Here is a 54020-nt window from a genome sequence, read left to right on the forward strand (position 1 = left end):
TCGACGGGTTCGCTCCGAAAGCGAAGATTGTTCATATCGACATCGATCCTGCTGAAATCGGCAAAAACATTCATCCGGACATTCCGATTGTCGGGGATGTGAAGACGGTGCTGGAGCTGCTGAACCCGCTGGTAGCACGTGCCGATAAGGCGGATGCATGGAGAGCGCACATCAGCCAGTCCAAACTGGATAAACCGCTGAAATACAAGGATTCCGATGAGGTGCTCAAGCCGCAATGGGTTATTGAACTTTTGAATGACACAACTGGAGGAGATGCAATTGTCTCCACGGATGTGGGGCAGCACCAAATGTGGGCGGCACAGTATTACAAGTTTAACAAGCCTCGTTCCTGGATCACCTCCGGGGGACTTGGCACGATGGGCTTCGGCTTCCCTTCCGCAATCGGCGCCCAAATGGGCTTCCCTGACCGTCTTGTTATCTCGATCAACGGTGACGGCGGGATGCAAATGTGTGCCCAGGAGCTTGCGATTTGTGCTATCAATAATATTCCGGTCAAGGTGGTTGTCATTAACAACCAGGTGCTGGGCATGGTTCGGCAGTGGCAGGAATTGATTTACAACAATCGCTACAGTCACATCGATCTCGAAGGCAGCCCGGATTTTGTGAAGCTGGCTGAGGCCTATGGTGTTAAAGGCTTGCGTGCCACAAACAAAGAGGATGCCAAGCGTGTCTGGCAGGAGGCGCTCGATACCCCGGGACCTGTGCTGGTGGAATTCGTAGTCAGCAAAGGGGAAAATGTATATCCGATGGTCCCTCAAGGTTCTACCATTGATCAAATGCTGATGGGGGACAGTGAATGATGAGAAGAAACCATGCGATTGCCGTATTAGTTAATGATCAGCCAGGTGTTCTGCAACGTGTAGCAGGTTTGTTTGGCCGGCGCGGCTTCAATATCGAAAGTATTACCGTCGGCCAGTCCGAAGAGCAAGGGCTCTCCAGAATGGTTATCGTCACGGAAGGCGACGACAAGACGCTCGAACAAATCGAGAAACAGCTATACAAGCTGATTGACGTTATTAAAGTGGTGAATTTGAGTTCGCGGCCGATGGTGGCTCGTGAGCTTGCCTTGATCAAGGTGAAGGCCGAGCCGGCCGAACGTCCTGAGATCATGGGGGTTGTCGAGACTTTCCGTGCTGCCGTTGTCGATATCGGGACGGCCAGCATGATTGTACAGGTTGTAGGGGATACGGAGAAGATTGATGCGATGATTGAACTGCTTCGGCCGTATGGTATCCGCGAATTATCAAGAACAGGTGTAACAGCCATGATTCGGGGTAACGCTTGACATCAGAACAGGTGTATAGTTAATCTGTGAGTTCACCGCAGAATTATTTTTTACCCTCCGTCAGGATGGCTGGTGTTTGAGGGGATCGCAGGTGTTAGGAGCTGGCTTTATTGCTTCAAGGCGGCGGTCCGTTGAAACACCCGCTCATCATCTGGCGGAGGAACCATACCAAATCAAGGGCACAGCTTGACTGTCCCGCAAATTTTAGGAGGGCACTAGAAATGGCAGTTACTTTGTACTATGAGCAGGATGCAGAACTTAGCGTATTGAAAGGGAAAACGATCGCAATTATCGGTTACGGCAGCCAGGGACATGCCCATGCGCAAAACCTGCGCGAAAGTGGATTGAATGTGATCATCGGCCTGCGTGAAGGTAAATCCTTCAACAAAGCGAAGGAGGATGGCTTTGAGGTATTGCCTGTGGCAGAAGCAACCAAACGTGCAGACTTGGTGCAAATCCTGATGCCGGACGAGACACAAGCTGCAGTTTATCATAGCGAGATTGCTCCTAACCTGAAAAAAGGCGCTGCATTACTGTTTGCACACGGCTTTAACGTACATTTTGGCCAAATTGTTCCTTCTCCGGACAACGATGTATTGCTGGTTGCTCCGAAATCACCGGGCCACATGGTTCGCCGTACTTACGTAGAGGGCTTTGGTGTGCCTGGTCTGATTGCTATCCATCAGGATGCAACGGGCAAAGCGAAGGAAATTGGTTTGGCCTATGCTAAAGGTATCGGCTGTACACGCGCCGGGGTTATCGAAACCTCGTTCCGTGAAGAAACCGAAACCGATCTGTTTGGCGAACAAGCTGTACTTTGCGGAGGCGTAACTGCCTTGATCAAGGCTGGATTTGAAACCCTGACCGAAGCCGGCTATGCTCCGGAAATGGCTTACTTCGAGTGCTTGCATGAGATGAAGCTGATCGTCGACCTGATCTATGAAGGCGGCATGGCTACTATGCGCGATTCGATCTCCAACACGGCAGAATATGGCGATTATGTAACAGGTCCTCGTATCGTTACGGAAGAAACGAAAAAGGCGATGAAAGAAGTGCTTGCGGATATCCAACAAGGCAAATTCGCTCGCGACTTTATCCTGGAGAACCAATCCAACCGTGCGTTCCTGACGGCTACTCGCCGCAACGAAGCCAACCATCCAATCGAGGTTGTGGGGAAAGAACTGCGCGAACTGATGCATTGGATCAAGAAATAAGTTATAGGCCTTAACAGCAACTCCAAGGTGGCGTCCCTGAGCACGCCTGCCTTGGAGTTTTTTTGAATTTAAATTAGATAGCTGTTCGCGTTCAAAGTCAGGTTTTCAGCACCGAAGCTTAAGCTTCCGATGTGCGTTTTTTCAACCCGCCTGAGCCCTGATGAAGCTAGGGACTGAGAAGCGGAGCTACACGTTTTCTTAGAAAACGACTTCGGAAGCATGGGTACGTGAGCAACGGAAGCCCCCGGGTGAATTCAAGATTCGATGTCGAATCTGCTCCTCGAACTGCTTCGTCCTGGGAAGACGACTTTTTGAACTACCCCTTATAGGAGAAACCTATTAGTCTAATAGATACTATATCTTTGTTAATCCTCACATCGTATGATAAAACAGAAGAAGATGATGTTTACGAGAGGGAGCGGTAGGAATGGCTGAAGTGAAAAAAATCGCAATAATTGCGGGCGACGGTATTGGGCCCGAGGTAGTGGCCGAAGCAGAGAAGGTATTAAAGCGCACAGAGGAATTGTTTGGTTATCGCTTTGAAACGGAGCATGCCTTGTTCGGGGGCATCGCGATTGATGAGAAAGGGACACCCTTGCCGCAGGACACGCTTGAGGTATGCCAGCAAGCCGATGCTGTACTGCTGGGGGCGGTTGGTGGTCCAAAATGGGATAACAATCCGAAGGAGCTGCGTCCTGAGACGGGTCTGCTAGGTATTCGCAAAGCGCTCGGACTGTTCTCGAATCTGCGTCCGGCGGTCGTCTTTGATTGCCTGAAGGATGCTTCAACACTCAAACCGGAAGTACTGGAAGGCACAGATTTAATCGTGGTGCGTGAGCTTACAGGCGGCATTTATTTCGGTGAGAAATACCGTCGTGAAACGGAGTATGGTCAAGAGGCGGTAGATACCTGCGCATACAATGTTACCGAGGTTGAGCGTATTGTGCGTCAGGCATTCGAGATTGCGGGCAAACGTCGCAAAAAGCTCGCTTCTGTGGACAAGGCCAATGTGCTCGAAAGCTCACGCCTGTGGAGAGAGGTTGTCAACCGCGTGGCTCCTGAATACCCCGAGGTAGAACTGGAACATGTACTTGTTGACAACTGTGCTATGCAACTGCTGCGTCGTCCATCCAGCTTCGATGTCATTGTGACAGAGAATATGTTCGGGGATATTCTCAGCGATGAAGCAGCGATGCTGACGGGTTCGATAGGCATGTTGTCCTCAGCCTCTCTGGGAGAAGGCAGCTTTGGACTTTATGAGCCAGTCCATGGCTCGGCACCGGATATCGCTGGACAGAACCTGGCGAATCCGATTGCTACGATTTTGTCGGTCGCCCTGATGTTCCGTATGACCTTCGGGTATGAAGATGCTGCGGATGCGATTGAAGCGGCTGTAGCGAATGTGCTGGATGCGGGTCACCGCACAGGCGATATTGCTGTAGACAAGAGCAAAGCGATTGGTACCCGGGAGATGGGCGAACTGATTATTGCCGCCATCAAGAAATAAGCGATGTGAGTCTAAATAAAGCTTGTTTGACTTTAAAAATAGCCGGTGATACTATGTGAATTGCAGGTTTGCAAAGGAGGGATTGGAGTGGCAGAACGTTTGGTTGGAAGACCCGCACCGGATTTTGATATGGCGGTAGTGACCGGGGACGGTAAGGAATTTGGACGCAAGAAGCTGTCCGATTATCGTGGCAAGTGGCTGGTATTTTTCTTCTATCCACTTGATTTTACCTTTGTATGTCCGACTGAAATTACTGCATTGAGCCAGGCATACGAAGAATTTCAGAAGTTGGATTGCGAGATTCTTGGTGCCAGTGTGGACTCCGAGCATAGCCACAAAGCATGGATTAACACACCGAGGGACAGCGGCGGTCTTGGCCAGTTGAACTTCCCGCTCGCTTCTGATATTACGAAGAGCGTAGCGCGTGATTACGGCATACTGATTGAAGAAGAAGGCATTGCTCTTCGCGGCTTGTTTATTATCGATCCCGAAGGCGAATTGAAATATCAAGTGGTTAACCATAACGATGTGGGACGTAGCGTAGATGAGACGCTTCGTGTGTTGCAGGCGCTGCAATCCGGTGGACTATGCGCTATGAATTGGAAGCCGGGCGACAAAAATTTGAATGGATAGAGGCGGCCTATGAGCCTGCAGCGTCTCATCGTCCGCATCACAAGTCACAAGCGTCGATTTCGATTTTGAGCTTTGAATAAACATAGCAGCAGTACCCCCTGTTTGGGCGATGCCCCCGCAGGGGGTTTTTTGCCCCGCATGCATGGTTTGAGTGCGCTGGCGGAAAAGTAAACGTAAATGTGATTTTATTGATTTCCGCAGGAATTTGCCGAGGGCTCCACGAATAAATTATATGACATCCCTACTTGTGTACACGAACTGGGGAATGAACCAAACGCGGGAAAGGGTGAAGGGGAATGAGTTTTTGCTGCGGAGCCAGTATGTTAGGAACAAAGGGAACATTAAAGCATTATCGTACGCAAGTTCATAATGTACCCCTTTTATTTTGCCCGGTATGTCATCGGGTTGAGGTTCATTATAAAGTTGAAAATGAATATGAAATTTTAGCTGAGTACGCCCATAGTGATGGCGTTTCCGAGATCGACTTTCAGGATTTCGTCATGGAGGATGATGATTCGATCTTTGGCAATTGCGTCAACCGGGAGGATGAAGATCCGCTCGTTATCGTACAAAGCCAAATTGATATTTCACTCGATCTGCTGTCGGTCGCCAAGCAAATCGGCGATGAGAAGTGGGAAGATGAGCTTAAGAAGCGGCTGGCTGTAATGAGCCGTCGCAGAGCCAGACTACAGCATAATAACCGCTAAATCCGCAAAATAGTCTTCCGCGAAGAAGGCTATTTTCTTTTTTTAGGACCAGGATCGTTCTTTTGCGTTGATCCAACCTTTTTCGACAGTATCTCTGGTTGACGATAATTGGAAAACTTTACTATGATTGAAGCAGGATGCTCTTGGGGACGGCACAGTTAGCGTTAAAGCAAGCAGAATCAATAGACAAGCTACTACTTATGTGCGCCGGTTTAGGGAAAAGTTCTTCTCAGGTAGTGATCGTATGTTGTCGGTAAGGGCAAGTACATCATTTGTGTAAAGGGGGAACCAACTTGTTGAGTGAATTTCAAGAGACACTGCTCCAGTCCGTCAAAGCATTCCAATCAACCCAACTCGTCAAGAACAAGTATGAAAACGTGCTCCAGCACCTGGACAGCGGCATTATGCTGTTTGATAGCGATGGGGTTCTAACCTTCATCAATGTTCAAATGGCCAAGCTTCTCGAACTACCGCGCCAGTCCCTCATTGGCTGTAACTTGCTGCATATGCTTCGGCATCCCCACCTCAATTCCTTCAAGAAACGCAGAATTATGCGCATTTACCGGGAGACCATTTTTCACAGAAAGAAATATCACGAATTAATAGATGAATACGGGAGGCACTGGTTGATTACAGTTACCTATGGGGATCAAATGGACGGAGATTTCTTGCTTAGCGTCAAGGATGTCTCCGACTTTAGAAGAATCGAACAAGCTGCTTATCAAAATGATAAGATGGCGATGCTGGGTAAAATATCAGCCGCAATTGCTCACGAAATTCGCAACCCGTTAACGGCTATTCGCGGATTTATTCAATTGCTGCGTCCGCATCTTTTGGAGTTAGGCAAGGATGAATATGCCCGTATTATCTTGACGGAAATCGACCGGGCCAACGATATCATTCATGAATTCCTCAACTCGTCCAAGCCGTCAGCTCCGCAAAAATCAGCGGTGAGTGTATCCTCTTTACTGAAGGAGGTTGTTCTGCTTACGGAGAGCGAGGCTGTTATGAAGGGCTGTCAAATGATCCTGCATGCCCCTTCAGAGGAATTGTTTGTCTCCATTGATGTGAAGCAGATTAAGCAAGTGCTGTTGAATATTATCAAGAATGCGATGGATGCGATCGGCGAAGTGGAAGGTGAACATCAGGGAGTTATTAATGTTGGAGCCGAGATGGATGGGAAATTCGTAAAAATCTCCATACAGGATAATGGTAATGGGATGGACAAGGGGCTGCTGGTTCGCCTCTTCGACCCGTTCTTTACGACGAAGGAAAAAGGGACAGGCCTGGGGCTGTCGGTGAGCTATCGGATTATCCGCAATCACCGGGGAACGATATCTGTGGACAGCTTGAAGGGAGCCGGAACGATCTTTGTTATTTCTCTGCCGTTAGCCTAATTATTGAAGCAAAGGGACTCCAATTGAAAGGGCTCCTTGCTCCGCCGCTGTGGCCGTGGAGCAAGGAGCCTTCCTTCAATTGCTGTGCTAGCGAGTTAACGAGATATATAGGTGGCCGGCAATAGCCTTGCTTAAGGCCAGCCGCGAGCCCTTGACGTTAACGATCAGATTGCCACCCGTTTCATTAACAACTGTAATGGAAGCCCCGGGTACGATACCAAGACCTTCGAGAAACTTGCGAGTGGCGTCGGAGGCTTTACACTCGCGTATGATAGCCTCCTGACCTGGAGGCAGCATAGTTAGTGGCATATGATGAAGTCCTCCTTGGTTTAAGGGCGTTGTTCTGAAGCTTTAGAGTGCTTCTGGAGCTCGCAGCAGGAGCTGAATTGCTCGCAGGAGCCGCTGCATCCGGCACAACCTCCGCCTGATTTCTGACGCTTGATATAGCGGTATACGGTGAAGCCGATAATTCCGGCCAGGATAGCAATGATCAGGTAATCAATCATGAAAATTCCCCTCCTTAGATATGGATACATATGAATTTAGGCAATGCCGATTCCCAGCAGATGCCCGACTTGATAAACCAGCATGGATATTACCCAGGCTAAGCCGCATTGATAAGCCACGGTGAACAAAGTCCATTTCCAGGAGCCCAATTCTTTCTTCGCTGTGGAAATCGCCGCAACACATGGAGCATACAACAACACAAACACCATGACAGAAAAGGCGGCCAGCGGTGTGAAGTGCGCTTGCAAAGCTGTACCCAAGGCGGCTGTGAGCTCTTCGGTTCCCGTATTAATATAGAGAATTCCCAAGGTACTAACAACGGCTTCCTTGGCGATCAAGCCTGTCAGCAAGGCGGCACCAATCTGCCAATGAACGACTGACGAATCCTTGACAAAGCCGAAGCCATTCCAGGTGAAGAGTGGGGCAATTACTTTGCCGATGGCGCCGAATATGCTTTGGGAAGGATCATCCACCATTTGAAAAGAGAAGTTGAAGCTTTGGAGGAACCAAATGACAACGGTCATGGATAGCAGAATCGTTCCGACCTTGATGACATATCCTTTGGCCTTCTCCCAAGTATGAGACACCGTTGATTTCAAGGTAGGAATGCGGTAAGGCGGAAGTTCCATGACAAATGGCGCAGACTCACCACGCAGGACGGTTCGATTGAGCAGCAGGCATGACAGCATGGCCATGACAATGCCCAAGAAATAAATGCTGAAGACGACGAGTCCTCGGTGAGCGGCAAAAAAGGCTCCGGCAAATACAGCATATACAGGAATCCGTGCGCTGCAAGACATAAACGGCATCAAGGTGATTGTTAAGCGGCGGCTTCGTTCGTCCTCCAGCGTACGCGTAGCCATAATGGCGGGGACTGCGCAGCCATAACCCATTAACAGGGGTACGAAGGCTTTCCCTGAAAGACCAAAATGACGGAAGAGGCGGTCCATAACGAACGCTACTCTGGACATATAGCCGATGTCTTCCAGTACGGACAGGCACAAGAAAAGAATAACGATTTGCGGAAGGAAGGAGAGGACGTTCCCGACCCCGGTAATAACTCCGCCTACAACAAGCCCTTGAATAACATCGGAGGCACCTGCCCATTCCAGGAAGCGTGAGGCTGCATCTGGCAGAATTTCGGTCACGAGAGCTCCGAACGGATCGACGATCAAGGCGCCGATAGACCCTACGGCCATCTCAAAAATCAGGTACATAATGGCAAAGAAGATAGGAAGTCCTAATATGCGATGGGTCACAATTTTATCCACTTTATCCGAGAAGGAGAGCTTTCCAGGCCGGAGGCCCTTCTTGACGTGGCGAGAGATGGCATCACTGATATACTGATAACGCAAATCCGCAATCAACGTCTCAAGCTCGCCATCCGCCGCTCGTTCAGCCTCGTTTACGATGTGATCAATAGTGGACTCCAGAGAAGCGGAGAGCTTCAGCGTTGACTTGATCTTCTCATCCTTCTCCAGCAGCTTGATGGCATGAAATAAGGTATTCTCGTATCCGCCTGCCTTCAATGTCTCGCTGATTTCCTGCATGGCTCCGTACAATTTTGTGTTCTTGAGCGGACTTTCAGGAGTGGTCTGAGATTGATGATGAAAGGCGACAGCCTTCTCCAGCAATTCCTTGATGCCTTGATGCTTGGTGGCTACAATCGGAACAATGGGCACCCCCAGGCGCTGCTCTAAGCCCGCGATGTCGATCTGGTCTCCGCGAAGCTCCACTTCATCCATCATATTGAGGGCAATGATGCTGGGAATTCCCAATTCCAGCAGTTGTGTGGTCAGATATAAGTTGCGTTCAATATTGGTGGCATCAACAATATTAATAATGACGTCCGGCTGATCGTTAGCCAAAAAATCCCGGGCAACAATCTCTTCTGCGGTATACGGAGAAAGAGAATAAATTCCGGGCAAGTCGATAATTACGATATTTTCTCTGCTTTTCTTGCATCTTCCCTCGCGTCGTTCTACCGTGACGCCAGGCCAATTGCCAACATGGGCATTGTTGCCTGTCAAATGATTAAAGAGGGTTGTCTTGCCGCTATTGGGGTTGCCTGCTAATGCAAATCGGTAGGCCATCGTTCTTCATCCTTCATTTATAAATTTATTTTCTCGACTGTGATTTGGTCTGCTTCTGATTTACGTATGCTTAAGTCGTAACCGCGAATATGAATCTCCAGCGGATCGCCAAGGGGAGCGACTTTCTTCATCATAATGGTGGCTCCCGGGGTAATTCCCATATCCATCAGCCTTCGCCGGAGAGGACCGCTGGCTCCGATATTTTTGATAATGCCGCTTTCTTTGGGTTTTAGCTCTTTTAAGGATACTATCATCTGGATAACCTCCAACACCAAGTGTAAACTTAATTGAGAATCAATCTCAATTAGACCCAAAAGTAATATATCATGCAGTTTCAAGCTGTACTGTGAACAAAATCATATCGGGAACGCCCTTTACTTTTGGAAGCAGCATCAAGTAAGATGAATAGTAAACTAAGACGGAGAGGAACATGCAAGGATGAAAGCCAATCAATGCAAGATTGTGGATTGCACCATACGAGATGGTGGTCTGGTGAACAACTGGGATTTCAGCGTCGAATTTGTCCAAAAATTGTACGCCGGCTTGAATGAAGCAGGTGTGGACTATATGGAAATCGGCTATAAAAACTCCCCTAAATTGTTAAAAGGGGCTGATGAGGCAGGTCCTTGGCGGTTCCTTAACGATGATTTTCTGCACAAGGTTATTCCTCAGAAAGGAACAACAAAGCTGTCTGCACTGGTAGATATCGGCCGTGTAGACGAAGGTGATATTTTGCCGCGAAGCGAAAGCCTACTCGATTTGATTCGGGTAGCTTGCTACATTAAAGATGTGGATAAGGCGTTGCAATTGGTTCAATTGTTCCATGACCGCGGCTATGAAACGACGATTAATATCATGGCACTGTCTAATGTAATGGAGCATGAACTGCTGGAAGCCTTTGGGATGATCAAACAGAGCGTCGTTGACGTCGTTTATATCGTCGATTCTTATGGTAGCCTTGATTATAAGGACATGGAATATCTGGTGAACAAATTCAAGACCCATTTGCCGGACAAACGGCTAGGGGTGCATACGCACAACAACATGCAACTGGCTTTCTCTAATACGCTGGTTGCAGCCGACCTTGGCGTTGAACTCCTGGATGCTTCTGTTTACGGGATGGGACGCGCCGCGGGTAACTGTCCTACAGAGCTGCTGGTCACACATTTGAAGAATACGAGTTATAACTTGCGTCCAGTGCTCAGCGTGCTGGAGGAATTGCTAATTCCACTTCGCGAGAAGGAAGAATGGGGTTACTTGATTCCTTATATGATCACAGGTACGCTTGATGAGCATCCACGTTCGGCAATGGCGCTTCGGGCTTCGGACGACAAAGACAAGACCGTTGATTTTTATGACAAGCTGACAACTCCGGAAACAACCGTTGTCCGCACCAAAAAATAAGCTGAGCAAATTAATTTTTTGAGCTATGCAAGAGTCCTCATCCCCGTTGATTACGGAGGATGAGGGCTCTTTTTTGTATGATTTCATCCGAAGCTGCCGGGGAGTGGCTCTCCTTTTTCTCGACAAAGTTAGATGGTAAGGCAGGAAAAGAGAGGAAAATGTTGAATTGATAGCATTAGGTACTTTCAGTGCATCGCACGTAACCTACCGTTGGAGGATGATGGACATGAGGATAGGGACAGAACAGAAGGCAACAATCATCCAAGGGATTATTGGTTTGGCGGCGATGATTGTGATTATTCGTTTGTCGTCTGCAATAAATTGGCCTGAATCGGCCCGATGGCTTGTTCTGATTGGGTTGATTCTGCTGTATATTGTATCAGGGGTAGCCGTGTGGTTGCGCCAGCGTCAGCAGGGAATGCGTTCCCCGGCCATGCGGACGCTTATTAGAGCAATGATATTCATGTTTATGGGTCATTTATTGTTGATTTTGCCGCAGGAACCGGGGTATGGGCTGGTTCAGGCGGCTGGACAGTGCTATATGTTTATTTCCTATTATATTGTATTGAAGGGTGCTTATCGCTTGACGGTTGAGGAGCCGCTGCGTGGTCGACAGCAGATTGAAGCACAGATGAAACGTATGTCTTATTATGATGAAGTAACCGGGTTGCCGAATCTTCGGCAGATGAGAGAGAATATTGGCGATTCTTTGGGAATGTCTCATACCTCAACCGGGGTAGGGGTGATCCATATTGACCGATTCAAGGCGATTAACGATTCGTTAGGATATGGAGCGGGGGACAAGCTGCTGACTGAACTCGGCAGCCGTTTGGCGGCGCTGTGCCAAGAACGGGAGCAAATCTATAGAATGGGTGAAGCTGAATTTGCGGTTCTGCTGCCTGATATGCCGAATATTGACGCGCTTGAAGCCCGGGCCAAGCAACTGATTATCTTCGTAGATCCGTTAGTGCTGATCGATGATACCGAGTATCATATTACCTTGAGCATGGGCTTGTCCGTCTATCCCGATGACGGCGATTCTGTGGATCAGATGATTCAATATGCTGATATGGCGGTACAGCAAGCCAAAGAGCAAGGTCATGATTTTATACGGTATAACCCTTCTATGAAGCAACGGACTCAACTCCGAGTAGAGCTGGAGAACGACATGAGGAAGGCACTGGAGCGTGACGAATTGTTTCTGGAATTTCAGCCGCAGATTTGCCTGGACACGGGACGGATGGTTGGCATTGAAGCGCTTGTTCGCTGGAATCATCCCAAGCGGGGGATACTGCCACCTAATGAGTTTATTCCGTTGGCGGAGGATAGCGGTCTGATTGTCCCATTAGGTGAATGGGTATTGAAGACAGCCTGTCAGTACAACAAACAGTGGCAGCTTGAGGGGTATGAGCCGATTAGCGTATCTGTTAACTTGTCGATGCGGCAGTTCCGCCAATATAATTTGGCCGAACGGGTGGGAGCGATTCTGCACGAGGTGGGCCTGGAGCCGCGGTACCTGGAGCTGGAAGTGACGGAGAGCATGACTTACGATATTGAAACGGCGTTAGAGCAATTAAATGGGTTGAAGAAGCTGGGTATACATATAAGCATAGACGATTTTGGTACAGGCTATAGTTCACTTTACTATTTAAAGAGCTTGCCAATTGACCGCCTGAAGATTGACCGGGCATTTGTGCGGGAGGTTATGTATGATTGCAATGATGCCGCCATTATTTCCACGATTACGACAATGGCACATCATTTAAATCTGAAGGTTACCGCCGAAGGTGTGGAGAACGAGGCACAGCTGCAATTTTTGAAGCTTCAGAAATGTCATGAAGCACAAGGCTATTTATTCAGTAGACCGGTATCTGCAGAGGTGCTGGAACGAAAGTTTCTTAGCCGGCTGGTTAGCTAATTGATTTGGACGGCGGATTGCGTATTTGCGTAGTTCCCGTCTTTTTAGATTATGGATAAAAAAAGGGTGTCCCACAAGTCATTATCGATGACTGAGGGGCACCGTCTTTTACAATAAGCGAAGCGGGTGATGGGAATCGAACCCACGCTACCAGCTTGGAAGGCTGGAGTTCTACCATTGAACTACACCCGCAATATGCTAATGGTCGGGATGACACGATTTGAACATGCGACCCCCTGGTCCCAAACCAGGTGCTCTACCAAGCTGAGCTACATCCCGAAAACAACAATTTAGCGAAGACAAAATATAATATACCACTTCCCGGAAAGAGTTGCAAGAACTTTTTCCGGTGCTCTTATCAAGGATTGTTTTTAGGGTATAAAAAGCAGGTCACTAAAGGTCAGGAATGGACGTGTTTTACTCGCCCAACTTGCCCGTCCTGCAGGCGGACCTTGATTCCATGAGGGTGATTGGGGGAGTTAGTTAAGATATCCTTGACGATGCCGCGGGTCAGCTTGCCGGTAGGCTGGTCCTTTTTTAATACAATATCCACGGTCAAGCCGGGACTAATATTTTTGCGTTCGTTGCCGTTCATCGTTGAGTTCTCCTTTAGCTTAAAGTGTGTGTTCAAGATTGGATGAAGCAGGGACTGAGCAGCGGGGCGTACGTATTGAGTACGTGAGCATCGGAAGGCCCGGATGAATTCAAGACTCGATGTTGAACGTACCTCTTGAACCACTTCGTGATCAAAAGAGGACTTTTTGAACTGCCGCTTAAATGTTTAGCTCGATTAAAGATACCATATTTATGCCCCGCCTTGCCAATGATGAAGAATTTAGCTTATAATAACAGAGTGAAAGCTAGGTGATTGCTGGCTGAATGCTTTAAGAAGGTATAAGAACCATAGTGATTTACATGCAATGATGGAGAAGAGTAAGCAACAGCCTCCTGACAGGGAAGAGACGTCATTGATTGAGAGCGTCTCTCGGGGAAGACGGCTTTGCCGAAGTTCACTCTGGAGCAGTTCCTTGAACCGCTGGCTGCGGGCCGCTTGTTGGCCTGAATAAAGGCGTAGTAGAGGGTACCGGCTGCGAGCCGTTATCTCGTTAAAGTGAAAGCAGTCATATGCCTAGCCGCTCCACCGGGGATAGCGGAAGCAATGCTGTTTTAACAAGGGTGGTACCACGGTCTTTTCGTCCCTTACGGGAGAAAGGCCTTTTTTTATTTTGTTTTATTAGGAGGAGCTATTGATGAAAGAACGTCTGGAACTACTCAAAACGGAGGCGCTCAAGGCGCTCGCGGAGACGTCTGATGCGGGGCATTTGAATGAGCTGCGGGTCAAATATTTAGGTAAAAAAGGTGCGTTAACTGAAATTTTGCGGGGAATGGGTGGACTGAGTGCGGAGGAGCGCCCGGTGATTGGTCAGGTCGGCAATGAGGTGCGCGGCGCTATTGAGGCGGTCATCGAAGAGAAGCAGTCCTATTTCCAGCGCCAGGAGACGGAGGCGCGGTTGGCGGCGGAGAAGGTTGATGTAACTTTGCCAGGACGCCCTCTCAAGCAGGGAAGTGTTCATCCTCTGAATCAGGTCATCCAGGAGATTGAAGATATTTTTATCGGAATGGGCTACCGGATTGCCGAGGGGCCGGAGGTCGAAACCGACTATTACAATTTCGAGGCGCTGAATTTACCGAAAAACCATCCGGCTCGCGATATGCAGGATTCTTTCTACCTGACCGAGGATTTGCTCATGCGGACACATACTTCTCCGGTGCAAGTACGGACGATGGAAGCGATGCAGGGCGAGGTACCGGTGAAGGTGATTTGCCCGGGCCGCGTGTTCCGGCGGGATGACGATGATGCGACCCATTCGTTTCAATTTCATCAGATTGAAGGTCTGGTGGTGGGTAAAAGAATTCGCATGAGTGATCTGAAAGGGACCCTTCTGGAATTCACGCGCAAAATGTTTGGACAAGATACGCAAATTCGTCTGCGTCCAAGCTTCTTCCCCTTCACGGAACCCAGTGTCGAGGTTGATGTGACGTGTATGAAATGCGGTGGCCACGGATGCCGGGTGTGCAAGCAGTCCGGCTGGCTGGAGATTCTTGGCAGCGGAATGGTGCATCCACGCGTGCTGGAGATGAGCGGTTATGATCCTGAAGAATACAGCGGCTTTGCCTTCGGGATGGGAATGGAACGGATCGCCATGCTCAAATACGGAGTGGACGATATCCGCTATTTCTTCAATAATGATATGCGGTTTCTTCAGCAGTTTGCCAGAGTTTAATTTTACTGTGAGAAAGGAAGGGGAACAGCTATGAAAGTATCAACCGAATGGTTGTCAGACTATATTTCGCTGGATGAAGTCAATATAGAGGAGTTGGCTGAGCGAATTACCCGCTCCGGGATCGAAATTGATTCTGTTGAGAACCGGAACCAAGGCGTAACAGGAGTTGTGGTTGGTTTTGTCAAAAGCAAGGAAAAACATCCCGATGCGGATAAGCTTAACATATGTACCGTCGATGCCGGACAGGAAGAGGATTTGCAGATCGTTTGCGGCGCCAAAAATGTGGATGCCGGGCAGAAGGTGCCGGTGGCCTTGGTTGGGGCTAAGCTGCCAGGCGGCTTGGCGATCAAGAAAGCAAAGCTTCGCGGGGTTCTTTCGCAAGGCATGATTTGCTCTGCCAAGGAACTTGGAATGAATGACAAGCTGTTGCCCAAGGAGCTGCAGGAAGGTATTCTCGTATTGCCTGGGGACACGGCAGTAGGAACGCCAATTACCACGCTGCTTGGCCTAGACGATAAAGTGCTGGATTTCGATTTGACGCCAAACCGCTCCGATTGTCTCAGCATGTTGGGGGCCGCCTATGAGGTAGGTGCTATCCTGGGCCGTGATGTGCAGTTGCCGCAGCCGGATCAAGAGCTGACTGAATCGGCGCAGCAAGCTGGGGAACAGATCAAGGTTCATATTGCTGCTCCCGAGCTCTGCAGTCATTACGCCGTGCGCTATATTTCCGGCGTCAAGGTCGGGACATCGCCGTTATGGATGCAAAACCGCTTGATGGCGGCAGGCATTCGTCCGATTAATAACATTGTTGACATCACTAACTATGTAATGCTTGAATATGGGCAGCCTCTGCATGCTTTTGACGCGGATCGGATTCGCGGCGGAATGCTCGGCGTTCGCGAGGCCAGAGCAGGCGAAAAGCTGGTGACCCTGGATGGTCAGGAGCGTTCGCTGGAAGCCGGAGCCCTCTTTATTGTAGATGGAGAGGATCATCCGGTTGCATTGGCAGGTGTGATGGGTGGACAAGACTCCGAGGTTACGGAGCAAACCGTCAATATCGTCCTGGAGTCGGCAAAGTTCGATGGTGGTACGGTTCGCAAAACCTCCCGTACACTGGGCTTGCGTTCGGAAGCCTCGCAGCGCTTCGAGAAGGAAGTTGATCCGGAAGCGGTCATTCCGGCACTGAATCGCGCAGCAGCATTCATGTCTGCACATGCGGGTGGCAGTGTAAGCAAAGGCATCGTAGAGGCAGTACAAGGGCAGACGCAGCAATTGGTGATTGAACTGCCGCTGCAGAAGGTCAATGACTATTTAGGTACAGACATTTCCTTAACGGAAGCTAAAAATATTTTCGATCGTTTGCATTTTGCTGCGACGGAGACGCAGGGTGCGCTGAAGGTACAAATTCCAACGCGGCGGGGAGATATCACCCGAGACGTTGATTTAATTGAAGAGGTAGCGAGATTGTACGGGTACGACCGGATTCCGACGACGATGATTGAAGGTGTAACGACGGCAGGGGGCTACACCAAGCCGCAACGCCTGCGCCGCTCATTGCGCAGTCTGCTTGTCCACGGTGGCTGGCAAGAGGTCATGGGGTATTCCTTTATTCGTGAAGGGGCAAGCGCCAGCTTCCCGAGACTCGTCAAGGAGGACCAAGAGATTCGTCTGGCCATGCCGATGAGTGAGGAACGTAGTGTACTGCGGGGAAGCTTGTTGCCGGGCATGATGGAGATTGCCGCCTATAACCGGAATCGCAAGCAGGATAATCTGGCCTTGTTCGAGTTCGGCACGGTGTTCTTATCCGATGAAGACAAGCTGACTCGGCAACCACACGAATTTTCGGTGCTTGGCCTGCTATTAACAGGCGAGCGTACAGAGAAACGTTGGAATATGACGGCAGAGAAGGTTGATTTCTTTGATCTGAAGGGAGCGCTCGAAAGTCTCTTTGCTTATTTGGGGCTGGAAGAGCAAATATCTTATGAGGCGGATCAGCCCAAGGGCTTTCATCCGGGACGCTCGGCTTCCGTTTATTTAAATGGCCCGAAAGGCAAGCAGAAGCTGGGTTCGCTGGGGCAACTTCATCCTGAGGTGCAGCGTGAGATGGATCTCGAGGATACTTATACAGCAGAAATACTGCTGGGACCATTGTTTCTTGAGGCCGGGGAAGCTGTGGCTTACCACGAATTGCCACGTTATCCGGCGATGCAACGCGATATTGCAGTTGTGGTGGACACTGAGGTGGAAGCTGGAGCCCTCATTGCTGCTATTCACGAGACTGGAGGAGAATGGTTGGAGTCGGTACAAGTATTTGACGTATTTACCGGGTCCAAACTGGGCGAAGGCAAGAAGAGCGTAGCCTTGTCCCTGGTCTACCGCGATAAGGAACGGACGCTGACGGATGAAGAGGTGACGACAGTCCATAATCAGGTCGTGGATCGTTTGTCGCAAACTTTTGCGGCTGAGCTTAGAAAATAGCAGGAATTGGGCAAAGTCACATCGAATCAAAGTAAGATAACCGATTCGATGTGACTTTTGTGTATGATCAGACATCAGGAGACGACATATGAGGAACAAAGGAGGCACAAAGCTTTGAGTAACCCAGGCCGAATTAGCGTGAACGTAGAAATCTATGGAAATTCTTATAAAATCGTCGGCAGCAGCGCGGAGTACATGAAGCAGGTTGCACGCCGCGTTGATGAACATATGCGCAGCATCTCTCAAGTATACACTCATTTGGATACCCCCCGTCTGGCTGTATTGGCTGCCGTGCGAATGGCTGAGGAAGCCATCAAGGTGGAGCAAGTGCAAGCCGAATTGCAGAGTATGAAGCAAGAAAAGGCGGTTGTGGACCAGGAGAACGGGGTTCTTCAAAGCCTGCAAGCCAAGCAGGAGGAGATGTACAAGGCACTTCAGGAAGAACATCAGAAGCTAAAGGATGAGCGAAAGCAACTCGCCGAGCAAAAGGAGAAGCTTGAGGCTTCGTTGCAAGTTCAGGAAGGCGATGCTGGCAAGCTTCGCAGCCGGGTGCAGGAATTGGAGCGCCAGCTTGGCGAGCAGCGGAATAGCAATTCCCAGCTGCAAGCCAAGCTGCGCCAAGCGGAGCAGCAAACCTCCAAGGAGAAGGAAGCGGGAGCCAAGCTTCAGCAACAGCTTCAGGAGGCGATACGCAGTGAGCAAGCAGCAAAGACCGCAGAACAGCGGGCACAACACCATAGCAGCAAGCTGGAACAGCAATCCAAGGAGCTTCAGGATAGGCTCTTTGGTGCGGAAGCGAAGGCCAAGCAATTGCAGCAGCAATTGCAGGAAGCCAAAAGCCTGAAGGATAAGCTCCGTTCTGAAGTAGCAGCAGCGGTACAAAACGAGAAATCCTGGCAGAAGCTGGCGGAGAAGAGAAATGAGGAGCTTAGCGGACTGGAAATCAATTTGCTGGATGCCGAAGGGCGCAACGAGCAACTGTCCGAGCAGCTCCAAGCGCAGAACATCGAGTTTGAGAAAACGGTCAGCAGGCTAAAGGCCGAGCAGGGCAAGGCGGCTGCTCTGGCAGGTGAATTGGATGCGTTGCGCTTGAAGCTGGAGCAGGGAGATCGAGAGCGCGAGAGCGCCATGCTCTCTGCCAGATCTGCGGCAGAAGAGATGCGGCGTTTGAAGGAAGAGTTGGATGGGTGGCAAGATCGCATCCAAGAACTGGAGAGCGAACGCAAGGAAGCGGCGGATTTGGCAGAGGAACTGGAGCAGTTCAAGTTGGCCGCTGAGGAACGAGAGCTGGTGTGGAAGAAGCAATGGGCTTCCGCTGAGCGTGAGCTAAACTCCTGGCGCGAGAAGGAAAGTGAAATGCAACGGCAGCTTGATGAATGGCAGCAGGAGAGTGCAGCAGGCAGCGAGCAGGCCTTGACTCTGGTACAGGACGTGGAGTCGTTGAAGGAACAAAAGCAGCAGCTTGCTGAGCAATTGCAGCAAGTGACCGACAGCTATGAGGTTGTCTCGCATGAATATCGGTTGATGCAACTGGAGCGGGAGAACGAGCGTGAGAAGATGGCCAAGCAGGAAGAGGAATATCAGCGCTTGAAGAACGATTACGCCAAGCTGCAAACGGAATTTAACGAATGGATTGAGTTGATTGAGCAGGACCAAACCTGATTGAACGATCCAGAGCCCCGGCTAGGTGCCGCGGGCTCTGTTTGATCTTCCTATTCAACAATGGTGGTAGAAACCATACAGCAAGCATATTGAACAGGTTTGACTAATTGTTGAACATCCTAATAAGCGGAGTTATGTATGAGACAAAAAGGCCCCCTACTCCGTATGAAACGAGAGGAAAGCCTTTTTGCTCTAAGCAGTCGTACTTGATTATCGGGTCGATCTTTCTCTCCCTGCGTCAAAAGGGGTTGCCACAGGAATGAACAGGTCGATGATACCGATGACCAATGCGGCCAGCAGAGCGCCGATGAGTGAGACGGATACGCCGGCAATGATGAACTGGGCAAGCCAGATCACAAGTGCGCTTGTAAGAAAGCCGACGATTCCCCGTCCAAAGGGGTTGACCCTTCTCCCGAAGATGCCTTCAACAGCCCAGCCCAAAAGAGCAATGACCAAAGAGAGCAACAGGGCGCTGCCAAAACCGCCGATATTAAATTGCGGTACAAGCCACCCTACAACAAGCAGAACTAGGGCGGAAACGATAAACCTTACGACATGTCCTAGAAAATTCATGTACATAGCCTCCTTCTTTGGAAAATGTGTACACTGGCTATTACACAATTAGCATGTTCCATGAAACGTGTTCTTATGTGTGCAGGGGGCAAATGGCGAAAAATGAATGGTTTCGTTATAATAAAAGCATAGTTTGAGGGGAGTCGTGAACGTTCTTGGACGAGAAAATTTTAAAAACAATGGAATATCGAAAAATTATAGATCAATTGGTTCATTTTTCTCAAACGCCTATCGGCAAGCAAGCGGCTGAAGCTTTGCTTCCCGTCAGCGATCTGGGGGATGTCAAGCGCATGCTTCAGGCCACCGATGAAGCATTTAAGGCGGATCGTCTTAAAGGAGCGCCTAGCTTTGGCGGTATCGTAGATATTACGCCGGCGGTCAAGCGGGCGCGGATTGGCGGAACACTAAATCCCCATGAGCTGTTGGGGATTGCCACAACGCTGGAAGGCTCGCGTCGAATCAAGCGATACATGGCAGCGATGCATGAGGAGCATGTGCTGGAGCTGTTAGCGACGCTCAGCGAGGCTCTTAGCGATCAGAAGGCGCTGGAAGAAGCCATCAAGCGTTGCATTGATGATAACGCTGAGGTACAGGATTCCGCCAGCTCTGAATTGGCCCGGATTCGCCGCGAGTTGCGTGGGGGAGAAGTGCGGATCAGAGAGAAGCTGGATACGATGATTCGTTCCTCCAGCGTAGCTAAAATGTTGCAGGATCAATTAATCACTATTCGTGGCGATCGCTTTGTGATTCCGGTTAAGGCGGAATACCGCTCTCATTTCGGGGGTATTGTACATGACCAGTCCGGCTCGGGAGCCACGCTGTTCATTGAGCCGGAATCGATTGTAGCGATGAACAACAAGCTGCGGGAGACGAGACTTAAAGAAGAACGCGAGATTGAAGTCATATTACAGAAATTGACAGCACTTGTGGGAGAACAGGCTGAACTGCTGCTGTACGATAGCGATGTACTGGGGCAGTTGGATTTTATATTTGCCAAAGCCAGATTGGCCCGGGAAATGAAGGGAACACTGCCGCGAATGAACGACCGTGGCTTCCTGAAGCTCAAAAAAGGGCGTCATCCCCTCATTGCACAAGATAAGGTTGTGCCAATTGATGTGGAGCTGGGGAACCAGTACACGACCATCATTGTCACGGGACCAAATACAGGCGGGAAAACGGTGACCCTTAAGACCATCGGTTTGCTTAGCCTGATGGCCATGTCCGGATTGTTTGTTCCGGTGGAGGAAGGAAGCCAGCTCTGCGTGTTCGATGCCATTTATGCGGATATCGGGGATGAGCAGAGCATTGAGCAAAGCCTTAGTACCTTTTCCAGCCATATGAAGAATATCATCTCCATCCTGTCGAGAATGACACCCAAAAGCCTGGTGTTGCTTGATGAACTTGGCGCAGGCACCGATCCTGCCGAGGGCTCGGCCCTGGCGATAGCTATTCTGGAGCATATTCATACAATGGGTTCCAGAATGGTAGCAACTACCCACTACAGCGAATTGAAGGCATACGCCTATGAGCGCAAGGGGGTTGTCAATGCCAGTATGGAGTTTGATGTGGCTACCCTAAGTCCCACCTATCGGCTGCTGGTGGGGGTTCCTGGTCGAAGCAATGCCTTCGCCATCGCCGAGCGCCTGGGCCTGCCCGCCCCGATTCTGGACTACGCCCGGGGGGAAGTGGACGAAGAGGATATGCGGGTAGAGAGCATGATTGCCTCCCTGGAGCAGAACCGTTTGGGTGCCGAGCAGGAGAGAGAGACGGCGGAGCAATTGCGGCGGGAGCTGGAAGCTCTGCGCAGTCGCCATACCGCTGAACTGGAGAAGCTGGAGCAGCAGCGCGATAAGCGACTCGAGAAGGCGGAGGACGAGGCGGCGACCATCATTGCCAAAGCCCGTCAGGAAGCGGAGAAGATTATAACAGAACTGCGCCGCTTGGCCCAAGAGGAAGGAGCGGCTGTCAAGGAGCATAAGCTGATCGCTGCCCGCAAGCAACTGGAGGATGCCGAACCGCAGAAGCGGAAGAAGACCCCGGTAACTCGCAAAACTGGCAAGACGCCTAGGCAGATTGAGGCGGGCGACGAGGTGATGGTATACAGCCTCAATCAGAAGGGCCATGTCGTGGAGCTGTCTGGCAGCAAGGAAGCAGTGGTCCAGCTAGGCATTATGAAAATGAAGGTTAGCCTGGATGATATGGAGTTAATCTCGGCGGCCGCGGCTCCCAAACCGGTCCAGCGCACTGTGACCAATCTCAAGCGCACGCGGGATGATCAGGTGCGGAGCGAACTTGACCTCCGCGGCTCCAATCTCGAAGAGGCGCTGATTGAAGTCGACCGTTTTATCGATGAAGCTTACCTTGGAAATTTGGGTCAAATTTACATTATCCACGGAAAAGGAACAGGAGTTCTGCGCACCGGGATTTCGGATTATTTGCGAAAGCATAAACATATCAAGAGCTACCGCTTAGGCAACTATGGAGAGGGCGGAACGGGAGTTACCGTAGCAGAATTGAAGTAAAGCATGAGCGCAAGAGAGGAGGACGGGCTTGAACCATAACATTGATCCATTGTTGGAGCAGCCGCTGGGACTGATGCTCGGTTACTTTTCCGTAGCGGTGTTGGAATTGATCGTTTTTCTTTCCTGTTTTGAATTGCTGGCGAGATATCGTTGCTGGCAAGAAATCAAACGCGGCAATATGGCAGCGTCGCTGGCAACCGGGGGCAAGATATTCGGCTTGTCCAATATTATTCGGTATGCGGCGGATCATCCTTCCATTTATGATTTTATGATCTGGTCCTCTGTGGGAGCGGTACTGCTGCTTGCGGCTTATGTGTTATTTGAATTTTTGACGCCGGTATTCAAGATTGATGAGGAAATCGCGAATGGAAATACCAGCGTTGGCTTTATAGCGCTGGCAGTCTCTGTTTCGATGTCCTTCTTGATCGGGGCTTGGGTGGTTTAGGTTGGGTTCAAGGAGGCAGCGCAGGATGAAAAATCTCATAAGAGTATTATATATCGCTGCCGTGCTGTTTTTGGCTGCAGGGATTATTTTTTTGATGAAGGGATGAACGTAAAGATGGAAACGACAATTTGCCCATGGTGCCAAACGGAAATCGTCTGGGACGAAGAGCTTGGTCCGGAGGAAGAGTGCCCGCATTGTCATAATGAGCTTAAGGGCTATCGGACGCTGAGTATTACCCTTGGAGAGGATAACGACTTTGAGGAAGAGGCGGATGACCATCCCTTCAACGATCGGAAGCATTTGCATCCTGCAGATAATGATGATGGAGATAATGCCTACTGGGATGATGAAGATGAGGCTTCCCATCTTGGCGGAATACATCGTCTGGAAGCATTTGCGGCTGCCGGAGGCGACTTGCTCAAATATGAATCCGGTGTGGAAAAGCTTCTTGACAGTCAGGAGGAAGTGCCTGAATGCCCGCATTGCCGCGAGTATATGCTCTATGCCGGCAAGCAGCCATTAACAGCAGAGCATGGCTTCGGAGCCGTACAGCCCTCCGGGCTGAAAGAGCCGTTGCTGGCGGATTCTGCCGAGCTTAACGTGTATGTATGCACGGCCTGCTTTCATGTTAGCCGTTTTCTGACGGAGGAAGCCCGTCTTTCGCTTATGCGTGTCATTAGCGGTGAAGAGGAGCGCTGATCTTCCATAAGTATCCCGATTTACTTAAGGTGACAACTGCCAAGAAGCCCTGTCCCAATAAGGACAGGCTTCTTTTTGCGTCTAGGATATCACCTGCAGGTTATACCCATTCGTTTGGCGTTTTAAATCCAGGATTGCAAAAGCTAACTTGGCATGGCTTGTTTTTCTAGTCAGATGTCATAAATTCATGTAATATAAGTATTAAATTATTCTGACGGCTGCCGGAAAGGTTTGGGGCTGTTGGAAGCATCGCTGGAGGATGAGGGATGAAACAACTAAGCGAATTGAAGCTCAAACTGCTGGACCTCCTCAAAGAGGATGCCCGCCGTGATGCGAACTTACTGGCAACGCTTGTGGGCGTTACGACGGAAGAAGTGGCGGAAGCCATTAAGGAACTGGAAGAGGACCATATTATCGTCAAGTATGCGACGGTCATGAACCCGAGCAAGCTGGATGATGACAAGGTTACGGCGCTGATTGAAGTGCAAATCACTCCGGAGCGCGGGCGTGGTTTTGAAGCCATTGCCGAACGGATTTATTTATTTCCCCAAGTGAAATCAGTCTATTTGATGTCCGGGGCGTATGATTTACTGGTCGAGGTGGAAGGCCAGAATTTGAAGGAGGTCGCAAGCTTTGTTTCTGACAAACTATCGACCTTGGAGTCGGTATTGTCCACAAAGACGCATTTTATTCTGAAAAAATATAAGCAAGACGGCATCATCTTTGAGGACCCGGAAGAAGACCGCCGCTTGCTGATTTCTCCGTAAAGGAAGTAATGAGATGAGCATTCAATCACAAGGTGCCGAGCAGTCTGAAAAAACGATGTCATCCTATTTGGCTCCACTGGTCAGAGAGATACAGCCTTCGGGCATTCGTCGCTTTTTCGATCTGGTCAGCGGCAGCAAGGATATTATTACACTTGGTGTTGGTGAACCTGATTTTATTACGCCCTGGCATGTACGGGAAGCTTGCGTATATTCGCTGGAGCGCGGCTACACGAGTTATACATCCAATGCCGGAACGCCTGAGCTGCGTGAGGCCATTGCCGAATATTTATATACGAGCTACAACGTAAAATACAATCCTAAGGATGAAGTTCTGGTTACGGTGGGGGGCAGCGAAGCTATTGACTTGGCCTTGCGCGCCTTGATTGAGCCAGGTGATGAAATTCTCGTCCCTGTGCCTTGCTATATTTCATATTCTCCAATCGCTTCCATTGGCGGAGGGGTGCCGGTCGAAGTTGAGACTTACGCTCGCGATGAGTTCAAGCTGCAGGCTGAGGATTTGCGTGCCAGGATTACACCCAAATCAAAGGTGCTCATCTTGAACTATCCAAGCAATCCGACCGGCGGCATTATGACCTATGAGGATTGGCTGCCTATCGCCAAACTGGTAGAGGAGCATGATTTAATCGTCATCTCCGACGAAATCTATTCGGAATTAACATATGGGCAAAAGCATGTAAGCTTTGCTTCGATTCCGGGGATGCGCGACCGGACCATTCTGGTCAACGGCTTCTCCAAAGCATTTGCCATGACGGGCTGGCGTATGGGCTATGCTTGCGGACACCCGGATTTGATTTATGCCATGCTTAAGATTCACCAATACACCGTAATGTGCGCTCCCGTGATGGGCCAAGTCGCTGCTCTCGAAGCTTTAAAGAACGGGCTGGAGGAAAAAGATCACATGATCGAATCCTATAATCAGCGTCGCCGTCTGGTTGTCCAGGGGTTGCGGGATATCGGCTTGGAATGTCATGAACCGCAAGGGGCATTCTACGCTTTTCCCAGCATTGCATCGACCGGCCTGAGCTCGGAGGAATTTGCCCAACGTTTATTGCTTGAAGCTAAAGTAGCAGCGGTCCCGGGCAATGTGTTTGGAGCAGGAGGAGAAGGATTTTTACGTTGCTCCTATGCAACAGGGGTCAATCAGCTAAGCGAAGCTTTGCAACGCATGGGTGAGTTTGTCCATCGATTAAAGCAGGGATAAAAGGAATACACTGCCGGGAAATGGAGCTTATTAACAATTCTTTCATTTTCTAATTGATTATTCATTGATTAACATGGTATAATTCGATTTTGGAAGAAGCTTTAGTTTCTCAGGGAGGGATTTCTTTGCGTTGTGGTGGATACAACCTGCCATTCAATAACTTTTTAATCGCTGAAGGACATGAACCGAATTTATGGATGGATGGAGCAAATGACCCCAATTCACCACATGCTGTCACGCTAGAGGAAGAGATATACCTGCTGCGCAGTAAGATGGAGAAGCTGTTTCTGCAGGAGAACTCTTTTACCTCGGATATTGTTATAGAAATCAGCAGCTTGCTGGATCTGAAAATAAATGAGTTTATGCGAGTATCCCAAAAGAATAAATGATCATTTTATATGAATTTGTTGAAGAAGGAGGCCGTAAATCGGTCTCCTTCTTCATATGAAGGGGACATGGCGATCGGGCGGGCTCCTATCCAGCGGGACGAGGTTTTATGATAAAATGGAACGATAGGATGCAAATAGGAGGAATCACAAATGGCCATCTATACACGTACCGGTGATCAGGGTCAAACCTCGGTCATCGGAGGTAGAGTTGATAAAGATGATGCACAGGTGGAGGCTTATGGCTCAATCGATGAGTTGAATTGTTTCGTAGGCCAGGCTTGCAGTCTGATTTATGAAGAACCATTTATCGGTCTTCGAGAGGAACTGCTGCAAATCCAACAGGAACTGTTCGATTGTGGCTCAGACCTTGCTTTCGTCAAGCTGTCCGACAGTCGGCGCTACAAGATGACAGGGGAGCCTATCGAACGCTTGGAGACCTGGATTGATCAGCATCAGGCAGAGAATCCCCCGCTTGAGAAGTTTATTATCCCTGGCGGAACGCCGCTTGCATCTGCCCTGCATGTTTGCCGGACCGTGTGTCGCCGGGCAGAACGCCGGGCTATTACACTGAGCCACAGCAAGGAGCTTAACCGGGAAGCTTTGAAATATTTGAACCGCCTGTCCGATTATTTCTTTGCGGCTGCTCGTACAGCGAATCGCCTTGCACAAGTGGCGGATGTCGAGTATTTGCGGAGCCGGAAGGTGTTTGGCAATAAATCATGAGTGAATATTACGAGCCGATCACTTACCTTGTCACCGAGGCTGAACAAGGGTGGACGGTCAAGAGCGTATTGCAGAGGCGGCTTGGGGTTTCTCGCAAGCTGATGTCACGTATCAAGTTGACAGAACGCGGAGTTGAGTTGAACGGAGAGCGTGTGTTCATCAGTGTGATGGTTAAGGCCGGAGATATGGTGAGTATATCTCTGGAGAAGGAAAGCTCCAACGATATCCTGCCTGAGCCTATTCCGTTTGATATCATTTACGAGGATGCGGCTTTGTTGGTCGTTAATAAAGCCTCCGGGATTATTGTCCATCCAACACATGGTCATTATACAGGCACGCTGGCTAATGGGGTGGTGCATTACTGGCAGGAGAAGGGTGAGCAATTTCGCTTCCGCCCGGTGCATCGGCTGGACCAAGAGACCAGCGGACTGCTTGCCATCGCCAAAAATGCTTATGTTCATCAGCATATTTCCGAACAAATGATTGCAGGGAAGGTCCTGAAGAAGTACACGGCTTTGGTGCATGGCTGCCCGTCTCCTGGTGAGGGAACGCTTGAGGGCCCCATTGACCGGGATCCGGCTGAGCCCCATCGTCGAATTGTGACGCCTTCGGGCTATCCGGCGTTAACCTTCTACAAGGTTGTGCAGTGTTATGGACAAGGGGCGCGAGTAGAATTGCGTTTAGGCACAGGCCGAACCCATCAGATTAGAGTTCATATGGCGGAGTTCGGGCATCCGCTGATTGGGGACAAGTTCTATGGCCTTCCTCAAAAGCCGGCGTTGGAGCATGGGGATATCTCTGCGTTGCCAACCAATCAGGACTGGAACGAGGCGATAGGCAGACATGCTCTGCATGCTTCTGAACTGGGCTTTCGCCATCCTTTAACCGGAGAGGACCTGGTGTTTCAAGTAGAATTGCCTGACGATATGCATCGCTTGCAGGAGCTGATGCGTACAGGCGAACATGCTGTTTAATAGATCGAGCAGGGAGGATAACTGAATGAGCCAATTGATCGTTTACCATTATCCGCGCTGCGGTACTTGCCGTAAGGCGATCCAGTGGCTGAAGGCCAAGGGGCATGAGCTGGATTTGCGTCCTATTCACGAGACACCGCCAAGCGCCGAGGAATTAAAGCAACTGGTAGAACTGAGTGGACTGGAATTGAAGAAGTTCTTTAATACGAGTGGAGAGGTATACAGAGAACTGGGTCTTAAGGATAAGCTGGCCGGGATGATGGAAGCGGAGCAGCTTGCGATTCTCGCTGCGAATGGCATGCTGATTAAACGTCCGATCGTTTGGGATGATCAAGCGCTCGTGACGGTAGGGTTCAAGGAAGAAGAATACGAGCGAGTCTGGGGTTGAGGTGAAAAGTTAAACAGCACGTGGCAAGGATAAAACGAAGGTGTTCAGGAAGGTGGCTAGGCCGGAAGTGAATGTGGTACAGAGTGGGAAAGACACAATTATGTTGGTCGATGGGATGGCCTTGATGTTCCGGGCCTATTATGCATCGGCGGCCTCCGGTTATATCCGGCGGACGAAGGCGGGAGTGCCAACGAATGCAGTATATGGATTTATGCGTTATTTCTGGGATGCTGTGCAGCGGTTTGGACCAACCCATATTACTTGTTGCTGGGATCTGGGCAGCAAAACATTTCGAACAGAGCAATTCAGTGAATACAAGGGGAATCGCTCAGAGGCGCCGGAAGATCTGATTCCACAGTTCTCCATCATTCGCGAGGTTATGGATAGCTTGGGCATACCTAACATTAGCTGCCCTGGCTATGAGGCGGATGATTGCATTGGCACTTTGTCTGCCCGTTTTGGACAGGAAGGCATGGATGTGCTGGTGTTGACGGGAGATCATGATATGTTGCAGCTAGTTAGCGAACGTACGCATGTCCTCATTATGAAGAAGGGCCATGGCAACTATATGGTGTATACCCCGGAGGTTTTGAAGGAAGAGAAGGGCTTGACTGCACAGCAAATTATCGATTTGAAGGGTCTGATGGGAGATACAAGCGATAATTACCCTGGTGTGCGGGGCATCGGAGAGAAGACGGCCTTGAAGCTGGTGCAGGAATATGGCTCCATTGAAGGCATTTTGGCCAACCTGGAGCAGCTATCCAAATCGGTTCGCACAAAAATCGAGACCGATCTGGATATGCTGCATTTATCCCGGCAACTGGCCACGATACGCTGCGACGTAGAATTGAACTGCGAGGCTGATGTTTGCCGTTTTGAGCTTAATCCTTCACTGGTTGTATCAAAATTTGAGGAGCTGGAAATGGCGAGTATCAGCTCCTGGCTTGGTGTTGTCTAGGTGATTAATCCGTAAAGTAGGGTTCACCGAGGACCTGATAGAGAAAAGTGCGGAGCTCAGCAGCTTCTTCTTCATTTAAGCTAAAGAGATGTTCGAGATAACCCTCTTCGTCCAGATCATCGGTGCCTAGAATAGCGGTTCGGCCATTTTGTATGTCGGCTACCAGCTTTTTGCCGTAGAAACGGTTGGTCGTTGTAACGGCCAGATCAAACCGTTTTAACGAACCGCCGATGAAGGTAACGAAGCGGGTTGAGGTGCTTTCCGTGCTATCGGATAGAAAATCAAGTTCTTGACGTGGCGCATTCATCGGTTAAGCCTCCTTAGATATGAGTGAATGTTTGTCACTATTATACCGGAAAATGTAGCGATGAGTAGCAGCACTATTTTGCATTGACAGCCAAATAGAATGTGGTATTATTAGGGATATCAGGTTACGTCTGGAGGAAGCACCTCTGTTGCGCTTAGCGCACAGAGGTGCTTTTTTTGCATTCTCTTGGCCTGGAGAAGGGCAAATAGGCTTGGTTGGCGTAACCGAACATTTTTAAGGAGGCGGAAGGATGCGAATCGTATTTCTGAACAGCTTGGAGAAGAAGAGTGGCGGGGTGGTGAGGAAAGGAGCCCAGGTCTGGATTGGGGAGGAAGAGGGAGTATGGCGGATGGGCTGGAACGAGTTCATCGCAGATGGACAACAGGAGGAGCTTTGGTATGAGGGAGCCTCCTGGTCGGAGATGCTTCATATTTATCGTCATCGTCTGGCAGCCAGGATGGCGGAGGGGTTTCACCCTGTTGTAGAGGGAATCTGGGATGAAGGGCAGGCCTTCAACAGACGTGGGTTGGCGGCGCAGAAGCTATTTTGTTATAGCGAGATCAATGAAAATACTGCGGTGTACGAGAAACTGGCGGCTTGGCGGAGGAAAAAGGCGTCCGCAGAACGCAAGGCTCCCTATCTGATTGGCAGCAATCGGTTGTTGCGGATGATCAGCGTGTTCCTGCCCCAGACGGAAGAGGAATTGCTCCAACTGCCTGGCGTCGGACAGAACAAGGCCAGCGAATTTGGCGCCGAGGTGCTGGATATTACCCGAAAAGAGCAACAAGCGCGAATCTTTCCTTTGGATTGGGTGGATGAGGAACTGGATGCCGAGGTGTTTCGTTCCTGGATGTACAAGCAGAAGGAAAACAAATACCGCGAGGAGATGGAGAAATACGGGATTCGCCGGGCTGTGCTGGAGGCGTTGGCTGCTGATCTCAAATTGGCAGATATTTGTGAAAGAACGGGCCTGGAGCGTCGAGAAGCTATTGAGCTGCTGGAGGACCTGGGCAAGGAGGGCTACAATATCGATCAGCTAGTTAGTTTGGAGCTTGCGGAGATGTCGGAAGGAGAACGGCAGGCGATCTGGCAGGCTTACGAGGAGCTGGGCGACGCCTTGCTGAAGCCGGTGTTGCAGAAGGTGTATGGCGACCATACTGCTGATGCCGAAGGAGTTAATACGCTATACGAGCGTTTGCGGCTCATCCGCATTCGTTACCGCCACCATCAGGAGAGCGCTCGTCAGGCAGGTTAACATGCATCATAAATAAAGGCCAACGATAGGAGGCAATTATTCCCCCCCGTTGGCCTTTATTTACTTATAGAGGTTGTTCAAAAAGTCGCCTTCTCCGAAAACATGTAGCTCCGCTACTTACGTCCCTAGCTTCATCGGGGCTTAAGCGTTTTGAAAAAACGCACATCGGAAGCCTAAGCTTTGGTCCAGTAAACCCGACTTTTTGAACTCGCACTTAAATCCAATCCCGTTTCCGGAAAATGTAGAACATGCCTAAGCCCAGTACAGCCATAATGCCCAGGACAATGAAGTATCCATATGGGGAATGCAGCTCAGGCATATTATCAAAGTTCATTCCGTAAATACCGGTAATCAGTGTAAGCGGGATGAATATCGTCGTAATCGCCGTAAAAACACGCATGATTTCGTTGGCGCGGTTGGCGATGGCAGCTTGATAAGCTTCACGTAAGTTGCCTACAAGCTCGCGAAATGTATCAAAGTTCTCGGATATTTTAACGGCATTCTCATGGATATCGCTAAAATATTTCTGTAATTGATCATCAATCAGCCGCAAGTCCTTCTTGTTAAGTACATTGATGACTTCCTTTTGCGGACCAAGCACTTTCTTTAACCACAAAATCTCGCTTCGCAGCCCGATAATTTCGTTCAGATGAGAGCGTTTGGTGTGCATCAGAATATCCTCTTCCAGCTTCTCGATCTTGACTTCGATTCGGTCGCCGACGGTAAAGTAGTTATCAACAACCAAGTCAACCAGGAGATACAGAAAGCGGTCAGGCTCGCTCACCTCTTGCTCCCATAAAATTGGCTTTACCGCGCGCAGCTCGTTAATTTTTTGTTTGGTTACCGTAATAATATAATGCCGCCCCAGGAAAAGGCTCAAGGCGCGCAGAAAAATTTCCTCGTCATCGTACCGAATACTGTTGACAACAATAAAGTAATGGTTATCATAGGTTTCAATTTTGGGACGCTGCTCCTCTTCGGTCAGGCAGTCCTCTACAGCCAGATCATGCAAGGAGAACAGCGGCTGCAGCAGTGCCAAATCGCTTACGTCTGCATCAATCCAGTAGAAGCCTTCCTCCGGTGGGGTTGTCGTTAATTCCACATTTTCAACCGTAGTGAAAACGCCGGCTTTGACATGACGGATTTTCATAAACTTTCACTCCCTTTCCCCGGACACTTTGGTCAGGGTTTGCTCTAATTAGAGCATAGGAAAGAGAAGGCTGGCTGCCTGGTAACGCCAAATAAGGCGTTTATGCAAACACCGGGAAATGAAAGTGCCGCAAGCGTTCCGCAGGCACCCAGCGGTTCGGTTTCCTATGCAATTGTAATGCCTGGGTAGTCCTCTGCGGACTCGGGTCGCCTTCCATCCTCGGTTTCACCTCGCTATTGCCAGTTTTGTTCGCGTTAAGCGTTGCCTTAAAGCCCAGCCAGGCTCTCAAGGCACTTGTCTAGTATAACGCCTGCCAATGACATGTTTCAACCTAAAACATTAATGTGATTTTTCTCCCAGGTTCTTGACGGAATGCTATCTGATACATTAAAGTGATGACAGGGAGTAGGCGTTGAGCCATATTTCCTCTAGACCAATTAAATATAGCGAAATCTTATCAAGAGCAGGTGGAGGGACTAGCCCGATGATACCCGGCAACCGGCGATGCAACCCATCGCAGCGGTGCTAATTCTTGCAGAGCGAGCAAGCTGTAATGGCTTGTCCGTTTCTGAGAGATGAGAGAGGCGCATACCGGATACGTAATGACCTTTCTCCCCCGTGAGAGAGGTCATTTCTTGTACTACTATGCCCCTTCGTTCAAACGATATGATTTGTACGCTACAACAAGAAGGAGTTGATCTTAGACCATGCCGATCAAAGTACCGGATCACTTGCCGGCCAAGGAAGTGCTGACAAGCGAAAATATTTTTGTCATGGACGAGAGCCGGGCTTATCAGCAAGATATTCGCCCTCTGCGCATCGCTATTTTGAATCTGATGCCAACCAAGGAGACGACAGAGTCGCAAATTTTGCGGTTGCTTGGCAATACGCCGCTTCAGGTAGAAATTGTATTGCTGCATCCTGGCTCTCATATTTCAAAGAACACGCCTGCGGAGCATTTGGAAATGTTCTACAAGACCTTTGAGGAGATCAGAAATCTTCGGTTCGACGGAATGATTGTGACTGGAGCGCCGGTGGAGCAACTGGAATTTGAAGAGGTCAATTACTGGTCAGAATTGCAGGAGATTTTCGAGTGGACCAAAACACATGTGACCTCCACCATGCACATCTGTTGGGGGGCACAAGCCGGTTTGTATCACCATTATGGTGTACGCAAAGTGCCCTTGGCGAAGAAATGCTTTGGTGTGTTCTCGCATACGGTTACCGCTCCTCATGTAAAGCTGCTGCGAGGGTTTGACGAGGTGTTCCAGGTTCCACATTCCCGTCATACCGATGTGTTGCGTTCCGATATCGAACATCAGCCAGAACTCAAAATCTTGGCCGAATCCGAGGAGGCGGGCATTTATCTGGTGGCCGCCCAGGATGGGAAGCAAATATTCGTAACCGGACATTCGGAATACGATCCTGATTCCCTGAAGTGGGAATACGACCGGGACGTGGCTAAAGGAATGGAGATCGAGCTGCCTGTGAACTATTATCCCAATGATGATCCTTCCCGGGCCCCTAGGTCTACCTGGCGTGCACATGCTAACCTTTTGTTTTCCAATTGGCTAAATTACTATGTGTATCAAGAAACGCCTTATGACATCGATCAGTTGGCGGACTTTGTATATCAAATTTGAGGCAGGAGTGATTACAGGTGGGGGAGCAAAGAAAAGAATGGCGCATTGAGAGCATATTGGCACAAATCGGTTCGTTGGAAGAGCCGGTGACGGGTGCTGTTAATTATCCGATTTATCAAGCGACGGCATTTCGCCATCCTCGTCTGGGGCAAAGCACGGGGTTCGATTATGCCCGTACGAAGAGTCCGACCCGCTCAGTATTGGAGGAAGCGGCTGCAGCTTTGGAGTCCGGTGATGCCGGGTTTGCCTGTAGCTCCGGGATGGCTGCCTTGCAGACGGTATTTATGCTGTTTGCCCAAGGGGACCACCTCATCGTGTCGCTGGACTTGTATGGAGGAACCTATCGTTTGCTGGAACGAATTATGTCTAAATATGGCGTAACGTCATCTTACGTGGATACCAATGATCTGACAGCTCTGGAGAGTGTTCGTCAGCCTAATACCAAGGCTGTTATCATTGAATCACCAACTAATCCCTTGATGATGATTACGGATCTTGAAGCTGTGGCCAAGTGGGCTCGCAGCAACAACCTGCTGACGATTGTCGACAACACGCTGTTGACTCCTTATTTCCAGCGGCCATTGGAGCTTGGCGCCGATATCGTTGTGCATAGCGCCACAAAATATTTGGGTGGACATAATGATGTGCTGGCCGGTCTTATTATAACGAAGGGACAGGAATTGTCGGCTGAAATCGGAATGCTGCATAATTCGATTGGGGCCGTGCTGAGTCCCTCCGACTCCTATCAGTTAATGCGAGGTATGAAGACCTTGGCGTTGCGGATGGAACGGCATCAGAGCAATGCGCTGGCAATCGCCAAGTATTTGCAGGCGCATCCGCAGATTGCCGAGGTATTTTATCCGGGTCTGGAAGACCATCCAGGATATGCAACGCAACGCAAACAATCCAGCGGTAATACAGGGATATTCTCCTTCAAAGTGACGGATGCCCGTTATGTGGAGCCTGTATTGCGCCATCTGCGGCTGATTGCCTTTGCCGAAAGCCTGGGCGGCGTAGAGTCCTTAATGACTTATCCGGCCGTGCAAACCCATGCGGACATTCCTGTGGAAATCCGTGAGGCTGTTGGTGTTGACGACCGCTTGCTGCGCTTCTCCGTCGGTATTGAGCATGTAGACGATTTGATTGCTGATCTGAGCGCGGCGCTGGAAGCGGCGCGTCAAGAAGTTGAAGGAGGACGAGCCTAATGAGTGAGCAAGGTTGGCAAGGGCAGGAGCCCAAATTCGCAACGAAACTGATTCACTTTGGCAACGAAGTGGACCAGGAGACAGGGGCATCCAGTGTACCTATTTATCAAGCTTCCACGTTCCATCATCACGACATCTTCAACCCGCCATTATATGACTACAGCCGTTCCGGCAACCCGACGCGTCAGGCGTTAGAAGATTATATCGCCGTGCTGGAGGGCGGGGTGCAGGGCTTTGCTTTTGCCAGCGGGATGGCTGCGATATCTTCCACCTTCATGATCTTCTCGGCGGGTGATCACATCATCGTAACCGAGGATGTCTATGGTGGCACCTATCGGCTTTTGACGAGCATCCTGAGCCGGATGAATATCGAAGCAACGTTTGTGGATATGACGCAGCCAGAACAAGTGAAGGCCGCGATCAAGCCCAACACCAAAGCCGTCTATATGGAGACTCCCTCCAATCCAACCTTGAAAATTACAGATATTGCCGACATTGCTGCGTGGGCGCGGGAGCATCAACTGATCAGCATTATTGATAACACGTTTATGACTCCTTATTATCAACGTCCCATCGAGCTTGGTGCGGATATCGTGTTGCATAGCGCGACGAAATTCCTTGGCGGTCACAGCGACGTGCTGGCCGGATTGGCCGTGGCAAGAACAGAAGAACTGGCCAAACAACTCAAGTATGTGCAAAATGGTTTAGGAACGGTATTGGGTCCCCAGGATTCCTGGCTGCTTATGCGTGGCATGAAAACCCTGGCGACACGTATGGCGCATTGCGAAGTGAGTACACGCAAGCTTGCCGATTGGCTGAGCCGCCGCGCGGATATCGAAGCTGTCTTTTATCCGGGGCTGCCAAATCATCCGGGCCGGGCTATTCAGGAGCAGCAATCCAGCGGCTACGGTGCTGTAATATCCTTTGATGTAGGCTCCGGCGAACGGGCCAAGCAGTTGCTGAATCTGGTGAAGCTGCCTCTGGTAGCGGTGAGCCTTGGCGCGGTAGAGAGTATTCTCTCCTACCCGGCAATGATGTCTCATGCTTCGATGCCACCTGAGGTTCGTGCCGAGCGAGGGATCACCGACGGACTGCTGCGCTTTTCGGTAGGGCTGGAGGATGTCGATGATTTAATTGCCGATCTGGATCAAGCCTTGAAAAACTGCTGATGGTTACATCAATTCTGAAGGTCGCGTGCCAGCGGCCTTTTTTTCTTTTGTTTTTCTGCCCACGATTGTGTTAGGATTGAGTTATCATCTTAAATTTTCACCATTTATATTTTTATCTTTATAGTGTTAAGGGGGGCAGTGAAGCCGATGACTGCAATTGACGATATATTGAACAAAGCGCTTCAAGGAGGGCGTCTCGACCTGGAGGAGACGATCCGGTTGTTTGAATCCGATGAAGTGGAAAAGATAGGGCACACCGCCAACATTTTGATGGAACGCAGACACCCGGAGCCTATCACCACCTTCGTCATTGGACGGAATGTCAATTATACGAATATTTGTGATGTTTATTGCCGGTTCTGTGCGTTTTACCGTCGTCCCGGCTCCGAAGAAGGTTACGTTTTGCCTAATGAGGTCATCTTCCAGAAGATTCAGGAGACAATCGACGTTGGCGGAACAGAGATTCTTATGCAGGGCGGAACAAATCCGAATTTGCCGTTCAGCTATTATACAGATTTGCTCAAGGCCATCAAGGAACGCTTTCCAGACATTACAATGCATTCCTTCTCCCCAGCCGAAATTTTGAAAATGAAGGAAGTGTCTGAAGGCCTGTCGCTGGAGGAGGTACTGCGCCAAATTCATGCCGCCGGGCTGGATTCACTGCCAGGTGGTGGAGCGGAAATTCTGGATGATCGTACACGTCGTAAAATCAGCCGATTGAAGGGCTCTTGGCGGGACTGGATGGATGTAATGCAGACGGCTCACAAAATCGGAATGAACACCACGGCAACAATGGTGATCGGGTTTGGTGAGTCCATGGAGGAGCGGGCACTGCATCTGCTCCGGGTGCGTGAAGCTCAGGACGAGTGCATTCAGAACAAGTATCCATCAGAAGGCTTTCTGGCCTTTATCCCATGGACGTTCCAGCCGGACAATACCAATCTTAAGGCTGAGCGCCAAACGCCGGAGTCCTATTTGAAGACAGTAGCCATCAGTCGAATCGTTCTTGATAATATTAAAAATTTCCAATCCTCATGGGTTACGATGGGACCAGAGGTTGGCAAGCTTTCGTTGCAATACGGTTGCAATGATTTTGGCAGCACGATGATCGAAGAGAATGTGGTATCGTCGGCTGGCGCAACGTACAAGGTGAATATTGAATCTATATTGTCCATTATTCGTGAGGCGGGGAAAATCCCGGCACAGCGCAATACCAGATATGATATAATCCGCAAATTTGATAAAGAAAGCACCATTGAACGCGACTTCATTATGCAAAATTGAATATTACTCTGGCAGCTTGATGGTAAAGCTGCCTTTCATTCCATGGACGGTTTTCTGTATATCCGTTTCCTCACCACCATATACTTGGAGAAGGAAGCGGAAGGGGGCCAGGTTCATGGATTTTTTCTCAGTACGAATCAATTGCGCCTCCGCGGAAGCGGAAGAGCGATTCAAGAATACGATGCATGAGGTTGTGTGCAGCTTACAGCATTTGCATGATCTCAGGGTAAGCGTGAGCTTTGGCACGGCTTCTGGAGAATGGCTGGAAGCGGTTCTGGCAACGGATAGTTCTGTTCCGTTCGAGGCAGGACAAGATGGTAATCCTTTGATCGATGTTCTGGCTCGGGAGTTGGCTAACTATCTGGTTGAGGTTGAGGAACCGAAGCGAGTGCTACGTATAATGAGACGGGAATATAGCTTCGCTTCGCGAGAAGAGGAGCAATTCATCGCAGAGGCTGTTATGAGCATGCTGGCGGCTCATCCGGAAAACGGGGAGTGGGGTCGGCGAACGTCCCTGATTTATAGGGCGTTGTACGATTATTTACTGACCAGTCCACAGCTTCAATTAAGCGGTTTTGCTGCGTTTCGGCTTAAGGCTTATGATACTATGCTGAGTGAGGCCATAGACTTGGCCACGGATGATTATTTACATGATCAGCAATATGAGGAATTTATCAGCTTGCTCCAGTATTTTGTTGGCTTGCAGGAAACGTTGACACCGCTCGTTCATCTGATGCATAAACAGGGTCCGGAATTTTCAATTCTGAACGAGCAATTTGCAGCTATTCATGTCCCCGACTCGGGGGGTGTGGTTGCTCGAATTGCTGATCAGGAGATACAAATGGAGGATGTTATCGTAAGTACACTGATCTCATTGTCCCCCGAGCGGATATTATTGCATACGCAGGAGCCGGATGCGCAGATTATCAAAACGATCAGCCGTATCTTTGGAGAGCGTGTGGAATTATGCCTGCATTGTCCGCATTGCCAACTGTTTCATCAAGAAGTGCGTAAGCTGGAGTCAGCTGCTCTGACCCGGGATTTTTAGGCGGTAAAGCTGTTTGCCTTGACGAGTTAGGGAGAATAGGCTTATAATTACTCCGAAGTTGATGTTTCAAAAGCGTTGACAAAGACATGAATCAAAATGCTTGAACAGCTCAGAGAGAGGGAACTTGGCTGGAATTCCCTTCGGTTTCGCTTTTGGTTTACCCCTTTGTAGCTGCATTCCCGAACCTCTACGATCATTAACAGTAGTAGGGATTGCCGGTTCATTGCCGTTACTCAATGCCGAATAAGGGTCTGTCTCGTGGGTATCAAATGCAGCGGGAAGGCCGAATGAGGGTGGAACCACGGGTATATAACGCTCGTCCCTTTCCGGGACGGGCTTTTTTTGTTGTCCGCCTCCGGATACACAATATTCCAAGGAGGAGAAGACAATGACAGTATCTATTTCATTGCCGGATGGTTCGGTCCGGGAATACGCCAAAGGCAGCAGCTTGGAGGATGTTGCGGCTTCCATCAGCAGCGGCCTGCGTAAAAATGCATTGGCAGGTAAGCTAAACGGGGTTGCCGTGGATTTGAGTACGGAGCTGGTGGATGGAGCCAAGGTGGAAATTATTACAGGCGACAGCAGCGATGGCCTGGAAATCATGCGCCACAGCAGTGCTCACTTAATGGCTCAGGCTGTGAAGCGCTTATACGGCAACAAAGAAGTCAAGCTGGGCATTGGGCCTGTGATTGAGGATGGCTTCTACTACGATATGGATCTTGAGCAGCCATTAAATCCTGAGGATTTGCAGAAGATCGAGAAGGAGATGGAACGTATTATCGGTGAAAATCTGCCGATTACTCGCCGGGAAGTGAGCCGGGAGGAAGCGGTAGCCATCTTCACAGAGCTTGGTGATCCTTATAAGCTGGAGCTGATTCGCGATTTGCCAGAGGATAGCGTCATCTCCATCTATGATCAAGGCGAATTTTTCGACTTGTGCCGGGGACCACACGTGCCTTCCACGGGCAAAATCAAGGTGTTCAAGCTGTTAAGCGTGGCAGGAGCTTACTGGCGCGGCAACAGCAACAATAAAATGCTGCAACGTATTTATGGCACAGCGTTCATGAAGAAGGCGGAGCTTGAGCAGCATCTGCATTTCCTGGAAGAAGCGAAGAAGAGAGACCATCGCAAGCTGGGGAAGGAACTCAACTTCTTTACGTTCAATAACCTGGTAGGTCAAGGCTTGCCGATCTGGCTGCCAAAGGGAGCTACCTTGCGCCGCACGCTGGAGCGCTATATTGTGGATATCGAGGAACGACTGGGATATCAGCATGTATATACTCCGGTGATGGGGAATGTTGACCTGTACAAAACCTCCGGACACTGGGAGCACTATCAGGAGGATATGTTCCCGAAGATGGTGCTGGATAATGAGGAATTTGTTCTGCGTCCGATGAACTGTCCCCACCATATGATGGTGTATAAGAGCGAGATGCGCAGTTACCGTGACCTGCCGGTACGCGTAGGCGAATTGGGCCTGATGCATCGTTATGAGATGTCCGGGGCCCTCACCGGGCTGCACCGGGTTCGTGCAATGACGCTTAACGACGCGCATATCTTCTGTCGTCCTGACCAAATCAAGGAGGAATTTGCCCGCGTAATTCAATTGATCCAGCAGGTGTATGAGGATTTTGGAATCAAGGAATATCGCTTCCGCTTATCCTATCGCGATCCAGCGGATACCGAGAAGTATTTCCCGGATGACGAAATGTGGGAAATGTCGCAGCGTATGCTACGCGAGGTTGTCGAGTCCCTTGGACTGCCATTCTATGAGGCGGAAGGTGAAGCTGCGTTCTACGGGCCGAAGCTGGACGTACAGATCAAGACAGCCCTTGGCAAGGAAGAAACGTTGTCCACTTGCCAGTTGGACTTCCTGCTGCCAGAGCGGTTTGAACTGGAATATGTCGGGGATGACGGTCATAAGCATCGTCCGGTCGTTATTCACCGCGGGATCATCAGTACTATGGAGCGCTTCACCGCTTTCTTGCTGGAGAATTTTGCTGGCAATCTGCCGTTGTGGCTCTCTCCGGTTCAGGCCAAGGTCATTCCGGTATCGGGTAACTTTGAGGCTTATGCTCGTGAGGTTGAGGATCAACTGCGTGCGGGAGGCATTCGTGTAGAAAGCGACCTGCGCAACGAGAAGCTGGGCTATAAAATCCGGGAAGCTCAGCTGGAGAAGCTTCCATATATGTTCGTCGTTGGCGAAAACGAGCAAAGCAGCGGCACGTTGTCTGTTCGTAAGCGCGGCGAAGGCGATCTTGGAGCCAAGCCGGTGGCTGAGGTCATTGCTGCATTGCAAGAAGAGATCCGTAACCACGTCATTTCATAATAAAAGCTGATTTGTTGAGCTGCATCTTTAGTGTATAAAGTTTGGCGCATGTGGAAAACCTTCGGAATAAAGGGGGAGGTTTTCACATGCGTCAATTTCGTTTGAGGCAAAGTATTAGCAAATGGGGCTTGCTTGGGGGCTTGCTGGCCGTTGTGGTGGCTGCTGATTTGCCCGGCTATATACCGCATCCGCAGCAAACGCAGGCTCACAGCGAGGCTCGCCGCTTTACGGAGTGGACACAGCAACGGCAAGCTCGCATACAAAATGAGCAGCTATTCAGAGAGCTTCAACCGTGGGGAATGACTACCGATAAAGGCAAACAGGTAAAGCCTGCGTCGTCGGCGAAGAAAGCGGTGGAGACGGTGAAGGTCATGGCTACGGGCTATACCGCAGGTTATGAATCCACCGGCAAGAAGCCTAGCCATCCGCAATATGGCATTACGTATTCCGGCGTGAAGGTTCGACGGGACAAAAAAACCGTATCTACTATCGCTGCCGATTTGAAGCTGTTTCCGATTGGAACCATTTTGTACATTCCTGGTTATGGCTATGGCGTGGTGGCTGATAAAGGCTCAGCCATTCGTGGACATAAGATTGACCTCTATTTTGATACGACTAAGCAAGTATATAAAGAGTGGGGCAAGAAAGAAGTGGAGGTTCAGATCGTTCGCAAGGGCAGTGGCAGGCTGACCGAGGCGATGCTGAAGGAGCTAGGCCAAGCGATGGAAGTCGGTAAGGAAATCCCGGAGCATTTATGGGAGAAGGCCATTTGATCTTTTGCCCGCTTTGTCGCATATTTTTCTTCGCCTGTTCGCATAATAAGCTACGTGGCCCGGTAACTGGAGCTACCAAAGCGGTGATTTTAAGATTTCACCGTGTTATGCGACAGGGAGGTGAAACTCATGAAAAACCAAAAGAAAGCAGCTTCTCCAGGTTACAAAACACCTAACGAGAAGTTTAATGCAGAATTTGCTGAGGAAAGCACCGCGACCGTTACGCAAAAGGCGAAGGCTTCCCGTAATGCAGCGACTCCTGAAAGCAAACAACAATAGTTATAGCACAAGAGCACGGAGCATCCAGATACGGGTGCTCCTTTTATTTAGGCTTTAGCCAGTTGAGTACGCGAAGCGTGGGAAACAAAAAACCACCCGCTATGCGGGTGGAGGGATCGAGGGTTTGACCACCAAGACCATTCCGATAGAATTGAGATGTTCAGGCTCAATTGAAAGGAAAGGTCTTAGATGGCAAACAAGAACTATAGTCTAGCGCACACCAAATGGATGTGCAAATACCACATTGTATTCACCCCGAAGTATAGACGGAAAGAGATTTATAATCAAGTGAGGAAAGATCTAATCGAAATATTCAAACGATTATGTAAGTACAAGGGAATAGAGATCATAGAAGGGCATATGATGCCTGACCATGTACACATGTTGGTAGCCATACCACCCAAAATATCTGTATCGGCATTCATGGGATATCTGAAGGGGAAAAGTGCGCTAATGATCTTTGAGAAGCACGCGCAATTAAAGTATAAATATGGGAATCGAAAATTTTGGGCTGAAGGGTACTATGTAAGCACCGTGGGATTAAATGAGGCGACCGTAGCAAAATACATTCGTGAGCAAGAAGCACATGACCAAGCGGTAGATAAGCTGAGTGTAAAAGAATACGAAGATCCATTTAGCAGCAATAGGAGCAAAAAGAAGTAAAACCAGTTTAACTGGTAAGTGAAAGTGACAAATAACACTGAGCCTGAACAGATTTGCTGTCAGGCTAGCGTCTTTAGGCGCAGTTTGGCAACAGGGGGTTATACCCCAAGAGCAAACCACCCGTTGGACGGGTGCTCCTTTTATTTGCCTGGGTCAGCTCCTCCGTCTGGAGACCGAGGGCCATTCCGTCCTCCGCCGCTGTTCAGCCATTGCGGATTTAAGTAAAATGGCATTAACGGATTGTTTACGGGAGGTTAGCCAAATGAAACACGGCTTTTTTGGAAGATTATTAACCAGCCTGCTGCTGATTGGAGCAGGAGTGATTTTTTTGCTGAATCTGCTTGGTGTCGTCGATCTCGACCTCGGTGAGTTATTCCGAACTTATTGGCCGGCGATTCTTATTTATTTTGGTCTCATCCAATTTGTGAACAGTGGTAGTGGCCGGGGGGGCTTTATCGGCGCTTTGGTGCTGGTGTTAGTCGGTGGTTATTTACTGGCCCGAAATATGGGGTATACGGTATTGAGTCCTAGGGAAGTGATCCCTTTCTTGATTCCGGTGGTCTTGATTGCGGGCGGATTACATCTATTGATAAAGCCACGGTCGCGTGAGCCTCGCAAGCCTAAAGCGGAGGTGCCGCCACCACCTAACCCTTTTGATGCTCCACCTGCTTATCATCCCGAGATGGAATCTCCCCTTGATTCCATATTTGCTGAGATGGAGCAGAAGGAAAGGGCCCAAAAGAAGCAAACGACAGCAGGGCAGAAATCAGGGGATTCCAGTCATTACTATGGACATACTGCAGAAGATCAGGGGCCAGTGATCCAGAAATCCGGTTTTATTGGGGATGTTCGCGTAGGACAGGATTATTTTCAGCTTGCCCCTATGAATATTTCTCACTTTATTGGCGATACGGTCATTGACCTGACGAAAGCGCAAATTCCTTATGGTGAAACACACCTTAACGTCTCATCGTTTATTGGGGATGTGAAGATTTTTGTTCCTGACGATATGGATATCGGAATTATAGTAGAGTCCAGTGCTTTTATTGGCGACCTAAAGCTGTTGAATCAGAAGCAAGGCGGGTTTATGAGCAGTCTTACTGTCGAATCACCGTATTATGAGGAAGCCAGCAAGAAGGTCAAGCTGGTCGTCAGCGTATTTGTTGGTGATATCAAAGTTAATATGGTGGGTTAGCGTATGATTGTCCAGCGGATTCTAAAAAATACGAAATGGGAGCTGCTCTGTTATTTTCTACTGACAGGCAGTTTGTCAGCGGTTGTCTTCTATATCGGAGCCAATACCGGGATCATCGTGGTCAAGGATGCTTCCGTTTGGGTTTATAATATAGCAGGCATCTTCTTTTTGTCGCTAATCATCGGGTATATTGCCGGGCGGCACATTCAACGGAAGATCGATGCTTTGCATTTGAGCATGCTTCAGGTAGCGAAGGGTAATTTGTCTGTACGCTTGCCGGAGATGGCGGATCAGACCTTCAGCGGTGTATATCAGGAATTTAACAACATGAGCGAAGCGGTTGAGAAAAAGATGCAGCTTCTGCAGCAGTTGGGCGAGCAGGAGGTCGTGGAGAAGGAACAGAAGGCCGAGAAGGCGGTGCTGGAGGAACGGAGACGACTGGCTCGGGATTTGCACGATACCGTCAGTCAACAATTGTTCGCCATACATATGTCGGCCTCCTCCTTGCCGAAGGTGCTTGAGCTCAATCGCGCCCAGGCGGACACGGTTATCAGCCAATTGATTCAAATGTCCAATACGGCCCAAAAGCAGATGCGGGCCTTGATTGCCCAGTTGCGGCCCATGGAATTGTTGGGGAAGACCCTGGCCGAAGCGCTTGATCAGTGGTTCCCTGATTATTGTCGGCAAAACGGACTGAAAGGCATCAAGGATGTTGATGTTCAGGGAGATCTATCCGAAGCGAAGGAACATCAATTGTTCCTGATTATTCAGGAGGCCATGGCTAATATCGTTAAACATGCCGAAGCGGATATGGTCAGTTTGTCCTTGCGCGAGGGCGCGCATCGAATTGTGCTCAGTATCAGCGATAATGGTCAGGGATTTGTAAACGGGCATCCCAAGCAGGGATCGTATGGGTTGATGACGATGGGCGAGCGTGCCGAGAAGCTGGGGGGCAATGTGGAAATCATCAGCAAGCCCGGCGCGGGTACGACGATTCGAGCTCACATTCCCAAATTTGAGGATCATCAAGGAGGAAGCCGCGATGAGCAAGATTAAGGTAATGATCGTGGATGACCATGATATGGTGCGCATGGGGTTGAAAACGTATCTTATGCTGGATGACGGGTTTGAAGTCATTGCCGAGGCCGGAGACGGACAAGCGGCAGTAGATTTACTGGAGCAAGGGGTTCCGGGCGGCCCTCCTGATATTATCCTCATGGATTTGATGATGCCAATCATGAATGGAGCGGAAGCGACGCGAGAGATCCTGCGCAGATTTCAAGGTATGAAGATCGTTATCCTGACCAGCTTTCTGGAAGATGATCTCGTGGTGCAGACGGTTGAAGCGGGGGCGGTTAGCTATGTTCTCAAGACGGTATCCGCAGAGGAGTTGATCTATGCCCTGCAAGGAGCATTCCGTGGAATGCCCGTTATGACGGGCGATGTCTCGCAGGCACTTGCCCGAGGACTGCGTCAACGTACAGTTCAGGGCGATGAGCTTGGCATGACCGAACGTGAGAAGGAAGTGCTATTGCTGATTGCCGAGGGGAAGAGCAACAAGGAAATTGGTGAGGAACTACATATCAGCATTAAAACGGTCAAGACGCATGTCAGCAATTTATTGATGAAGTGTGAACTGGAGGATCGAACGCAACTGGCGATCTTTGCCCATCGTCAGGGCTGGGTTAATCCCTAGTTGAATGAAGCCTTGATGTGTCCATGTTTTTTGCTTTTATCTCCTTTTTAATTGTTTTTAAGGTGTATTTAAGGTTTCTGGTACAGAATAAAAACAAGAAAACAAGTTGCCCCTAAATTGTTAGGGGGAAGGAGGTCAAACGTCATGGATGATAATCAAAAAAACAAGTCAGGCCAATCTTTTGGAGAGAATGGGAGCGAGGTGGAAGTAGGGTCGCAACAATCTCCGGAGTCCGGCTCTTCATATTATTACGCCTACGGTCCTTTTCAATCTTATGGCAAGCCGGATGAGGAACGAGAGGAAGCGCAAGATAACTCCTATGAACGCAGCGAGCCTTCGGAAGTGGAAATTACCAGACCACAACCTATCAAGCCGCTTCCTTCATCCTACGATATGATTCGCCGCGGCTCCGAAAGCGGCGGTGGCTCCGGTGGTGGTGACGGGTCAGGCAAGCCTCCCGCAAAGAACGGCGGGAATTGGCAGTACAACAAGCCGCCGAGAAGATCCACGGTCGGCTCGGTAATTGCCGGTGCTCTGGCGGGAATGCTTATCGTCACCTGCGCGATGTTCTTTGCTGATCGGCAGAATTTATTTACGCCGGATCAGGTGGCTACGACGACTGCCCCACCAGCGAGCACTTCATCGACCACAAACTCGTCTACAGGGAACAGGGCGTCCACTGCGGTTTACCCCATGACGAATTCAGGGGATGTCACCAATGTGGTCAATCAGGCGGGGCCGGCGGTGGTCAAGATTGAAACGCTTGCCGATGCCAGCAAGCAACGCAGCAACACCAGCCCATACGGCAATGATCCGTTTTCTCGCTACTTTTTCGGAGATGATATCTTTGGCTTCGGCGGCAACGGGAACGGCAGCAACAATGGCCAGGGTTCCTCTTCCGGTTCGGGGCAGTTAGTGCCGACAGGAATTGGCTCCGGATTTATTTTCGATAAAACGGGCTATATTCTGACTAACGAGCATGTGGTCCATAATGCCGACGTGGTTCAAGTGACAGTCCAGGGAACGGAGAAGCCTTACGAAGCCAAGGTTCTGGGCAAGAGCTATGAGCTTGATCTGGCCGTGCTGAAGATTGAAGGCGACGATAGTTTTCCTTCTATTCCATTAGGGAATTCGGATAATACCCAAGTTGGAGAATGGCTTGTTGCCATCGGCAACCCGCAGGGATTCGATCATACGGTAACAATCGGGGTGCTGAGCGCCAAAGAACGGGATATTACGATTCCAGGGGACAACGGGGAGAAGGATCGTGAGTATGAGCATTTATTGCAAACGGATGCTTCGATTAATCCGGGTAACTCCGGTGGCCCGCTGTTGAACTTGAACGGAGAAGTCATCGGCATTAACGTTGCCGTTAGCTCTGATGCTCAGGGGATTGGCTTTGCCATTCCTACTAGCACGGTTACTGAAGTGATTGAACAGTTGAAGAATAATCAGGAAATTCCGAAAAAACCGGTACCGTTCATTGGGGCCACCTTGATGACAATGACGGATGAGGTAGCCAAGCAAATGGAGACCGATGTGAAGGAAGGCTCGATCGTGACGGATATTGTCTTCAAGTCACCGGCCTACAACGCTGATCTTCGTCCTTACGATATTATTATCGGAGCGAACGGAACAAAGTTTGCTACGAAAGAAAAGCTGATTGAGTTCATTCAACAGCAACAGGTTGGTAAGAAGGTGACACTAAACGTGGTGCGTGACGGACGAAGCATCGACCTGGATGTGAAGATCGGAGACAGGAACCAATTCTCCAACATGCAATAAGTGACGCCAATGCGCCAGTAACGGCGAGTAAAGGCGGCAGGCACTTAAAGCCTGCCGTCTTTTTGTACCTGATGGGACGAAGCGTTTTCTTTTGGTAGAATAGAACTATGTAAAACTAAGTTCAATTTGGATAAAGATCAAGCGGTTAGAAAGGAGAGAATTCGGGTGAGATCGGGAATTCTAGTGATTGATGATGATGAGAAAATCACGTCCATGCTGCGCCGTGGCCTGGCGTTTGAGGGATACGATGTGTTTACAGCCCGCAACGGAGCAGAAGGGTTGTCCATGATTTTGAGCGAGGATCCGGACTTGATTATTCTGGACGTCATGATGCCTCAGGTTGACGGCTTTGAGGTGTGTCGCCGTCTGCGCGAGGGGGGGAGCACCGTTCCGGTGCTCATGCTGACTGCTAAGGATGAGGTGGAGAACCGGGTGAAAGGACTGGATACCGGAGCGGATGATTATCTCGTGAAGCCATTTGCATTAGAAGAGCTGCTGGCCCGGGTACGGGCCTTGCTGCGCCGGAAGGAAAGCAATGGAGAGAACAGCAGCCAGAGACTGATTTTTGAAGATGTCGTAATGGATCTGGATTCCCGCGAAGTTATGCGTAGCGGACAACGTCTGGAGCTAACAGCTAAGGAATTCGAGCTGCTTCATCTATTTATGCAAAACCCGAAGCGGCTGTTAACCCGGGATTTAATTATGGACAAAATATGGGGTTATGATTATAGCGGAGAATCGAATGTACTGGAGGTCTATATAGCCATGCTACGCCAAAAAACGGAGGAATCTGGCGGCAGACGCATCATTCAAACGATTCGCGGCGCAGGCTACATTTTGAGAGGAGAAGCTTGACATGTCGATTCGGCTGCGGCTGACTGCATGGTATACAGCAATCTTGGCGGTCACGCTGATTCTATTTGGCGCTTCTCTGTACGCGCTGGTATGGTTAAATACGTACCAAGAGGTGAAAAAGCGAGTAGTGGAGCAAGCTGAGCAAATTCTCAGTACCCAGAACATTACCTTGACGCAGGGCTGGGATATGCAATTGGAGCCCGAGCAAATCATCCGTCTGGAGGATGCCAGAATTTTCTGGCAACTGAACAATTATGTTAAAAGCAATATTCGCCGCTCTCCGGCATTGACCGAGCGTGAAATCCGATTTCCTGTGCCGGAGATGAAGGATATCGTTAATGGGAAATTCCAGAGAATTTCGATTAACGGCAACTCCTACCTGTTATATGAGCGAGCCTTGACGCTGGAATCACATACAATTGTGGGGCTTCTGCAATTGGCTGCGGATACCAATGCAGAGGATCGACTGATGAAGCAGATGCAAACGATGCTGTCATTCGGTTCGTTAATTACCATAATTTTCGCCAGCACGCTAGGGTTGTTCCTTGCTCATAAATCAATGGCCCCTATCGGCAAAATTATTGAAGCGGCAAATGGTATTCAGACAGGCAATGATCTTAGTGTCCGTATTGACTACGACGGACCAAATGATGAAATCGGGCGGATGATTGGCACGATCAATCATATGCTGGAACGTACCGAGGGCTTCTACCGGGAGCTTGATGAAGCTTATTCAACGCAACGTCGCTTTGTGTCAGATGCTTCTCATGAATTGAGAACCCCGCTTACGACTATTCGGGGCAATGTTGATTTGCTCAAGCGGATGTGGAATCGGGATCTGGGCAGCCTGGAGCCAGCCGAGGACGAGCAGGTGAAGAACTTTTCACTGGAAGCGGTTGATGATATCGCCGCTGAATCGGAGCGAATGAGTCGCCTGATCAATGATATGCTGTCCCTGGCCCGGGCGGATGCCGGGCAGACGCTGAACAAGGAACCGCTGCTGTTCAAGCCTGTGGTTGAAGAGGTGGTGCGGAGAGCGCAGTTTTTGCCACGAAAGGCAGAGTGGGTGCCTGGGGATTTGAGTGCGCTTGACGGAGCCATGATCCATGGCAGCAAGGACTATTTGCAGCAAATGTTGTTTATTTTCATTGAAAATGCGTTCAAATATACGGAGACTGGAAGGGTAGAGCTGGATGCGGTCAGAGTGGATAATCAGGTAGGTATTCGTGTGGCGGATACAGGAATCGGTATGGACCGTAGTGAAGTGCCGCATATCTTTGAGCGCTTCTATCGTGCAGATCCGTCTCGAGGTGTTATCCAGGGCACAGGTCTGGGGTTGTCGATTGCCAAGTGGATTATTGATGAGCATGAAGGGTCTGTGGAGGTGATGACCAAGCGTGGAGAAGGCACGACCTTCCTCATTTGGTTGCCTGCGTCCTTTAATGCCCTGCCGGAATGAGCTATAATAGAAGGGTCCTCTCCGTCAGGAAATTCAGGGGACGAGAAAGCAGGGATATAACAGTATGGAAGTTTTGAAAATTTCGCCGCGCGGTTATTGCTATGGAGTTGTGGATGCTATGGTTCTGGCCAGGCAAGCTGCCAAAAATCTCGATCTGCCGCGGCCAATATATATACTGGGCATGATTGTGCATAACAGCCATGTTACTACTTCGTTTGAGGATGAGGGCATCATCACGCTGGATGGTCCTAACCGGCTGGAAATATTAAGTCAGGTGGAGAAGGGAACGGTCATTTTTACCGCCCATGGTGTCTCGCCTGAGGTTCGCAAGCTGGCCCGGGACAAGGGACTCACGACGGTGGATGCAACTTGTCCGGACGTAACAAAGACGCATGTGCTGATCAAAGAGAAGGTGGCGGAAGGCTACGAAATTATCTATATCGGCAAGAAGGGGCACCCTGAACCGGAAGGCGCCGTGGGTGTGGCTCCAGACAAGGTGCATCTGATCGAGAAGGAAGAGGAAATTGAAGAGCTGCACCTTACGACCAGCAGGCTTGTGATTACGAACCAAACGACGATGAGTCAGTGGGATATCAAGCACATTATGAAGAAGCTGCTGGAGAAATACCCAGGTGCCGAGGTTCACAATGAGATATGCTTGGCTACTCAGGTGCGGCAGCAAGCGGTTGCCGAGCAGGCGGGAGAGGCCGACCTGGTTATCGTTGTCGGAGATCCCCGGAGCAATAACTCCAATCGCTTGGCTCAAGTGTCGGAAGAAATTGCCGGAGTGACGGCATACCGGATTGCCGACTTAGGGGAGCTTAAGCGGGAATGGTTGGAAGGAGTTCAGAAGGTAGCTGTGACCTCGGGGGCATCCACACCTACGCCAATTACGAAGGAAGTCATTCAGTATCTGGAGCAATATGATCCTGATGATGCGTCAACCTGGGAAATTGTACGTACGATAAATATGAAAAAGCTGTTGCCTCCGGTGAAGGTAGGGGCTAAGAGTAAAGAAAACTAATTTCCAACATTTGCGGGGCTCCATCTCGTGGACATTCATGTTATGCTTCTTGAGGAAAGGTTACAAAAGTGTAACCTAACCAAACAACATAATCAAGGAGATGACCACATGAATCAATCCATACGATGGAGAAGATGGATGATGGGCGGGACAACGGCTTTATTGGCAGCAGCCATTCTTATGCCGGCCTCGGTCTCAGCGGCGGCTAAGTCGGAGACCCAGACGGTAAAAATATATAGCACTCATACTTTATATACAAGCTTAGACTCAAGTCCTTGGGCCAATGTTAACTACTGGCTGCCTTGGGTATCTTATGGGCAACCGCAAGCGTCTGAGGATAATGTTAAGGATGCTGAGCCAATTAGTGACGATACGCAGAATGGCAATGTTCCTGGACAAGTGCCTGATCAGCCTGCTCCTGCTCCGGTAAATAATACGCAAGCAGAGGCGGGGGAGAAATCCCAATTTGCTACTGAGGTTATTACGCTTGTCAATCAAGAGCGGGCCAAGCAAGGGCTTGCCCCATTGTCGGGCGATACTGCCCTGAACGGGATGGCTTTGGCGAAAGCCAAGGATATGAATGACAATCAATACTTCAGCCACACCTCGCCTGTATATGGCTCCCCCTTTGACATGATGACGAGCTTTGACATTCCGTATAGCTATGCGGGTGAAAATATCGCCATGGGACAGAAGAGTCCGTCAGAAGTAGTTACGGCCTGGATGAACAGCGAAGGCCACCGTGCGAACATATTGAATGCTAATTATAACTTGATCGGCGTGGGCTATTATAACGGTTACTGGGCTCAGGAGTTTGTGGGACGGTAGGCTTTAAGGTGATTTAGCACTATAAATTGTAGAAGAGGCTGGGGAATGATTCCCCAGTCTCTTTTTTTCTCAGGGGAGGTCGGACTTTTTAGTCTTGACGGGAGAGGGAAGATTCGTTATATTTACTTTAATGAATAAAAGCTTAAAAGCGAACAAGCGTCTAAGTGAAAAAGCATTTAAATTTAAAATAACGTGAGCACAATATTGAAAATGCTATTTAACGTTATCGTTTTAGGCCTCAATTTATAAATCAGAGAGGATGAAGATGTGATGATCGTCATTACTTCCAACCAAACGCCAGAGGAGCGTGTGCAGGAAATTATCGGGGTTATCGAGAAGGAAGGCCTGCAAGCTCATGTATCGCGAGGAAAGGACCATACGGTCATTGGCCTGATCGGATCAATAGAGCCCAAGCTGGCCGAGCACTTGCGTCAAATGCAGGGCGTTGAAAATGTCATAAAAATTTCTAAATCTTATAAATTGGCTAGCCGGGACTTCCATCCGGAGAATACAGTCATTTCCATCGGTGATGTCAAGATTGGCGGCGGTGACCTGGTAGTGATGGGAGGACCTTGTGCGGTAGAATCCCCAGAGCAAATTGACGAGATTGCCAAGCTGGTCAAGGCGGCCGGCGGGCAAATATTGCGTGGTGGCGCCTTTAAGCCCCGTACGGGACCGTACAGCTTCCAAGGGGTGGGTGTAGAAGGACTCATCATGATGGCGGAAGCAGGCAAGAAACATGGCTTGCTGACCATTACCGAGGTCATGACACCCGAGTATGTTGATGTATGCGCAGAATACGCAGATATCCTGCAAATCGGGACGCGCAATATGCAGAACTTCGATTTGCTGCGCAAGCTGGGGACTTGTGGCAAGCCCGTGTTGCTGAAACGCGGCTTCAGCGCTACCTATGATGAGTTCCTCAATGCGGCGGAATATATTCTGGCCGGAGGGAATCCGAATGTAATGCTGTGTGAGCGCGGGATTCGTACGTTTGAGACTTACACACGCAACACGCTGGATCTTTCGGCTATCCCTGTGCTGCAAAGCCTAAGCCATCTGCCGGTGATCTCTGATCCAAGCCATGGCACGGGCCGGCGCGAATTGGTAGAACCGATGACGAAGGCCTCCGTAGCCGCCGGGGCAGATGGTTTAATTATTGAGATGCATACAGACCCGGACAATTCAATGACCGGAGATGGTGTGCAATCCCTGTTCCCTGACCAATTTGCCAATTTACTGCAGGATTTGGAGAAGTTGGCTCCCCTTGTGGGCAAACGGTTTGATACACCCAAGACTCCGTTGCAGGTTTAGGTATAGAGGTTTAGCTATAGTATTTTCGGATTTTTATTCAAAGTCCGAGAGTCCACTCACCCTAAGGGGAGTGGACTTTTATACTTTTTGTCGATTAATTTGTACTGAACGTAACAATACCTTACATAAGGAATAAAAATACCTTACATAGCTATTGACGATTCACCTCCAATGGTCCTATAATGACGACAGAATAAAACTAAAGGATGAACGTTAATCGCACCAAAGGGGTTTAATGTTCGTGATTTGGGGAGGAAAGAGTTATGTCAGCAGAGTTCGTTTTAAAAACAATCAAAGAAAAGCAAATCGAATGGGTAGATTTCCGCTTTGTTGATCTATCGGGACGAGCGCACCATATCACTCTCCCGGCTAAAGAAGTGGATGAGGATACTTTTACAAACGGGGTTGCCTTTGACGGTTCTTCCATTCCGGGCTTCCGGGGTATCGAGGAATCTGACATGGTTATGATGCCGGATTGTGGTACGGTGTTTGTTGATCCGTTTACCGCACATCCAACTTTGAACGTATTTTGCGATATTTATACGCCAGACGGCGACCGTTACGAGCGCGATCCGCGCAGCGTGGCCGTGCGTGCCGAAGAATACCTGAAACAAAGCGGTGTAGGTACAGCTGCCTTCTTCGCACCAGAATCCGAGTTTTTCATTTTTGACGATGTTCGTTATGAGAACGGCATGAACAAAACCTTCTATTCGGTAGATTCCGAGGAAGCGATTTGGAACACGGGACGTACGGAAGAGGGAGGTAACCTGGGTTACAAAGTGCCGGTCAAAGGCGGTTATGTGCCGGTTGCTCCAACGGATAAAGGCCAGGACCTTCGCAGTGAAATGTGTCGTTTGCTGGACGAAGCAGGCATTCAGGTAGAACGTCATCACCATGAGGTGGCTACGTCGGGTCAAGCGGAAATCAACTTCCGTTTTGATACCCTGTTGAAAACAGCCGATAACCTGATGGTATATAAATATATCGTTCATAACACAGCTGCTCAATTCGGCAAAACGGCAACCTTCATGCCTAAACCGCTATTTGGCGATAATGGCAGCGGGATGCATGTTCACCAATCGATTTTTAATGGAGATACTCCTTTGTTCTACGAAAAAGGTGCTTATGCTAACCTGAGTGAAACGGCGCTGCATTATATCGGTGGTATTCTCTATCATGCACCAGCTATTATCGCTTTCACAAATCCAAGTACCAACTCGTTTAAACGCTTGGTACCTGGCTTTGAAGCACCAGTAAATCTGGTCTATTCCAAAGGCAACCGCTCGGCTGCGGTTCGTATCCCTGTAGCTGCTGTAACTCCAAAAGGCTGTCGTATCGAGTTCCGTACACCGGACTCCACAGCTAACCCTTACCTGGCCTTCTCGGCTATGCTGATGGCGGGCCTTGACGGGATCAAGAACAAGATCGATCCTAACAAATTGGGCTATGGACCGTTTGATAAGAACATCTATGAATTGTCTGATGAAGAAAAAGCAGGCATTCGCAGTGTTCCAGGTTCGTTGGACGAAGCGCTTAATGCTTTGGAAAACGACTATGAGTTCCTGACTCAAGGTGGAGTATTCACGAAGGCATTTATCGATAACTTCGTTGAGATGAAGCGTGCTGAAGCAAGAGCTGTTTCCGTAAGAGTACACCCTTACGAGTTCGGATTGTATTACGACCTGTAAACCAACCCCGCTATACTACTCATTGTAATCGAGTAGGAGGGGGCGGCAAGCCCCCGTCCTCTCACACCACCGTACATGCGGGTCCGCATACGGCGGTTCCAAAAGGTTAACAAAGCTCTAAGTAACGTGAAAGCAAACTTTTCAGCCCTCTCGCTTCCCAGTAGGAAGTGGGAAGGGCATTATTTGTGTTCCGAGACATTTCCCATGCGCCTCGCCGCGAGTTTGCCATCCTAAAGCAGGCCCATTCGGGTACTCCAAGCGCTCGGAGTTCGCGGATTCGTGTGCGTACTCGTTTCCACT

General features: G+C 49.6%; 50 protein-coding genes, 2 tRNA genes, 1 pseudogene and 1 riboswitch (1 of these 54 cut by a window edge). Of the genes and pseudogenes, 42 read left to right on the top strand and 11 right to left on the bottom strand.

Features of this window, described 5'->3' with window-relative positions:
- The 7 genes from ilvB to C557_RS0116780 all read left to right on the top strand — a co-directional run.
- On the top strand, positions 1 to 821 hold the 3' portion of the coding sequence (gene ilvB, locus C557_RS0116750; protein ID WP_018753045.1) for a biosynthetic-type acetolactate synthase large subunit. 925 nt of this gene lie to the left of the window's left edge; the window shows 821 of its 1746 coding nt (coding positions 926-1746); its start codon lies off the left edge, out of view; it ends in the stop codon at positions 819 to 821.
- Positions 821 to 1306: an acetolactate synthase small subunit gene (gene ilvN, locus C557_RS0116755; RefSeq protein ID WP_040677208.1), complete on the top strand. Its 486-nt coding sequence runs from the start codon at positions 821 to 823 to the stop codon at positions 1304 to 1306. Before ilvB ends, ilvN begins: the two co-directional genes overlap by 1 nt.
- Before the next feature lie 221 nt (positions 1307 to 1527).
- Positions 1528 to 2520 (top strand): ketol-acid reductoisomerase, encoded by a 993-nt coding sequence (gene ilvC / locus C557_RS0116760; protein WP_018753047.1) that lies wholly within the window; start codon positions 1528 to 1530, stop codon positions 2518 to 2520.
- Between the two features lie 427 nt (positions 2521 to 2947).
- On the top strand, positions 2948 to 4027 hold the full coding sequence (gene leuB / locus C557_RS0116765) for a 3-isopropylmalate dehydrogenase (RefSeq protein WP_018753048.1): 1080 nt from the start codon (positions 2948 to 2950) through the stop codon (positions 4025 to 4027).
- An 87-nt stretch (positions 4028 to 4114) separates the two neighbouring features.
- A complete protein-coding gene (locus C557_RS0116770; RefSeq protein ID WP_018753049.1) occupies positions 4115 to 4660 on the top strand; it encodes a peroxiredoxin in 546 nt (181 codons plus the stop codon).
- 296 nt (positions 4661 to 4956) lie between these two features.
- Positions 4957 to 5367, top strand: coding sequence for a hypothetical protein (locus tag C557_RS0116775; protein ID WP_018753050.1), 411 nt, complete (start codon positions 4957 to 4959; stop codon positions 5365 to 5367).
- A 293-nt stretch (positions 5368 to 5660) separates the two neighbouring features.
- Positions 5661 to 6764, top strand: a complete 1104-nt coding sequence (locus C557_RS0116780; RefSeq protein ID WP_018753051.1) for an ATP-binding protein — start codon at positions 5661 to 5663, stop codon at positions 6762 to 6764.
- An 87-nt stretch (positions 6765 to 6851) separates the two neighbouring features.
- Here the strand turns inward: C557_RS0116780 and C557_RS0116785 are convergent, their stop codons facing one another.
- From C557_RS0116785 to C557_RS0116800, 4 genes are read right to left on the bottom strand one after another with little or no spacing between them, the layout of a single operon-like run.
- Entirely contained in the window at positions 6852 to 7073 is a 222-nt protein-coding gene (locus C557_RS0116785) for a FeoA family protein (RefSeq protein ID WP_018753052.1), read from the bottom strand.
- 20 nt (positions 7074 to 7093) lie between these two features.
- Positions 7094 to 7270: a FeoB-associated Cys-rich membrane protein gene (locus C557_RS24550; RefSeq protein ID WP_018753053.1), complete on the bottom strand. Its 177-nt coding sequence runs from the start codon at positions 7268 to 7270 to the stop codon at positions 7094 to 7096.
- A gap of 36 nt (positions 7271 to 7306) precedes the next feature.
- On the bottom strand, positions 7307 to 9364 hold the full coding sequence (gene feoB / locus C557_RS0116795; RefSeq protein ID WP_018753054.1) for a ferrous iron transport protein B: 2058 nt from the start codon (positions 9362 to 9364) through the stop codon (positions 7307 to 7309).
- Between the two features lie 17 nt (positions 9365 to 9381).
- On the bottom strand, positions 9382 to 9618 hold the full coding sequence (locus C557_RS0116800) for a FeoA family protein (protein ID WP_018753055.1): 237 nt from the start codon (positions 9616 to 9618) through the stop codon (positions 9382 to 9384).
- 184 nt (positions 9619 to 9802) lie between these two features.
- On the opposite strand from C557_RS0116800, the gene C557_RS0116805 reads away from it, so the two are divergent.
- Together C557_RS0116805 and C557_RS23695 are read left to right on the top strand one after the other, a co-directional pair.
- Positions 9803 to 10768 (top strand): aldolase catalytic domain-containing protein, encoded by a 966-nt coding sequence (locus C557_RS0116805; protein ID WP_018753056.1) that lies wholly within the window; start codon positions 9803 to 9805, stop codon positions 10766 to 10768.
- A gap of 226 nt (positions 10769 to 10994) precedes the next feature.
- On the top strand, positions 10995 to 12686 hold the full coding sequence (locus C557_RS23695) for a putative bifunctional diguanylate cyclase/phosphodiesterase (RefSeq protein WP_018753057.1): 1692 nt from the start codon (positions 10995 to 10997) through the stop codon (positions 12684 to 12686).
- Positions 12687 to 12807: 121 nt separating this feature from the next.
- Here C557_RS23695 and C557_RS0116815 read toward each other — a convergent pair.
- From C557_RS0116815 to C557_RS0116825, 3 genes are all read right to left on the bottom strand, one after another.
- Positions 12808 to 12878 (bottom strand) — tRNA-Gly (locus tag C557_RS0116815).
- A 10-nt stretch (positions 12879 to 12888) separates the two neighbouring features.
- A tRNA-Pro gene (locus C557_RS0116820) sits at positions 12889 to 12965 on the bottom strand.
- Between the two features lie 121 nt (positions 12966 to 13086).
- Positions 13087 to 13281 (bottom strand): YwbE family protein, encoded by a 195-nt coding sequence (locus C557_RS0116825; protein ID WP_018753058.1) that lies wholly within the window; start codon positions 13279 to 13281, stop codon positions 13087 to 13089.
- Positions 13282 to 13936: 655 nt separating this feature from the next.
- On the opposite strand from C557_RS0116825, the gene pheS reads away from it, so the two are divergent.
- From pheS to C557_RS0116840, 3 genes are all read left to right on the top strand, one after another.
- On the top strand, positions 13937 to 14971 hold the full coding sequence (gene pheS / locus C557_RS0116830) for a phenylalanine--tRNA ligase subunit alpha (RefSeq protein WP_018753059.1): 1035 nt from the start codon (positions 13937 to 13939) through the stop codon (positions 14969 to 14971).
- Between the two features lie 30 nt (positions 14972 to 15001).
- The gene (gene pheT / locus C557_RS0116835; protein WP_018753060.1) at positions 15002 to 17449 is read left to right on the top strand and encodes a phenylalanine--tRNA ligase subunit beta; all 2448 of its coding nucleotides are present in this window, start codon (positions 15002 to 15004) and stop codon (positions 17447 to 17449) included.
- A 114-nt stretch (positions 17450 to 17563) separates the two neighbouring features.
- A complete protein-coding gene (locus tag C557_RS0116840; RefSeq protein ID WP_018753061.1) occupies positions 17564 to 19111 on the top strand; it encodes a cell division protein ZapA in 1548 nt (515 codons plus the stop codon).
- A 210-nt stretch (positions 19112 to 19321) separates the two neighbouring features.
- Here C557_RS0116840 and C557_RS0116845 read toward each other — a convergent pair whose 3' ends face one another.
- Complete coding sequence (locus C557_RS0116845) at positions 19322 to 19684, bottom strand: phage holin family protein (RefSeq protein ID WP_018753062.1); 363 nt, start codon at positions 19682 to 19684, stop codon at positions 19322 to 19324.
- 155 nt (positions 19685 to 19839) lie between these two features.
- Between C557_RS0116845 and C557_RS0116850 the strand changes: the two genes are divergently transcribed.
- From C557_RS0116850 to C557_RS0116900, 10 genes are all read left to right on the top strand, one after another.
- Positions 19840 to 22206, top strand: coding sequence for an endonuclease MutS2 (locus tag C557_RS0116850; protein WP_018753063.1), 2367 nt, complete (start codon positions 19840 to 19842; stop codon positions 22204 to 22206).
- Between the two features lie 28 nt (positions 22207 to 22234).
- Positions 22235 to 22651 (top strand): DUF350 domain-containing protein, encoded by a 417-nt coding sequence (locus C557_RS0116855; RefSeq protein ID WP_018753064.1) that lies wholly within the window; start codon positions 22235 to 22237, stop codon positions 22649 to 22651.
- A 114-nt stretch (positions 22652 to 22765) separates the two neighbouring features.
- Complete coding sequence (locus C557_RS0116865) at positions 22766 to 23350, top strand: hypothetical protein (protein ID WP_018753065.1); 585 nt, start codon at positions 22766 to 22768, stop codon at positions 23348 to 23350.
- A gap of 266 nt (positions 23351 to 23616) precedes the next feature.
- A complete protein-coding gene (locus tag C557_RS0116870; protein WP_018753066.1) occupies positions 23617 to 24117 on the top strand; it encodes an Lrp/AsnC family transcriptional regulator in 501 nt (166 codons plus the stop codon).
- Between the two features lie 13 nt (positions 24118 to 24130).
- Entirely contained in the window at positions 24131 to 25339 is a 1209-nt protein-coding gene (locus C557_RS0116875; RefSeq protein ID WP_018753067.1) for an aminotransferase class I/II-fold pyridoxal phosphate-dependent enzyme, read from the top strand.
- A gap of 125 nt (positions 25340 to 25464) precedes the next feature.
- Complete coding sequence (locus tag C557_RS23700; RefSeq protein ID WP_018753068.1) at positions 25465 to 25728, top strand: aspartyl-phosphate phosphatase Spo0E family protein; 264 nt, start codon at positions 25465 to 25467, stop codon at positions 25726 to 25728.
- A 150-nt stretch (positions 25729 to 25878) separates the two neighbouring features.
- Positions 25879 to 26451 carry a cob(I)yrinic acid a,c-diamide adenosyltransferase gene (locus C557_RS0116885; protein WP_018753069.1) on the top strand — a complete coding sequence of 191 codons (573 nt, stop codon included), beginning with the start codon at positions 25879 to 25881 and terminating at the stop codon, positions 26449 to 26451.
- On the top strand, positions 26448 to 27425 hold the full coding sequence (locus C557_RS0116890) for an RluA family pseudouridine synthase (RefSeq protein WP_018753070.1): 978 nt from the start codon (positions 26448 to 26450) through the stop codon (positions 27423 to 27425). Before C557_RS0116885 ends, C557_RS0116890 begins: the two co-directional genes overlap by 4 nt.
- A gap of 25 nt (positions 27426 to 27450) precedes the next feature.
- The gene (locus C557_RS0116895) at positions 27451 to 27813 is read left to right on the top strand and encodes an arsenate reductase family protein (protein WP_018753071.1); all 363 of its coding nucleotides are present in this window, start codon (positions 27451 to 27453) and stop codon (positions 27811 to 27813) included.
- A gap of 73 nt (positions 27814 to 27886) precedes the next feature.
- The gene (locus C557_RS0116900; protein ID WP_026263537.1) at positions 27887 to 28771 is read left to right on the top strand and encodes a 5'-3' exonuclease; all 885 of its coding nucleotides are present in this window, start codon (positions 27887 to 27889) and stop codon (positions 28769 to 28771) included.
- A 4-nt stretch (positions 28772 to 28775) separates the two neighbouring features.
- Here C557_RS0116900 and C557_RS0116905 read toward each other — a convergent pair whose 3' ends face one another.
- Entirely contained in the window at positions 28776 to 29078 is a 303-nt protein-coding gene (locus tag C557_RS0116905; protein ID WP_018753073.1) for a DUF3055 domain-containing protein, read from the bottom strand.
- Between the two features lie 250 nt (positions 29079 to 29328).
- On the opposite strand from C557_RS0116905, the gene C557_RS0116910 reads away from it, so the two are divergent.
- On the top strand, positions 29329 to 30333 hold the full coding sequence (locus C557_RS0116910; protein ID WP_018753074.1) for an HRDC domain-containing protein: 1005 nt from the start codon (positions 29329 to 29331) through the stop codon (positions 30331 to 30333).
- Positions 30334 to 30547: 214 nt separating this feature from the next.
- Here C557_RS0116910 and corA read toward each other — a convergent pair whose 3' ends face one another.
- Entirely contained in the window at positions 30548 to 31483 is a 936-nt protein-coding gene (gene corA, locus C557_RS0116915) for a magnesium/cobalt transporter CorA (RefSeq protein WP_018753075.1), read from the bottom strand.
- Between the two features lie 451 nt (positions 31484 to 31934).
- Positions 31935 to 32065, top strand: a riboswitch (SAM riboswitch).
- Between the two features lie 125 nt (positions 32066 to 32190).
- Here corA and metA point away from each other — a divergent pair.
- The 19 genes from metA (at position 32191) to glnA (ending at position 53720) form a co-directional block, all read left to right on the top strand.
- Positions 32191 to 33126 carry a homoserine O-acetyltransferase MetA gene (gene metA / locus C557_RS0116920; RefSeq protein ID WP_018753076.1) on the top strand — a complete coding sequence of 312 codons (936 nt, stop codon included), beginning with the start codon at positions 32191 to 32193 and terminating at the stop codon, positions 33124 to 33126.
- 17 nt (positions 33127 to 33143) lie between these two features.
- The gene (locus C557_RS0116925; RefSeq protein ID WP_018753077.1) at positions 33144 to 34331 is read left to right on the top strand and encodes an aminotransferase class I/II-fold pyridoxal phosphate-dependent enzyme; all 1188 of its coding nucleotides are present in this window, start codon (positions 33144 to 33146) and stop codon (positions 34329 to 34331) included.
- Positions 34331 to 35500 (top strand): trans-sulfuration enzyme family protein, encoded by a 1170-nt coding sequence (locus C557_RS0116930; protein WP_018753078.1) that lies wholly within the window; start codon positions 34331 to 34333, stop codon positions 35498 to 35500. The genes C557_RS0116925 and C557_RS0116930 overlap by 1 nt, the downstream gene beginning before the upstream one ends.
- A gap of 147 nt (positions 35501 to 35647) precedes the next feature.
- The gene (gene mqnC, locus C557_RS0116935; protein WP_018753079.1) at positions 35648 to 36784 is read left to right on the top strand and encodes a cyclic dehypoxanthinyl futalosine synthase; all 1137 of its coding nucleotides are present in this window, start codon (positions 35648 to 35650) and stop codon (positions 36782 to 36784) included.
- 115 nt (positions 36785 to 36899) lie between these two features.
- Positions 36900 to 37832 (top strand): putative sporulation protein YtxC, encoded by a 933-nt coding sequence (locus tag C557_RS0116945; protein ID WP_018753081.1) that lies wholly within the window; start codon positions 36900 to 36902, stop codon positions 37830 to 37832.
- Between the two features lie 388 nt (positions 37833 to 38220).
- Positions 38221 to 40161 (top strand): threonine--tRNA ligase, encoded by a 1941-nt coding sequence (gene thrS / locus C557_RS0116950; RefSeq protein ID WP_018753082.1) that lies wholly within the window; start codon positions 38221 to 38223, stop codon positions 40159 to 40161.
- Positions 40162 to 40247: 86 nt separating this feature from the next.
- Positions 40248 to 40934 (top strand): 3D domain-containing protein, encoded by a 687-nt coding sequence (locus C557_RS0116955; RefSeq protein WP_018753083.1) that lies wholly within the window; start codon positions 40248 to 40250, stop codon positions 40932 to 40934.
- A gap of 129 nt (positions 40935 to 41063) precedes the next feature.
- The gene (locus tag C557_RS25205) at positions 41064 to 41213 is read left to right on the top strand and encodes a hypothetical protein (RefSeq protein WP_018753084.1); all 150 of its coding nucleotides are present in this window, start codon (positions 41064 to 41066) and stop codon (positions 41211 to 41213) included.
- Between the two features lie 189 nt (positions 41214 to 41402).
- Positions 41403 to 41876: an IS200/IS605 family transposase gene (gene tnpA / locus C557_RS0116965; RefSeq protein WP_018753085.1), complete on the top strand. Its 474-nt coding sequence runs from the start codon at positions 41403 to 41405 to the stop codon at positions 41874 to 41876.
- A 262-nt stretch (positions 41877 to 42138) separates the two neighbouring features.
- Complete coding sequence (gene liaF, locus C557_RS0116970; protein ID WP_018753086.1) at positions 42139 to 43071, top strand: cell wall-active antibiotics response protein LiaF; 933 nt, start codon at positions 42139 to 42141, stop codon at positions 43069 to 43071.
- 3 nt (positions 43072 to 43074) lie between these two features.
- Positions 43075 to 44127 (top strand): HAMP domain-containing sensor histidine kinase, encoded by a 1053-nt coding sequence (locus tag C557_RS0116975; RefSeq protein WP_018753087.1) that lies wholly within the window; start codon positions 43075 to 43077, stop codon positions 44125 to 44127.
- A complete protein-coding gene (locus tag C557_RS0116980; RefSeq protein WP_018753088.1) occupies positions 44114 to 44767 on the top strand; it encodes a response regulator in 654 nt (217 codons plus the stop codon). The genes C557_RS0116975 and C557_RS0116980 overlap by 14 nt, the downstream gene beginning before the upstream one ends.
- A 144-nt stretch (positions 44768 to 44911) precedes the next feature.
- A complete protein-coding gene (locus tag C557_RS0116985) occupies positions 44912 to 46552 on the top strand; it encodes a S1C family serine protease (protein WP_018753089.1) in 1641 nt (546 codons plus the stop codon).
- Between the two features lie 165 nt (positions 46553 to 46717).
- Entirely contained in the window at positions 46718 to 47407 is a 690-nt protein-coding gene (locus C557_RS0116990) for a response regulator transcription factor (RefSeq protein WP_018753090.1), read from the top strand.
- 1 nt (position 47408) lies between these two features.
- Positions 47409 to 48866, top strand: a complete 1458-nt coding sequence (locus tag C557_RS0116995; RefSeq protein WP_018753091.1) for a sensor histidine kinase — start codon at positions 47409 to 47411, stop codon at positions 48864 to 48866.
- Positions 48867 to 48930: 64 nt separating this feature from the next.
- Positions 48931 to 49890, top strand: a complete 960-nt coding sequence (locus C557_RS0117000; RefSeq protein WP_018753092.1) for a 4-hydroxy-3-methylbut-2-enyl diphosphate reductase — start codon at positions 48931 to 48933, stop codon at positions 49888 to 49890.
- 108 nt (positions 49891 to 49998) lie between these two features.
- A complete protein-coding gene (locus C557_RS0117005; protein ID WP_026263538.1) occupies positions 49999 to 50718 on the top strand; it encodes a CAP domain-containing protein in 720 nt (239 codons plus the stop codon).
- Positions 50719 to 50988: 270 nt separating this feature from the next.
- Positions 50989 to 52032 (top strand): 3-deoxy-7-phosphoheptulonate synthase, encoded by a 1044-nt coding sequence (aroF, locus tag C557_RS0117010; protein ID WP_018753094.1) that lies wholly within the window; start codon positions 50989 to 50991, stop codon positions 52030 to 52032.
- A 263-nt stretch (positions 52033 to 52295) separates the two neighbouring features.
- Positions 52296 to 53720 (top strand): type I glutamate--ammonia ligase, encoded by a 1425-nt coding sequence (gene glnA / locus C557_RS0117015; RefSeq protein WP_018753095.1) that lies wholly within the window; start codon positions 52296 to 52298, stop codon positions 53718 to 53720.
- 106 nt (positions 53721 to 53826) lie between these two features.
- Here the strand turns inward: glnA and C557_RS25620 are convergent.
- A pseudogene (locus tag C557_RS25620) lies at positions 53827 to 54020 on the bottom strand (group II intron reverse transcriptase/maturase); the annotation flags it as partial.

The sequence above is a fragment of the Paenibacillus sanguinis 2301083 = DSM 16941 genome (genome assembly GCF_000374825.1).
In the GTDB taxonomy this organism is placed as follows: domain Bacteria; phylum Bacillota; class Bacilli; order Paenibacillales; family Paenibacillaceae; genus Fontibacillus; species Fontibacillus sanguinis.

Excerpts from the sequence above, each read along its gene's own strand:
- C557_RS0117000 (WP_018753092.1), top strand. The coding sequence starts at position 48,931 with ATGGAAGTTTTGAAAATTTCGCCGCGCGGTTATTGCTATGGAGTTGTG.
- liaF (WP_018753086.1), top strand. The coding sequence starts at position 42,139 with ATGAAACACGGCTTTTTTGGAAGATTATTAACCAGCCTGCTGCTGATT.
- C557_RS0116910 (WP_018753074.1), top strand. The coding sequence starts at position 29,329 with ATGCGAATCGTATTTCTGAACAGCTTGGAGAAGAAGAGTGGCGGGGTG.
- C557_RS0116955 (WP_018753083.1), top strand. The coding sequence starts at position 40,248 with ATGCGTCAATTTCGTTTGAGGCAAAGTATTAGCAAATGGGGCTTGCTT.
- C557_RS0116985 (WP_018753089.1), top strand. The coding sequence starts at position 44,912 with ATGGATGATAATCAAAAAAACAAGTCAGGCCAATCTTTTGGAGAGAAT.
- C557_RS0116890 (WP_018753070.1), top strand. The coding sequence starts at position 26,448 with ATGAGTGAATATTACGAGCCGATCACTTACCTTGTCACCGAGGCTGAA.
- C557_RS0116785 (WP_018753052.1), bottom strand. The coding sequence starts at position 7,073 with ATGCCACTAACTATGCTGCCTCCAGGTCAGGAGGCTATCATACGCGAG.
- glnA (WP_018753095.1), top strand. The coding sequence starts at position 52,296 with ATGTCAGCAGAGTTCGTTTTAAAAACAATCAAAGAAAAGCAAATCGAA.
- pheT (WP_018753060.1), top strand. The coding sequence starts at position 15,002 with ATGAAAGTATCAACCGAATGGTTGTCAGACTATATTTCGCTGGATGAA.
- C557_RS0116975 (WP_018753087.1), top strand. The coding sequence starts at position 43,075 with ATGATTGTCCAGCGGATTCTAAAAAATACGAAATGGGAGCTGCTCTGT.
- C557_RS0116805 (WP_018753056.1), top strand. The coding sequence starts at position 9,803 with ATGAAAGCCAATCAATGCAAGATTGTGGATTGCACCATACGAGATGGT.
- pheS (WP_018753059.1), top strand. The coding sequence starts at position 13,937 with ATGAAAGAACGTCTGGAACTACTCAAAACGGAGGCGCTCAAGGCGCTC.
- mqnC (WP_018753079.1), top strand. The coding sequence starts at position 35,648 with ATGACTGCAATTGACGATATATTGAACAAAGCGCTTCAAGGAGGGCGT.
- C557_RS25205 (WP_018753084.1), top strand. The coding sequence starts at position 41,064 with ATGAAAAACCAAAAGAAAGCAGCTTCTCCAGGTTACAAAACACCTAAC.
- ilvC (WP_018753047.1), top strand. The coding sequence starts at position 1,528 with ATGGCAGTTACTTTGTACTATGAGCAGGATGCAGAACTTAGCGTATTG.
- C557_RS0116845 (WP_018753062.1), bottom strand. The coding sequence starts at position 19,684 with ATGAATTTTCTAGGACATGTCGTAAGGTTTATCGTTTCCGCCCTAGTT.
- C557_RS0117005 (WP_026263538.1), top strand. The coding sequence starts at position 49,999 with ATGAATCAATCCATACGATGGAGAAGATGGATGATGGGCGGGACAACG.
- C557_RS0116775 (WP_018753050.1), top strand. The coding sequence starts at position 4,957 with ATGAGTTTTTGCTGCGGAGCCAGTATGTTAGGAACAAAGGGAACATTA.
- C557_RS0116905 (WP_018753073.1), bottom strand. The coding sequence starts at position 29,078 with ATGAATGCGCCACGTCAAGAACTTGATTTTCTATCCGATAGCACGGAA.
- C557_RS0116865 (WP_018753065.1), top strand. The coding sequence starts at position 22,766 with ATGGAAACGACAATTTGCCCATGGTGCCAAACGGAAATCGTCTGGGAC.
- leuB (WP_018753048.1), top strand. The coding sequence starts at position 2,948 with ATGGCTGAAGTGAAAAAAATCGCAATAATTGCGGGCGACGGTATTGGG.
- feoB (WP_018753054.1), bottom strand. The coding sequence starts at position 9,364 with ATGGCCTACCGATTTGCATTAGCAGGCAACCCCAATAGCGGCAAGACA.
- C557_RS0116885 (WP_018753069.1), top strand. The coding sequence starts at position 25,879 with ATGGCCATCTATACACGTACCGGTGATCAGGGTCAAACCTCGGTCATC.
- aroF (WP_018753094.1), top strand. The coding sequence starts at position 50,989 with ATGATCGTCATTACTTCCAACCAAACGCCAGAGGAGCGTGTGCAGGAA.
- C557_RS23695 (WP_018753057.1), top strand. The coding sequence starts at position 10,995 with ATGAGGATAGGGACAGAACAGAAGGCAACAATCATCCAAGGGATTATT.
- C557_RS0116875 (WP_018753067.1), top strand. The coding sequence starts at position 24,131 with ATGAGCATTCAATCACAAGGTGCCGAGCAGTCTGAAAAAACGATGTCA.
- C557_RS0116800 (WP_018753055.1), bottom strand. The coding sequence starts at position 9,618 with ATGATAGTATCCTTAAAAGAGCTAAAACCCAAAGAAAGCGGCATTATC.
- C557_RS0116980 (WP_018753088.1), top strand. The coding sequence starts at position 44,114 with ATGAGCAAGATTAAGGTAATGATCGTGGATGACCATGATATGGTGCGC.
- C557_RS0116930 (WP_018753078.1), top strand. The coding sequence starts at position 34,331 with ATGAGTGAGCAAGGTTGGCAAGGGCAGGAGCCCAAATTCGCAACGAAA.
- C557_RS0116825 (WP_018753058.1), bottom strand. The coding sequence starts at position 13,281 with ATGAACGGCAACGAACGCAAAAATATTAGTCCCGGCTTGACCGTGGAT.
- ilvN (WP_040677208.1), top strand. The coding sequence starts at position 821 with ATGAGAAGAAACCATGCGATTGCCGTATTAGTTAATGATCAGCCAGGT.
- metA (WP_018753076.1), top strand. The coding sequence starts at position 32,191 with ATGCCGATCAAAGTACCGGATCACTTGCCGGCCAAGGAAGTGCTGACA.
- C557_RS0116870 (WP_018753066.1), top strand. The coding sequence starts at position 23,617 with ATGAAACAACTAAGCGAATTGAAGCTCAAACTGCTGGACCTCCTCAAA.
- thrS (WP_018753082.1), top strand. The coding sequence starts at position 38,221 with ATGACAGTATCTATTTCATTGCCGGATGGTTCGGTCCGGGAATACGCC.
- C557_RS24550 (WP_018753053.1), bottom strand. The coding sequence starts at position 7,270 with ATGATTGATTACCTGATCATTGCTATCCTGGCCGGAATTATCGGCTTC.
- tnpA (WP_018753085.1), top strand. The coding sequence starts at position 41,403 with ATGGCAAACAAGAACTATAGTCTAGCGCACACCAAATGGATGTGCAAA.
- C557_RS0116995 (WP_018753091.1), top strand. The coding sequence starts at position 47,409 with ATGTCGATTCGGCTGCGGCTGACTGCATGGTATACAGCAATCTTGGCG.
- C557_RS0116945 (WP_018753081.1), top strand. The coding sequence starts at position 36,900 with ATGGATTTTTTCTCAGTACGAATCAATTGCGCCTCCGCGGAAGCGGAA.
- C557_RS0116895 (WP_018753071.1), top strand. The coding sequence starts at position 27,451 with ATGAGCCAATTGATCGTTTACCATTATCCGCGCTGCGGTACTTGCCGT.
- corA (WP_018753075.1), bottom strand. The coding sequence starts at position 31,483 with ATGAAAATCCGTCATGTCAAAGCCGGCGTTTTCACTACGGTTGAAAAT.